This window comes from Comamonas brasiliensis (assembly GCF_018292285.1).
GTDB classification, from domain to species: domain Bacteria; phylum Pseudomonadota; class Gammaproteobacteria; order Burkholderiales; family Burkholderiaceae_C; genus Comamonas; species Comamonas brasiliensis.
The window spans coordinates 1-56,980 of record NZ_JAANES010000007.1 but is presented as its reverse complement, the minus strand read 5'-3'; the positions used below and the strand labels follow the sequence as shown (position 1 = coordinate 56,980).

Annotated in this window: 52 protein-coding genes and 2 tRNA genes (1 of these 54 cut by a window edge); 20 read left to right on the top strand and 34 right to left on the bottom strand. The window is 60.4% G+C overall.

Annotation, left to right across the window (positions count from 1 at the left end):
* The 4 genes in view from DJFAAGMI_RS22815 to DJFAAGMI_RS22800 are tightly spaced (at most 7 nt apart) and all read left to right on the top strand, a layout consistent with a single transcriptional unit that may run on beyond the window.
* Positions 1–233: the final stretch of a GntR family transcriptional regulator gene (locus DJFAAGMI_RS22815; RefSeq protein ID WP_019043607.1), read on the top strand. 445 nt of this gene lie to the left of the window's left edge; 233 of the gene's 678 nt are visible here — the last part of the coding sequence; its start codon lies off the left edge, out of view; it ends in the stop codon at positions 231–233.
* Complete coding sequence (gene puuE, locus DJFAAGMI_RS22810) at positions 230–1,186, top strand: allantoinase PuuE (RefSeq protein WP_211459414.1); 957 nt, start codon at positions 230–232, stop codon at positions 1,184–1,186. The genes DJFAAGMI_RS22815 and puuE overlap by 4 nt, the downstream gene beginning before the upstream one ends.
* 7 nt (positions 1,187–1,193) lie before the next feature.
* Positions 1,194–2,969: a 2-oxo-4-hydroxy-4-carboxy-5-ureidoimidazoline decarboxylase gene (gene uraD / locus DJFAAGMI_RS22805; protein ID WP_211459413.1), complete on the top strand. Its 1,776-nt coding sequence runs from the start codon at positions 1,194–1,196 to the stop codon at positions 2,967–2,969.
* Positions 2,966–4,243: a M20 family metallopeptidase gene (locus tag DJFAAGMI_RS22800; RefSeq protein WP_043006678.1), complete on the top strand. Its 1,278-nt coding sequence runs from the start codon at positions 2,966–2,968 to the stop codon at positions 4,241–4,243. Before uraD ends, DJFAAGMI_RS22800 begins: the two co-directional genes overlap by 4 nt.
* A gap of 84 nt (positions 4,244–4,327) precedes the next feature.
* Here the strand turns inward: DJFAAGMI_RS22800 and DJFAAGMI_RS22795 are convergent, their stop codons facing one another.
* A complete protein-coding gene (locus DJFAAGMI_RS22795; protein WP_249334744.1) occupies positions 4,328–5,302 on the bottom strand; it encodes a LysR family transcriptional regulator in 975 nt (324 codons plus the stop codon).
* A 129-nt stretch (positions 5,303–5,431) separates the two neighbouring features.
* Between DJFAAGMI_RS22795 and DJFAAGMI_RS22790 the strand changes: the two genes are divergently transcribed.
* The 5 genes from DJFAAGMI_RS22790 to DJFAAGMI_RS22770 all read left to right on the top strand — a co-directional run bounded on the left by DJFAAGMI_RS22790 (position 5,432) and on the right by DJFAAGMI_RS22770 (position 12,643).
* Entirely contained in the window at positions 5,432–6,616 is a 1,185-nt protein-coding gene (locus tag DJFAAGMI_RS22790) for an MFS transporter (RefSeq protein ID WP_211459412.1), read from the top strand.
* A 655-nt stretch (positions 6,617–7,271) separates the two neighbouring features.
* Entirely contained in the window at positions 7,272–8,759 is a 1,488-nt protein-coding gene (locus tag DJFAAGMI_RS22785; protein WP_003063711.1) for a nucleobase:cation symporter-2 family protein, read from the top strand.
* A gap of 170 nt (positions 8,760–8,929) precedes the next feature.
* Positions 8,930–11,227: an NADP-dependent malic enzyme gene (locus tag DJFAAGMI_RS22780; protein WP_211459411.1), complete on the top strand. Its 2,298-nt coding sequence runs from the start codon at positions 8,930–8,932 to the stop codon at positions 11,225–11,227.
* A gap of 265 nt (positions 11,228–11,492) precedes the next feature.
* Positions 11,493–11,582 (top strand) — tRNA-Ser (locus DJFAAGMI_RS22775).
* Between the two features lie 68 nt (positions 11,583–11,650).
* Complete coding sequence (locus tag DJFAAGMI_RS22770) at positions 11,651–12,643, top strand: HNH endonuclease (protein WP_211459410.1); 993 nt, start codon at positions 11,651–11,653, stop codon at positions 12,641–12,643.
* A gap of 51 nt (positions 12,644–12,694) precedes the next feature.
* On the opposite strand, the gene DJFAAGMI_RS22765 is transcribed toward DJFAAGMI_RS22770, so the two are convergent.
* The 11 genes from DJFAAGMI_RS22765 to DJFAAGMI_RS22715 form a co-directional block, all read right to left on the bottom strand.
* Positions 12,695–13,414 carry a hypothetical protein gene (locus DJFAAGMI_RS22765; protein WP_211459409.1) on the bottom strand — a complete coding sequence of 240 codons (720 nt, stop codon included), beginning with the start codon at positions 13,412–13,414 and terminating at the stop codon, positions 12,695–12,697.
* Positions 13,415–13,487: 73 nt separating this feature from the next.
* On the bottom strand, positions 13,488–13,949 hold the full coding sequence (locus tag DJFAAGMI_RS22760; RefSeq protein WP_211459408.1) for a hypothetical protein: 462 nt from the start codon (positions 13,947–13,949) through the stop codon (positions 13,488–13,490).
* Between the two features lie 2 nt (positions 13,950–13,951).
* A complete protein-coding gene (locus tag DJFAAGMI_RS22755) occupies positions 13,952–14,239 on the bottom strand; it encodes a hypothetical protein (protein ID WP_211459406.1) in 288 nt (95 codons plus the stop codon).
* A 4-nt stretch (positions 14,240–14,243) separates the two neighbouring features.
* Complete coding sequence (locus tag DJFAAGMI_RS22750) at positions 14,244–14,531, bottom strand: hypothetical protein (protein ID WP_211459404.1); 288 nt, start codon at positions 14,529–14,531, stop codon at positions 14,244–14,246.
* Positions 14,532–14,603: 72 nt separating this feature from the next.
* Entirely contained in the window at positions 14,604–16,025 is a 1,422-nt protein-coding gene (locus DJFAAGMI_RS22745) for an AAA family ATPase (protein WP_211459402.1), read from the bottom strand.
* 106 nt (positions 16,026–16,131) lie between these two features.
* Positions 16,132–16,368 (bottom strand): helix-turn-helix transcriptional regulator, encoded by a 237-nt coding sequence (locus tag DJFAAGMI_RS25160; protein WP_211459400.1) that lies wholly within the window; start codon positions 16,366–16,368, stop codon positions 16,132–16,134.
* Positions 16,369–16,493: 125 nt separating this feature from the next.
* Positions 16,494–17,120, bottom strand: coding sequence for a DUF5677 domain-containing protein (locus tag DJFAAGMI_RS22735; protein ID WP_211459398.1), 627 nt, complete (start codon positions 17,118–17,120; stop codon positions 16,494–16,496).
* Between the two features lie 66 nt (positions 17,121–17,186).
* Entirely contained in the window at positions 17,187–17,666 is a 480-nt protein-coding gene (locus DJFAAGMI_RS22730) for a hypothetical protein (RefSeq protein ID WP_211459396.1), read from the bottom strand.
* Complete coding sequence (locus tag DJFAAGMI_RS22725) at positions 17,666–18,979, bottom strand: tyrosine-type recombinase/integrase (protein ID WP_211459394.1); 1,314 nt, start codon at positions 18,977–18,979, stop codon at positions 17,666–17,668. The genes DJFAAGMI_RS22730 and DJFAAGMI_RS22725 overlap by 1 nt, the downstream gene beginning before the upstream one ends.
* Before the next feature lie 669 nt (positions 18,980–19,648).
* Entirely contained in the window at positions 19,649–20,485 is an 837-nt protein-coding gene (locus DJFAAGMI_RS22720) for an alpha/beta fold hydrolase (protein ID WP_211459392.1), read from the bottom strand.
* Between the two features lie 38 nt (positions 20,486–20,523).
* On the bottom strand, positions 20,524–21,201 hold the full coding sequence (locus DJFAAGMI_RS22715) for an isochorismatase family protein (protein ID WP_211457263.1): 678 nt from the start codon (positions 21,199–21,201) through the stop codon (positions 20,524–20,526).
* 874 nt (positions 21,202–22,075) lie between these two features.
* Between DJFAAGMI_RS22715 and DJFAAGMI_RS22710 the strand changes: the two genes are divergently transcribed.
* Entirely contained in the window at positions 22,076–22,510 is a 435-nt protein-coding gene (locus DJFAAGMI_RS22710) for an SEL1-like repeat protein (RefSeq protein WP_211459390.1), read from the top strand.
* Between the two features lie 486 nt (positions 22,511–22,996).
* On the opposite strand, the gene DJFAAGMI_RS22705 is transcribed toward DJFAAGMI_RS22710, so the two are convergent.
* Both DJFAAGMI_RS22705 and DJFAAGMI_RS22700 read right to left on the bottom strand, forming a co-directional pair.
* On the bottom strand, positions 22,997–23,971 hold the full coding sequence (locus DJFAAGMI_RS22705; RefSeq protein WP_211459388.1) for a Bug family tripartite tricarboxylate transporter substrate binding protein: 975 nt from the start codon (positions 23,969–23,971) through the stop codon (positions 22,997–22,999).
* Between the two features lie 461 nt (positions 23,972–24,432).
* Positions 24,433–24,990 carry an ureidoglycolate lyase gene (locus DJFAAGMI_RS22700; RefSeq protein ID WP_211459385.1) on the bottom strand — a complete coding sequence of 186 codons (558 nt, stop codon included), beginning with the start codon at positions 24,988–24,990 and terminating at the stop codon, positions 24,433–24,435.
* Positions 24,991–25,182: 192 nt separating this feature from the next.
* Here DJFAAGMI_RS22700 and DJFAAGMI_RS22695 point away from each other — a divergent pair, with 192 nt between their 5' ends.
* The 5 genes from DJFAAGMI_RS22695 to DJFAAGMI_RS22675 all read left to right on the top strand — a co-directional run bounded on the left by DJFAAGMI_RS22695 (position 25,183) and on the right by DJFAAGMI_RS22675 (position 30,654).
* A complete protein-coding gene (locus DJFAAGMI_RS22695) occupies positions 25,183–26,517 on the top strand; it encodes an MFS transporter (protein WP_211459383.1) in 1,335 nt (444 codons plus the stop codon).
* 125 nt (positions 26,518–26,642) lie between these two features.
* Positions 26,643–27,362, top strand: coding sequence for a FadR/GntR family transcriptional regulator (locus tag DJFAAGMI_RS22690; RefSeq protein ID WP_407714014.1), 720 nt, complete (start codon positions 26,643–26,645; stop codon positions 27,360–27,362).
* 487 nt (positions 27,363–27,849) lie between these two features.
* A complete protein-coding gene (locus DJFAAGMI_RS22685; protein ID WP_211459744.1) occupies positions 27,850–28,470 on the top strand; it encodes a flavin reductase family protein in 621 nt (206 codons plus the stop codon).
* A 213-nt stretch (positions 28,471–28,683) separates the two neighbouring features.
* A complete protein-coding gene (locus DJFAAGMI_RS22680) occupies positions 28,684–29,538 on the top strand; it encodes an AraC family transcriptional regulator (RefSeq protein ID WP_211459379.1) in 855 nt (284 codons plus the stop codon).
* 63 nt (positions 29,539–29,601) lie between these two features.
* On the top strand, positions 29,602–30,654 hold the full coding sequence (locus tag DJFAAGMI_RS22675; RefSeq protein ID WP_211459377.1) for a threonine aldolase family protein: 1,053 nt from the start codon (positions 29,602–29,604) through the stop codon (positions 30,652–30,654).
* A gap of 34 nt (positions 30,655–30,688) precedes the next feature.
* Here DJFAAGMI_RS22675 and DJFAAGMI_RS22670 read toward each other — a convergent pair whose 3' ends face one another.
* Positions 30,689–31,897 (bottom strand): MFS transporter, encoded by a 1,209-nt coding sequence (locus tag DJFAAGMI_RS22670; RefSeq protein WP_211459375.1) that lies wholly within the window; start codon positions 31,895–31,897, stop codon positions 30,689–30,691.
* Between the two features lie 129 nt (positions 31,898–32,026).
* Here DJFAAGMI_RS22670 and DJFAAGMI_RS22665 point away from each other — a divergent pair, with 129 nt between their 5' ends.
* Positions 32,027–32,929, top strand: coding sequence for a LysR substrate-binding domain-containing protein (locus tag DJFAAGMI_RS22665; protein WP_211459374.1), 903 nt, complete (start codon positions 32,027–32,029; stop codon positions 32,927–32,929).
* A 95-nt stretch (positions 32,930–33,024) separates the two neighbouring features.
* Here DJFAAGMI_RS22665 and DJFAAGMI_RS22660 read toward each other — a convergent pair whose 3' ends face one another.
* On the bottom strand, positions 33,025–33,840 hold the full coding sequence (locus tag DJFAAGMI_RS22660; protein ID WP_211459373.1) for a sulfite exporter TauE/SafE family protein: 816 nt from the start codon (positions 33,838–33,840) through the stop codon (positions 33,025–33,027).
* 111 nt (positions 33,841–33,951) lie between these two features.
* Here DJFAAGMI_RS22660 and DJFAAGMI_RS22655 point away from each other — a divergent pair, with 111 nt between their 5' ends.
* Together DJFAAGMI_RS22655 and DJFAAGMI_RS22650 are read left to right on the top strand one after the other, a co-directional pair.
* Positions 33,952–34,722: an AraC family transcriptional regulator gene (locus DJFAAGMI_RS22655; RefSeq protein WP_211459742.1), complete on the top strand. Its 771-nt coding sequence runs from the start codon at positions 33,952–33,954 to the stop codon at positions 34,720–34,722.
* A gap of 177 nt (positions 34,723–34,899) precedes the next feature.
* Positions 34,900–35,334: an NUDIX hydrolase gene (locus tag DJFAAGMI_RS22650; RefSeq protein ID WP_211459372.1), complete on the top strand. Its 435-nt coding sequence runs from the start codon at positions 34,900–34,902 to the stop codon at positions 35,332–35,334.
* A gap of 142 nt (positions 35,335–35,476) precedes the next feature.
* Here the strand turns inward: DJFAAGMI_RS22650 and DJFAAGMI_RS22645 are convergent, their stop codons facing one another.
* Positions 35,477–36,409 (bottom strand): LysR family transcriptional regulator, encoded by a 933-nt coding sequence (locus DJFAAGMI_RS22645; RefSeq protein WP_211459371.1) that lies wholly within the window; start codon positions 36,407–36,409, stop codon positions 35,477–35,479.
* Between the two features lie 107 nt (positions 36,410–36,516).
* Between DJFAAGMI_RS22645 and DJFAAGMI_RS22640 the strand changes: the two genes are divergently transcribed.
* Positions 36,517–37,281, top strand: coding sequence for an SDR family NAD(P)-dependent oxidoreductase (locus tag DJFAAGMI_RS22640; protein WP_211459370.1), 765 nt, complete (start codon positions 36,517–36,519; stop codon positions 37,279–37,281).
* Positions 37,282–37,733: 452 nt separating this feature from the next.
* Here the strand turns inward: DJFAAGMI_RS22640 and DJFAAGMI_RS25275 are convergent, their stop codons facing one another.
* The 11 genes from DJFAAGMI_RS25275 to DJFAAGMI_RS22585 all read right to left on the bottom strand — a co-directional run bounded on the left by DJFAAGMI_RS25275 (position 37,734) and on the right by DJFAAGMI_RS22585 (position 49,641).
* Complete coding sequence (locus DJFAAGMI_RS25275) at positions 37,734–37,976, bottom strand: transcriptional repressor (RefSeq protein ID WP_080571290.1); 243 nt, start codon at positions 37,974–37,976, stop codon at positions 37,734–37,736.
* Positions 37,977–37,990: 14 nt separating this feature from the next.
* On the bottom strand, positions 37,991–39,379 hold the full coding sequence (locus tag DJFAAGMI_RS22630; protein WP_211459369.1) for an efflux transporter outer membrane subunit: 1,389 nt from the start codon (positions 39,377–39,379) through the stop codon (positions 37,991–37,993).
* Between the two features lie 2 nt (positions 39,380–39,381).
* Positions 39,382–41,340, bottom strand: coding sequence for an ABC transporter permease (locus DJFAAGMI_RS22625; protein ID WP_283245835.1), 1,959 nt, complete (start codon positions 41,338–41,340; stop codon positions 39,382–39,384).
* 5 nt (positions 41,341–41,345) lie between these two features.
* Positions 41,346–42,527 (bottom strand): efflux RND transporter periplasmic adaptor subunit, encoded by a 1,182-nt coding sequence (locus DJFAAGMI_RS22620; RefSeq protein ID WP_043006703.1) that lies wholly within the window; start codon positions 42,525–42,527, stop codon positions 41,346–41,348.
* Positions 42,528–42,636: 109 nt separating this feature from the next.
* The gene (locus DJFAAGMI_RS22615; protein ID WP_211459367.1) at positions 42,637–42,978 is read right to left on the bottom strand and encodes a DUF3325 domain-containing protein; all 342 of its coding nucleotides are present in this window, start codon (positions 42,976–42,978) and stop codon (positions 42,637–42,639) included.
* Entirely contained in the window at positions 42,975–44,696 is a 1,722-nt protein-coding gene (locus DJFAAGMI_RS22610; protein WP_211459365.1) for a PepSY-associated TM helix domain-containing protein, read from the bottom strand. Before DJFAAGMI_RS22610 ends, DJFAAGMI_RS22615 begins: the two co-directional genes overlap by 4 nt.
* Positions 44,696–44,989 carry a hypothetical protein gene (locus tag DJFAAGMI_RS22605; protein ID WP_043006710.1) on the bottom strand — a complete coding sequence of 98 codons (294 nt, stop codon included), beginning with the start codon at positions 44,987–44,989 and terminating at the stop codon, positions 44,696–44,698. The genes DJFAAGMI_RS22610 and DJFAAGMI_RS22605 overlap by 1 nt, the downstream gene beginning before the upstream one ends.
* 12 nt (positions 44,990–45,001) lie before the next feature.
* Positions 45,002–47,188 (bottom strand): TonB-dependent siderophore receptor, encoded by a 2,187-nt coding sequence (locus DJFAAGMI_RS22600; protein ID WP_249334732.1) that lies wholly within the window; start codon positions 47,186–47,188, stop codon positions 45,002–45,004.
* A gap of 546 nt (positions 47,189–47,734) precedes the next feature.
* A tRNA-Gln gene (locus DJFAAGMI_RS22595) sits at positions 47,735–47,811 on the bottom strand.
* Positions 47,812–47,889: 78 nt separating this feature from the next.
* Positions 47,890–48,138, bottom strand: coding sequence for a hypothetical protein (locus DJFAAGMI_RS22590; RefSeq protein WP_211459362.1), 249 nt, complete (start codon positions 48,136–48,138; stop codon positions 47,890–47,892).
* Between the two features lie 126 nt (positions 48,139–48,264).
* The gene (locus DJFAAGMI_RS22585) at positions 48,265–49,641 is read right to left on the bottom strand and encodes an amidohydrolase (protein ID WP_211459360.1); all 1,377 of its coding nucleotides are present in this window, start codon (positions 49,639–49,641) and stop codon (positions 48,265–48,267) included.
* Positions 49,642–49,737: 96 nt separating this feature from the next.
* Here DJFAAGMI_RS22585 and DJFAAGMI_RS22580 point away from each other — a divergent pair, with 96 nt between their 5' ends.
* Positions 49,738–50,772 (top strand): GlxA family transcriptional regulator, encoded by a 1,035-nt coding sequence (locus DJFAAGMI_RS22580; protein WP_211459358.1) that lies wholly within the window; start codon positions 49,738–49,740, stop codon positions 50,770–50,772.
* Between the two features lie 195 nt (positions 50,773–50,967).
* Here the strand turns inward: DJFAAGMI_RS22580 and DJFAAGMI_RS22575 are convergent, their stop codons facing one another.
* From DJFAAGMI_RS22575 to DJFAAGMI_RS22550, 6 genes are all read right to left on the bottom strand, one after another.
* Positions 50,968–51,954, bottom strand: coding sequence for a tripartite tricarboxylate transporter substrate binding protein (locus tag DJFAAGMI_RS22575; RefSeq protein WP_211459356.1), 987 nt, complete (start codon positions 51,952–51,954; stop codon positions 50,968–50,970).
* Between the two features lie 68 nt (positions 51,955–52,022).
* On the bottom strand, positions 52,023–52,952 hold the full coding sequence (locus DJFAAGMI_RS22570; protein ID WP_043007784.1) for a 2-hydroxyacid dehydrogenase: 930 nt from the start codon (positions 52,950–52,952) through the stop codon (positions 52,023–52,025).
* Between the two features lie 152 nt (positions 52,953–53,104).
* Complete coding sequence (locus DJFAAGMI_RS22565) at positions 53,105–53,875, bottom strand: class II aldolase/adducin family protein (RefSeq protein WP_211459354.1); 771 nt, start codon at positions 53,873–53,875, stop codon at positions 53,105–53,107.
* Between the two features lie 42 nt (positions 53,876–53,917).
* The gene (locus DJFAAGMI_RS22560; RefSeq protein WP_211459352.1) at positions 53,918–55,462 is read right to left on the bottom strand and encodes a class I adenylate-forming enzyme family protein; all 1,545 of its coding nucleotides are present in this window, start codon (positions 55,460–55,462) and stop codon (positions 53,918–53,920) included.
* A 78-nt stretch (positions 55,463–55,540) separates the two neighbouring features.
* Positions 55,541–56,527, bottom strand: coding sequence for a tripartite tricarboxylate transporter substrate binding protein (locus DJFAAGMI_RS22555; protein WP_043007790.1), 987 nt, complete (start codon positions 56,525–56,527; stop codon positions 55,541–55,543).
* Positions 56,528–56,638: 111 nt separating this feature from the next.
* Positions 56,639–56,980, bottom strand: a 342-nt coding sequence (locus DJFAAGMI_RS22550) for an electron transfer flavoprotein subunit alpha/FixB family protein (protein ID WP_211459350.1), incomplete at its 5' end; no start/stop codon positions are given.

Genomic DNA, 56,980 nt, shown 5'->3' with positions numbered 1-56,980 from the left:
GCGAGCTGATTTCCCGCTGCGCATTGATCACCCTGATGTACCAGTCTGCATCGGCGGCCGAGCATTCGCACGAAGAACATGCCGACATCGTGACCGCGCTGGCTGCGGGCGATGCCGAACATGCGGTGCAGCTGATGCAGCTGCACCTGGACCACGTGGAAGCAGGCCTGACCTTCGACCGCGATTTGCCAACGAACGATCTGTCGATGGCACTTTCATCCGTATCCCTATGACTTACGATTCCACCGCCTCCTATCCACGCGACCTGATTGGCTACGGCCGCAACACGCCCCATCCCGAATGGCCCGGCAAAGCCCGCGTGGCCGTTCAGTTCGTGCTGAACTACGAAGAAGGCGGTGAGAACCATATCCTGCATGGCGACCCCGGCAGTGAACAGTTTCTGTCGGAGATGTTCAATCCCGCCAGCTACCCGGACCGTCACATGAGCATGGACGGCATCTATGAATACGGCTCGCGCGCCGGCGTGTGGCGCATTCTCAAGGAGTTCGAGAAGCGCGGTCTGCCGCTGACCGTGTTCGGCGTGGCCACGGCGCTGCAAAAGCATCGCGAGCTGGCCCAGGCCTTTGACGAACTCGGTCACGAAGTGGCCTGCCACGGCCTGAAGTGGATTCACTACCAGAACGTGCCCGAGGAGATCGAGCGCGCCCACATGCAGCAATGCGTGAACATCTTTGAAGAGCTGTACGGCGCGGGCGGCGACCATGGCCTGGGCTGGTACACCGGCCGCGACAGCCCCAACAGCCACCGCCTGGTGGCCGATGCCGGTCGCTTTACCTACGACAGCGATTACTACGGAGACGACCTGCCCTTCTGGATGAAGGTCGCCAAGAGCGACGGCACAACGCACAACCAGCTCATCGTTCCCTACACGCTGGACGTGAACGATATGCGCTTTGCGCTGCCCCAGGGCTACTCGCATGCCGATCCGTTCTTCCAGTACATGAAGGACACATTCGATGTCCTGTACGCCGAGGGCAATGCCAGCGGCGACAACGCCCCCAAGATGATGAGCATCGGCATGCACTGCCGACTGCTGGGCCGTCCCGGCCGAATTACAGCGCTGCAGCGCTTCCTCGACCACATCCAGAAGCACGACAACGTGTGGGTGTGCCGCCGTATTGATTTGGCTCGTCACTGGGCCGAGCGTTTCCCTTGCAAGGATTGATTGCGACATGGCTTTGACCCTGGAACAACTGAATGCCGCCGATGCGGCAACCGCCACCGACCTGCTCGATGGCCTGTACGAGCACTCGCCCTGGATTGCCGCCAAGGCGCTGGAGCAGCGTCCCTTCAAGTCCATGGCGCATATCAAGCACGCCATGGCCAAGGTGCTGGCCGAGTCCAGCGAGCAGGCCCAGCTCGATCTGATCCGCGCTCACCCGGAGCTGGCCGGCAAGCAGATGGAGACCAACACGCTCACCGCGGAGTCGACGAATGAGCAGAAGAAGGCTGGCCTCACAAACTGCACGCCCGAAGAGCTGGAGCACATCCGCAAGCTCAACGCCGAATATGGCAAGCGCTTCGGCTTCCCCTTCATCCTGGCCGTGCGCGGCGCGCGCGGTCTGGGTCTGAGCAAGGCGGAAATCATCTCGACCTTCGAGCGTCGCATGTTCAACCATCCGGCCTACGAACAGGCCGAGGCACTGCGCAACATCCACCGCATCGCCGAGATCCGCCTGAACGACAAGTTCGGCTACGAGCCCGTCGAAGGCAACGAAGTCTGGGACTGGCAGGAACGCCTGTCCACCAACAGCGACCCCGGCTACGCCGAAAAAGGCCAGTTGACGGTGACTTATCTGACCGACGCCCACCGCGCCTGCGCCCAGCGCATCAGCCACTGGATGCGCGAGATCGGCTTCGACGAGGTCGAGATCGATGCCGTGGGCAATGTGGTGGGCCGCTACAAGGCCGCCACCGAAGGCGCCAAGACCCTGCTGACCGGCAGCCACTACGACACCGTGCGCAATGGCGGCAAGTACGACGGCCGCCTGGGCATCTTTGTGCCCATGGCCTGCGTCAAGCAACTGGCCCAGCAAGGCAAGCGTCTGCCCTTCAACATCGAAGTGGTGGGTTTCTCGGAAGAGGAAGGCCAGCGCTACAAGGCCACCTTCCTGGGCTCTGGCGCCCTGGTGGGCGACTTCAAGCAGGAATGGCTGGAGCAAAAAGACGCCGACGGCATCACGCTGCGCGAAGCCATGCTGCATGCCGGCCTGTGCATCGACGACATCCCCAAACTGGAGCGCGACCCCGCCAAGTACCTGGGCTTTGTGGAAGTGCACATCGAGCAGGGCCCCGTGCTCAACGAGCTGGACATTCCCCTGGGCATCGTCACCTCCATCAACGGCAGCGCCCGCTATGTCTGCGAATTCATCGGCATGGCCAGCCACGCCGGCACCACGCCCATGGACCGCCGCCGCGACGCCGCAGCCGGCGTGGCCGAGCTGTCGCTGTACATCGAAAAGCGCGCCGGCCAGGATGGCGACAGCGTAGCCACCATCGGCCAGCTGAACGTGCCCTCGGGCTCGGTCAACGTGGTTCCCGGTCGCTGCCAGTTCTCGCTCGATCTGCGTGCCCCCACCAACGAGCAGCGCGACTCCATGATCAACGACATCATGGCCGAGATGGCAGCGATCGCCGAACGCCGCGGCCTGCGCTACAGCACCGATCTGTCCATGAAGGCAGCGGCTGCGCCCAGCGCTCCCGAATGGCAGAAACGCTGGGAAAACGCTGTCGACGCACTGGGCGTGCCCCTGTTCCGCATGCCCAGCGGCGCCGGTCACGACGCCATGAAGCTGCACGAAATCATGCCCCAGGCCATGTTGTTCGTGCGCGGCATGAACGCCGGCATCAGCCACAACCCGCTGGAGGCTTCCACCTCCGACGACATGCAACTGTCCGTGGATGCCTTCACCCACCTCCTCCACCAACTGGCTCAAGAACAGCAATGACCAATATGAATCAAGACAAGCAAGCCACCTACGCCGCCATCGATGCATGGATTGACGAGCACTTCGACGAAGAAGTGAAGTTTCTGCAGGCCATGGTGCAAGTGCCCACGGACACGCCTCCCGGCAACAATGCACCCCACGCCGAACGTACTGCCGAGCTGATCAAGGGCTTTGGCTTCGACGCCGAAAAGCACGTCGTGCCCGAAGCCGACGTCAAGGCCTACGGCATGGAATCCATCACCAACCTGATCGTGCGCCGCCCCTACGGTGACGGTGGCCGCACCATCGCCCTGAACGCCCACGGCGACGTGGTGCCTCCGGGCGAAGGCTGGACCAAGGACCCCTACGGCGCCGAGATCGAAGACGGCAAGCTCTATGGCCGCGCCGCTGCCGTGAGCAAGAGCGACTTCGCCTCCTTCACCTTTGCCGTGCGTGCTCTGGAAGCCGTGGCCAAGCCCTCCAAGGGCGCCGTGGAACTGCACTACACCTATGACGAAGAGTTCGGCGGCATCATGGGCCCCGGCTGGCTGCTGGAAAAGGGCCTGACCAAGCCCGACCTGATGATCGCTGCAGGCTTCAGCTACGAAGTCGTGACCGCTCACAACGGCTGCCTGCAGATGGAAATCACCGTGCAGGGCAAGATGGCTCACGCCGCCGTGCCCCACACCGGCGTGGACGCGCTGCAAGCCACTGCGGTACTGCTCACGGCTCTGTACGCCGAGAACGTGAAGTACAAGCAGGTCACTTCCAAGGTGCCCGGCATCAAGCACCCCTACCTGAACATCGGCCGCATCGACGGCGGCACCAACACCAATGTGGTGCCCGGCAAGGTCATGCTCAAGATCGACCGCCGCATGATTCCTGAAGAGAATCCCGTGGAAGTCGAAGCCAGCATCCGTGCTGTCATCGCCAAGGCTATCGCCGACTTCAACACCCAGGGCGGCTACACCGGTGAAGACGCCGTGCGCGTGGACATCAAGCGCCTGCTGCTGGCCAATGCCATGACGCCCCTGGACGGCAACAAGCCTCTGGTCGACGCCATCCAGGCCCACGGCGAAGCCGTCTTCGGCGAAAAGCCTCCCGCAGTGGGCACGCCTCTGTACACCGACGTGCGCCTGTACGTCGAGCGCGGCATCCCCGGCGTGATCTACGGCGCCGGCCCTCGCACCGTGCTGGAATCGCATGCCAAGCGCTCCGACGAGCGCCTGGTGCTGGAAGACCTGCGCCGTGCCACCAAGGTGGTGGCCCGTTCGCTGGTGGACCTGACTGCCTGAGCACCCACTACCGTTTGAACGCCTAGCCTTCTCCGGACTGGATGGAGGTTTTTCAAGGAGCCTGGATTCATCCAGGCTCTTTTTTTAGGTGCGCGCCGCCAGCAGGCTGGCGGGCATTTCCTCAGCATGGCTGAGGTCCACATGTCTGGCGAGAAAATCCAGCACTGCCCGCGTTCTCACCGGCAACTGGCCGGGCTTGCCCACATACACGGCATGGATGGGCTGCAGATCTCCGGGATTGAAGTCTTCGAGCAGCGCCTGCAGCCTGCCCGCGTGCAGATCCTCCCAGGCGTGATAGAGCGACAGCCGCGCCAAGCCCGCCCCGGCCTTGGCCAGGTTGGCCATGGCTTCACCATCATTGACGCGCAACACCTCCCCCATGCTCACCGTTACCGCCTTGCCCGCCACCACAAACGGCCAGTGCGGAATGGCCCGCGGGTAGTTCCAGCCAATGCGCACATGGCCTGCCAGCTCGTCGGGATGGGCCGGCCTGCCAAAGCGCTGCAGATAGTCGGGCGAGGCCACGATCACCTGGCGCGTGTGACCCAGCTTGCGCGCCACCATGTCCGAAGACGGCAGCTCTCCCCAGCGCAGGGCGATATCGGCACGGGCCGCTATCAGGTCCACAACGTGATCGGTAAAGCTGAGATCCAGCTGCAGGCCCGGCCAGGTCCGCATCAGCGGGCCGACCAGCGGCACCAGCAGGCGATTGCCGGTGGAGGAGCTGGCATTGATGCGCACCACGCCGGTGGGCTGGCCCTGCCGGGTGACCGAGGACTCCAGCGCCAGCCAGTCCGCCAACAATGGCCGGCCCTGCTCCAGCAACTGCTCGCCCTCCGCCGTCAGCTCCAGGCGCCGGGTGCTGCGACGCAGCAGTTGCACGCCCAGCCGGGTCTCGAGCCGGGCCACGATCTTGCTGACCGCCGACGGCGAGACCTCTCGCAGGCGCGCTGCCGCCGAGAAGCTGCCCTGCTGGGCCACCAGCACAAAGGTCTGCAGCTCCACAAAGCGGTCCGATCCCTGCTCCTGAGCGGTTGGCATAGCAATCGATTTCTTCATGAATCACATCATAGAGATGCGATTTATTCCGCACAGGAACAAATGCTTGTCCGCGCCAAGGGCTAGCGCACCTCCTGCCGCAGGTTCACAGTTCAGCCCTTCGCGGATTTTTCACAAGGACGGTTCTTCATGCCTGCAGCATTGCTTGCGCTGGCCGCCGGTGCCTTCGGCATCGGCACCACGGAATTCATCATCATGGGCCTGCTGACCCAGGTCAGCCAGGATCTTCATATCTCCATCCCCACGGCGGGCACACTGATCTCGGGCTATGCCGTAGGCGTCGCAGTGGGCGCCCCTGTGCTCACGCTGGCCTCGCGCCGCTGGCCACGCAAGCTGCTGCTGCTGAGCCTGATGCTGCTGTTCATCGCCGGCAATGCCGCCGCCGCCCTGGCACCCAGCTATGGCTGGCTGCTGGCAGCACGCGTGCTGACCTCTCTGACCCACGGCACGTTCTTCGGCGTGGGGGCGGTCGTCGCCACGCAACTGGTGGCACCCGAGAAGAAAGCCTCGGCCATTGCACTGATGTTTTCCGGCCTGACCCTGGCCACGCTGCTGGGCGTTCCCTTCGGCACCTGGATCGGCCAGCACTGGGGCTGGCGCATGGCATTTGCCAGCGTCAGTGGCATCGGCGTGATCGCGCTGCTGATTCTGCTGCGCCATGTGCCACGCGCACTCAGCATGCCCAGCCCTCAGGGCCTGACGCAGGAGCTGGCCGTGCTGCGCAATCGCGCCATGTGGCGCGGCCTGTTGTTGACGGTGATCGGCTTTGCTGGCGTCTTCACCCTCTACACCTATATAGAGCCGCTGCTGACCCAGATCACGGGAATGGACAACCGCATGATCGCCTTCACCCTGCTGCTGTTCGGCGCGGGCCTGGCCCTGGGCAACCATGCGGGCGGCAAACTGGCCGACCGCTTTGGCGTGCAGCGCGCGCTGTGGGTGTCGCTGGCCGCCTTGATGCTGGTGCTGATCGCGGGCCGCTGGATGTTTGCGAGCACGCCCCTGGCGATTGCCTTTGTGCTGCTGCTAGGCATTGCCGCCTTTGCCACCGTGGCGCCGCTGCAGATGGGCGTGCTGCAATCTGCGGGCGAGGCCGGCATGAATCTGGCATCCAGCCTCAATATCGCGGCCTTCAATCTGGGCAATGCCCTGGGTGCCTGGCTGGGTGGAGCGGTGATCGCGCAGGGCCTGAGCCTGACTTCGCTGGCCTGGGCTGCCGCTCTGCCTGCGGCCGCAGCGCTGCTCATGGCCAGCCTGGCGCCACACCGGGCCAGTTCCGGCCAGTCACCAGCCATGGCAGCAGGCATGCATTAAAGGCAGCGCGGCAAGGCTGAATCAAACGATAGCTGCCCGGCAGCCGCTGCAGCGCATTCCACACCCAAGGCGACCTCGAGGTCGCCTTTTTTGCGTGCGCACCACTTCGGCATGGTTCTTGCACCGCTTTGGCTCCTGTTGCAGCGCAGAGCCTCTTGGCGGTCATCCATGCACGCTTTTGCACGGAGGTGCACCAATTCCGGGCTCGATGCCTTTTTTTGCACCTTCCTCAACGCTAATGCATGCGAACGATCCTCGCCTGGCAGCCCGCTTTCTTTCACTAGATGTTTCAAGACCCGAAACCTGCGCGCGCATAACCGGAGCCAGATCCGCGCCGATTGCAAATCGCGCAAGATTTGCTATGAAAAACAAAGCACCTACCGCTTGATATCAAAAGGTTTCAATATGTTTTATTCTGAAAATTAGAAAAACAAAGCGTCAGAAGCTACATATTTGATAGCAATCGGTAATTACCTTAGATGGTTATGCGCGGAAAACATAACCATTGACATCCCATCCAGAAACTGAAATTTGAGCAGGGTTTACCGCTAGATGCTGTGCGTTATGAGCTGTATACACTTTTTGTATGGATTGCATGCCGTTCGCGAATCGCATGCCAACCTGAAGCCAATATAGAGTGAGGAGACATGTTTTTATGACATCCCAAGTGCATCCCGTCGATGAGGTTCTGCCATTCGGCAAGCTCACCGCCTTAGGTCTGCAGCACGTTCTGGTCATGTATGCCGGCGCCGTTGCCGTGCCGCTGATCGTGGGCCGTGCCCTGAACCTGCCTCCGGAGCAGGTCGCGCACCTGATTTCTGCCGACCTGTTCGTCTGCGGCCTGGTCACCCTGATCCAGGCCATGGGCGCAACCCAGTGGTTCGGCATCAAGCTGCCCGTGATGATGGGCGTGACCTTTGCCAGCGTGGCCCCCATGGTGTCCATGGCACAGAGCACCGGCGGCAATGCCGGCGCAGGCCTGATCTTTGGCTCGGTGATAGGCGCGGGGGTGATCTCCATCCTCATTGCGCCGCTCATCAGCCGCATGCTGCGCTTCTTCCCACCGGTCGTGACCGGCACCATCATCGCCGTCATCGGCATCAGCCTGATGCGTGTGGGCATCAACTGGATCTTCGGCAACCCCGTAGGCCCGACCGCCCCTTCCGTACCCAACCCCGAGCATCTGAAGTGGCTGGCCGAAGCCCAGGCCATGGCCGGCGCCCCCGGCTCCTCGCTGCCCGCCATTCCCAAGGGATTCTCGGTGCTGCCCACCATGCCCAACCCCAAGTACGCCGATCTGCAAGGCGCGGCGGTCTCGGGCATCGTGCTGCTGTCCATCCTGCTGATTGCACGCTTTGCCAAGGGCTTCCTGGCCAATATCTCGGTGCTGATGGGCATCCTGATCGGCGGCGTGATCTCCGTGGCCATGGGTCTGATGAACTTCGAGAAGGTCGCCAAGGCCGAGTGGTTCACGCTGGTGCTGCCCTTCCAGATCGCCATGCCCGTCTTCGACCCCATCCTGATCCTGACCATGAGTCTGGTGATGGTCGTGGTGATGATCGAGTCCACCGGCATGTTCCTGGCCCTGGGCGACATGGCCAAGCGCGACATCACGCAGGATGAGCTGACCCGCGGTCTGCGCACCGACGGTCTGGGCACCCTGATCGGCGGCATCTTCAACACCTTCCCCTACACCAGCTTCTCGCAGAACGTGGGTCTGGTGGCCGTGACCGGCGTGCTCAGCCGCTGGGTCTGCGTGGCCGGCGGCGTGATCCTCATCGTCCTGGGTGTGCTGCCCAAGATGGGCGCGCTGATCGAATCCCTGCCCACCGTGGTGCTGGGCGGCGCAGGTCTGGTGATGTTCGGCATGGTGGCTTCCACCGGCATCCGCATCCTGGCCAATGTGGATTTCCGCAACAACAAGAACAACGCCATGATCGTGGCAGTGTCTATCGGCGTGGGCATGATTCCTCTGGTTGCCCCTAATTTCCGTCAGTGGATGCCCCATTCCATCCATCCACTGATTGAATCCGGTATCCTGCTGTCCTCGATTACCGCCGTGGCATTGAATCTTTTCTTTAACGGAGCCGCCAAAGACAACAGCGCTGCCATCAACGCAGCACGTGAGGCTGACGCTCACTAAACGCCAGTCCTGAAGCGAACGCTGGCTTACCGGCCAGCCCAAGCCCCCTGCCGCCCCACAGTGCGCCAGGGGGTTTGTTGTCGATACAGTTGAAGCAAAACAGACCTGACTCAAAATGCTTCTTGCCATCCGGTAAGCTCCGAGAAGCAACTTGCTGATAAAAATTTCGTATGACACAAAACCTGTCCTCCGCCGAACAAGCCCTGCGCGATGCGGCCCGCGAATACCACCGCAGCCCCGTCAAAGGCAAGATTTCCGTCACCCCTACCAAGCCCCTGTCCAACCAGCGTGACCTGTCCCTGGCCTACTCGCCGGGCGTGGCCTATCCCTGCCTGGACATCGAGGCAGACCCTTCGACCGCAGCCGAGTACACCTCGCGCGGCAACCTGGTCGGCGTGATCACCAACGGCACCGCGGTGCTGGGTCTGGGCGATATCGGCCCGCTGGCTTCCAAGCCCGTGATGGAAGGCAAGGGTTGCCTGTTCAAGAAGTTTGCCGGCGTGGACGTGTTCGACATCGAATTGGCCGAGCGCGATCCCGACAAGCTGATCGACATCATTGCCTCGATGGAGCCCACCCTGGGCGGCATCAACCTGGAAGACATCAAGGCTCCCGAGTGCTTCTACATCGAGCAGGAGCTGTCCAAGCGCATGAACATTCCGGTGTTCCATGACGACCAGCACGGCACGGCCATCATCTCCAGCGCTGCCTTGCTCAATGGCCTGGAACTGGTGGGCAAGGACATCGGCACCGTCAAGGTGGCCGTCTCCGGCGCCGGCGCGGCAGCCATTGCCTGCGTCGACGTGATGGTGGGCCTGGGCATCAAGCGCTCCAATGTCTACATGGTGGACTCCAAGGGCGTGATCTATGAAGGCCGCCCCGGTGGTCTGGATGCCTCCAAGCAGCGCTATGCTCAGAACACCGAAGCCCGCACCCTGGCCGACGTGGTCGACGGCGCCGACGTGTTCCTGGGCTGCTCGGCTCCCGGCGTGCTGACTGCCGACATGGTCAAGACCATGGCCGACAAGCCCATCATCCTGGCCCTGGCCAACCCCGAGCCCGAAATCCGTCCCGAGCTGGCCAAGGCCATCCGCCCGGACTGCATCGTGGCCACCGGCCGCTCCGACTATCCCAACCAGGTCAACAACGTCCTGTGCTTCCCCTACATCTTCCGTGGCGCGCTGGACTGCGGCGCCACCAAGATCACCGAAGCCATGAAACTGGCCTGCGTGCGTGAAATCGCCGCTCTGGCCAAGCAGGACGTCAGCGACGAAGTCGCCGCCGCCTACCAGGGCAAGGAGCTGACCTTCGGCCCCGACTACCTGATCCCCACGCCCTTCGATACGCGCCTGATCCTGCGCATCGCTCCCGCCGTGGCCCAGGCTGCCGCCGAATCCGGTGTCGCCACCCGCCCCATCGAAGACATCGCCGCCTACCGCGAAAGCCTGACGCGCTTTGTCTACCAGACCAGCATGTTCATGCGCCCCGTGTTTGCGGCCGCCAAGGCCAATCTGCAGCGCGTGGCCTATGCCGAAGGTGAAGACGACCGCGTGCTGCGCGCCGTGCAGGTTGCCGTGGACGACGGCCTGGCCAAGCCCATCCTGATCGGTCGCCCTGCCGTCATCGAAGCCCGCATTGCCAAGGCCGGCCTGCGCATGCAACTGGGCAAGGACGTGGAAATCTGCAACCCCGAAGACGATCCCCGCTTCCGTCAGTACTGGGAGACCTATCACAAGCTGATGGGCCGCAACGGCGTCACTCCCGAAGCCGCCAAGGCCGCCGTGCGCCGCTCCAACACCCTGATCGCCGCCCTGATGGTGCACCTGGGTGATGCCGACGCCATGCTGTGCGGTCTGGTCGGTCGCTTCGACAGCCACCTGGCCCATCTGGAAGACGTGCTGGGCCTGAAGAAGGGTGCCAACGAGTTCGCCACCGTGAACGCCGTCATGCTGGAATCCGGCACGCTGTTCGTGGCCGACACCTACATCAACGACGCCCCCAGCGCCGAAGAACTGGCCGAGATCGCCAAGATGGCTGCCGACGAAGTGGCCCGCTTCGGACTGCCTCCCAAGGTCGCCTTCCTCTCGCACAGCAACTACGGCTCGTCCACACGCGGCTCGGCCCGCAAGATGCGCGCTGCACGCGATCTGTTCGCCGCCGCCAACCCCGGCATCGAATGCGATGGCGAAATGCACGGCGATGCGGCCCTGGACGCCAACGTGCGCAGCCACTCCCTGCTCGAGTCCTCGCTGACCGGCGCGGCCAACGTGCTGATCTGCCCCAACCTCGACGCCGCGAACATCCTGTTCAACGTGCTCAAGACCACTGGCGGCCATGGCACCACCATCGGCCCCATCCTGATGGGCTGCTCGGCTTCCGCCCATGTGCTGACGCCCTCCTCCACCGTGCGCCGCGTGGTCAACATGACCGCTCTGGCCGCCGCTCAGGCCATCGCACTGCGCAGCTGATCCTGCGAAATCTTTCGGGCATCCCGCCCGAGCCAGTCACAAAACGCCCTTCGGGGCGTTTTGTTTTGCTCTCGAACCTTCGCGACGACCCTTGGTTCGCCGGCCGTGACCATTGCCAGCGTAGCCAAGCCTAGCGCAGACAGCACGATGAAAAGTGGCTGGCACTCCCTATGCAGCAAGCGCGGCACGCTATGGTTTTCATGAACAGGACAAAATACGCGCAATGCCGGACAGCGCACAATCCTTGTGTAGAATCCTGGCATCCGGAGGTTTGGGTGAGTGGTTTAAACCAGCAGTCTTGAAAACTGCCGAAGGAGTGATCCTTCCGTGAGTTCGAATCTCACAGCCTCCGCCATTTGTTGAGTAAAATCAACAACTTGCAAAGAATTTGCAATCCAATCCCACATAAAAACCCTCATCAGCATGGCAACTGAGGATAGGTTCAAACAGGCTGTGATCGCAACCCTTGCGAGACGATCAGCCAATCAGTGCGCCAACCCAGACTGCGGTGCCCTCACCAGTGGCCCATCTGACGACCCACATGATTCAGTCAATGTAGGTGAAGCCGCCCATATCTATGGAGCGAATCCAGGCTCTGCTCGCTACGAGCCGACGATGGCTTCAGTTGACCGAAGTTCAATCACTAATGCAATTTGGCTATGTGGGAACTGCCACAAATTGATTGATGATGATCCCGCGAAGTATCCTTCGGGTCTTTTGTTTGAATGGCAACGTGCCCATGAGCAAGTTATTGCGGAGAAGGTCGGTAAGACATCTGCGCTAATCAGAAAGAAATTTGAAGATCGCCACCTCGAAGAGTTTGGTCGTCTTAGCTACCTATCCGAGCGTTTGATCCTTGAAAAAGGTGACCTCTGGGAGTATCGCCTGACAGCTGAAGTTCTCAGATTTGAGATGGAGCCGGTGCTACATCGCTGGAATGCCTTAAAAAGAGAGCTTTACACACTCCCTAGCACCAGAGTCACCAAAGAAGATTTCATCCCTTGGGTAAGGCTAAAGCTGAAAGAGATGAGAACTATTGCGCAGTCTTTCAGCGAACTCACCAATAAAGAATTTGCTATTGCTTGGGGCGCGCCAGGAGTTCCCGGAAAAGACACTGCGATAGTCGCAACAGCCCGGTTGTATAGCGAGATGTGCCAAAGTGCACTGAAATGGGAAGAGTCCATAAGGTTCGCATTTTTAGATGAAGTATTTGAAGAGCTTCAAAACTTACTAATAGGAACTGCCGGAAGGATGATTGATGAGGCTGCAAAGCTACCTACATTCTTTGCAGAAACGCTTGGCACCAACCCCGCAGAAGGAGTCTTTAAGCTGAGTCTCGTTCTGGACTTACCAGAAGGATGGAACGACAAAGTTGATGCGGCACTTGCGCGAATACGCATTCAGCTTTTCAAGTAAAAGCCCGGCGCAAGGCCGGGCAAAGTCCTATCCACGGGGAACTAGGAAAAATCAGATGCGCACGCGCGTCGAAGCCTTCGCGGCCATCGCAGGGTTGTAGAAACTGGTTCGAACGCTGTTGATGGCTTTGTCATAGCTCGCAGGAAGTTTGAACAATTCAGCCCCAGCACCCATCTTCGCCCACACATGCGGCAGATGCTTCTCAATCAGCTTGAAGTGGATTGCTTTATGGGATTCCGAAGACATGCCCAAAAGATAGCCCTTAGTGCTGGCGAAGACTGCCGCCGCCTCGCTATCTTCATCCAAAATTTTGCGAAGCTCTACAAAGCCTTCGGGCTTGCTGGCGAGCGTGCGTAAGTGATTGAGAATTTGTTCTTGAACGAAGCGGCGCTCAGGATTCAGCCTAAAGCCGTCATTTGCTTCGTTCTGAGCACTCGATAACAGATGCTCTGCATGTTCGACAATTGATGCCTTGGATTTTTGAAGCTGTTCAATGGTGCGTTCAGCCACGATCTGCGCTGCTTCATGCTTTGCAACTTCGGTTCGCGTAGCATCACTGAAAAGACGCCCAACAGTTTGAACTCCATCACGCATCGCAATGTGGGCCATCGTAATGTAGGGGGCAGCGCCTTGATCCAAAGCCTCGGTATCACCCAAGAAAGCCTTTCGACCCGTTTCCGTTCCGGCCAATGACAGAAACGACGATGCGGCTTCAGTCTGAACAAGGCTGTTCGGATAGAACGAAGCAAGGGAATTGCTCGTTTGATTCATGATGAAATTCCTCCAAAGGTTCAGCACGAGATGTGCTGCTTCGTGCGGGCCTGTCAGGGCCTTATTTCAGTCATCAATCCCTTTCGAACTTGCCAGTTTTGCGGTCGAACGTGCGCCCGTCCCGGAGCTCAAGAAATCGAGCACTTTTTCCACTTGATAGTGTTGGGGCTTGCGTGTCATCAAAAGCATTCCCCACACTTACCCGAGCCACGTTCGCCGATTCATTTGTCCTACTGCGAGCAACCGCCATCAATGCCCGTTGCTGACTTCCAGCGGCAGTTTCCCATGCTTCCATTGACTCAAACTCAGGCGCCAGGATGATGCGCGATGCAAGATGCCCCAAGCGCCCTCCCAGAAGGGCCGCAGGCGCGCTTTCCAGCCTTGGGTTAGGCACAGAAAGCCAATCAGCGATTTCGGGCTCTGCAGGCTGCATGTTGACCCCTAGGGTGCAAGTCAGCACATGAAGGCTGCACAGCTTGTTGCCTTGACGCTTTTCAAGCGCCTGAATCCTGTTGCGAAGCCCAATGCGCGCCATGCTCAGCCTCGCCCTTCCAAGGCTTCGATGCGCGCTTCGATATCGCTATCCATGCGAAGCTTTGCCAGCGTCGAAAGAACGTAGGTCAACTTCGTTCCGACATTCGGATCAAGTTGGCCCGACTTCATGGCCCTATAAACGCGCGCCAATTCCGCAGCAATGTCGTTTGCCGTTGCCAGCTTGGCGCGCGCATACAGCTTTTTGCCCACAGGGGGGATAGGTGACGCGTCATCTCCAACAGTGACGGGGGTTTCGGACGGCCAAGGGCGCAAAACTTGTTCATTGCTCATGGGGCTATTCCTCAAAACGGTTGGTCTGCTTATGCTGCACGGATGCGTCAATTTGCTGATTGACAGCCTTGCGACGTTCACGCTGTTGGTATCGGTCTATCACGTCATCAACATCCAGTCTTTTCACTACAAGCGCGGTCAACGTGCGCAGAAGGGCCGGGTCAATCAATCGTGCATCGCTGCCGGTTACTCGCTGCGTTAGCTTCATCGCTTCCATTGCAATCAATTGAGCGACTTCGCTTTCCTCTTTAATCAACTGGTGTATGTCTTCAAAGTATTGATGCATCGCCATTTCGGTTTCCCCTTCTGTTGGCACCCACAAAAATCAAAATCTGCCATCGCATCGCAGGGGACATACGACACCCTAAAAGGGTGTTGTCGCTGTCGTCCCCAAAGACAAGCTTGCGAAGCGCGACACGTCGCCGGGTTGTCGCTGTCTTGTCGCCCTGTCGCGTTCCGCCTTCAGGACTTCCGCGATGCACTTTTCTTCGATGGCTGCGGTATCACCTGACAGCCGATAGATGTTGTTTTTGACTTCGATACGGCCAAGTTCGATCAAGTCTTTGCGGGCACGTTCGAAAGCTTTTTTCTTCGCCGCGTCTGAATCTGCGGGACTCATGCGATAGAAGACCGGGCGCCACTGGCTCAAATGCAGGCCGATGAAGTTGCCTTGTTCGTCAAGTCCGCCGAACATGCCTGCCGCTTCACGGAATGATGTAAGTGCCATCTTCTGATTTGCGGTTAACGGCTTTTCGCCCTTTGTGGGCACAACGCTATCCGGCACGACGACGCACGAAGTCATTACGTCACCGTCTTCGTCCATGCCGACTTCAACCACGTTCAAACGAAAGTAATGCGTTTCGCCGTCGCGTCCATCTTTCGCCTTATCGACCCTCCAGCTTCGGGCATCGCCATTGCGTTCGATAAGAACAGCGGCGTCAAGCGCGGCAAACAAGCTTGAATGCCCTCGAAGCCCTTTCGAGCCATCCTTGCCGGTGTGAGCGACAAGAACGACAAGCCCACTGATCAAGCGTTGAAGCATCTTCGCTCCTTCGATAACCGCACTCATGTCCTTCGAACTGTTCTCGTCCATTCCGGGCGCAGAACGGTTTAGGGTGTCGATAAACACGACGCAACCGGGCGGACACATTGCGGCAAGCTCTGCTACGTCCTGCGGATCGTTCAAGCGGAACGGTTGCAGCAAAAATCGCATACCTTCAGGCATCGTGCGAGCCTTGTATCGTTGCCATGCAAGCACCCGGCCACGTATGCCCCCTTCGCCTTCAAGAACAACGTACAGCACGGCGGCGGGCTTTGTGGCGTATCCGAAGAACGGAGAACCTTCGGCGATGGCTGCGGCGAGTTCTAAACTCACAAAAGACTTGCCAGATGCTGAGGCGCCGTAGATGGCCGCAATGCCAGTAACTGGCAAAACGTACTTGACGCGCCAGTTCGGCGACGGTGCAGCTTCGACAATGGCTGCTGAAATTGCTTTGAATCGGGATTTTTTCGCAATGGCTACGATTTGACGCTCAATGACTTCCGTCATCGCATCAGGGTCGGGCCTGACCTTTGCCCACAAACCCTTCGCTTTGTATCGACCGTAAGGCGTTGCCCATTCAAGAAAGACTTCTTCGAGCTTCGAGCCGTGCGTCTTCAACGCTGCGGCAACCATCCTCACGTCATCTTCTTTCTTAGGCGCAAGATGCGACAGGATTTCGCGCATCGTTGCCTGTTCATCGTCAGGCGACGGCTCAAAACCAAAGTTGACGTTATCGTTTGCCATTGGGTCTAGCCTTGTATTCTTTTGTGGGTTTTTATGTGGGATTAATCCAAATTTCTCTCACATACCTATGTTTTTTAATGGTATTTGGCAGAGGATACGTCCGCATCTACGCCGCCGTGCGCTGCTGTTCAAGCTGTGTCACCAATTCGCGGATTTCGGCTTCGGACTTCCCGGCAATGCGCGCGGTGTTGATGGCCGCGACTTCGTGTGCAGGCCATGCGGCGCAGCGTTCGCCCAGCTTGACAGGGGGCGTCATAAGCCGCTGCTTGATACGAAGGTAGAGCGTGCTACGGGTCAGGCCCGTAGCAGACATGACGGCGGGAAGCCGCAGAAGGGAAGTCATATTGCACCCCGTTAAATTCAAATGAACGATGGGTGCAGTATTCAGGCGGGCAAGTTTTGGGTCTGCCGCGAAACCCGTCTATTTGGCGGCAGACAAGGCGTGCCGCGGCTTTGCGCCGCGATGGACTAGATTTCGCCTCTGCTACGAAGGTCGTTCAAAACGACGCAGTATTGATCCGCCATAAGTTCGAAGGCGTATTTGATCTTAAGTACAGGGAAGTTGCACGTCTTGCCGAAGACCGATTCGAAGATCGCTCCCAAACTTCTGCCGTGCGTGTCGAAGCTTGCGATGCGATACACAAAATACAGGTAATTCATACGGTCGCCATCAACGTTTTTAACCTGCGCAAGCATGTCGTTTACGTTGGGCAATCCGGCTAAGTTTCGCCATGCTGGATCAGCCGGTTCTAGTTCGCTCTTACGGGGCAAAAGCGGTTCGTTCAACAGCTTTCTATAGTCTTCCTTGAATGAGTTTTTGAGTGCTTCGTATCGGTTCGATGTTTCAGCGGGATTGTCGAAAAGATAGATGATAGTGAAGCAGTTTTCTAGCAACGAACGCGACAGCACATGCGTTAGGTATCGTTCGTCAACGGTCGAACTTTCGTCCAACTTAAAATCACTATCCAAAAGCGTTCGTGCTAACGAATGAAAGCGCAGCACTTCTTGCGCGAAGAATCCGTTTGCGCCGCCAGTGCTCGATAAATTTTTGATTGTTGGCAGTTCCGCATTTAGTTTTTCGAATTCAGTAGACACGAGTTTCCTTGCTAGGTTTTACAAAAAATCTATTTATAACGCATCGGATTTTAAGCAAGGCATCATTTATCGACCCCGCGCACGCCCGGAGATCGCTTCGGATAGCCAGTCTTGTAGGGTTTCGCGGTTCGGCTGGAGCTCTTCCTCGATGCCTTCGACGGTCATTTCATCCTTGACTGCTTTAACGATTTGCTCCGACTTCAACCCGGCTTCGTTGTATATCCCAAGGTGCCAAAGTCTACCTTGCCAATACGCCTTGAAATGACGGTTATACGGGCTTCTTTCGCCACGACGCTTGTTCAATCCAAGTCGTTGCAATAATTCGGCGCTGTTGCCTTCGCGCTTGAGCTGGCGATCGGGCTTGCTGAATTCGATAGCCAATCCAAGCCAAGTTGCCAGTTCAGGCGGCAACGGCTTACCGTCTTTCAAATACGTTTGCACGTCTTCAAGCATCGCCCATGCTGCTTCTTCTGTCGTGCCTTTATGCAAACCATCGTCATGTAAATTCGGCTGATGCGGGTCGAACCCGTAGAGTAGCTTCGACATTACGCAGCCCCCTTCTTCATCGGCACGACGTTATCGGCGGAGACACTATGTACGATGCCGCAGTAGCGCGCCCAATCGGCCATCAACTGCGTGCGCTTCGCTAGAAAATCTGTGCGGAGATACGCGGCTTCGACACTATCCGGCAGCTTGTGGGCAAGCGCATGTTCACAAACTTGGCGCGGGTAATGGGTTTCGTCTGCGGCCCAATCGCGGAACGTCGAACGGAAGCCGTGTGTCGTCGCAACCTTATTTCGCTTCGGATCTTTGAAGCCATTTCGGCCCGCTTCGCATTCGGCGGCGTCCATGCGGCGAAGCAACGTCGTAAGCGCCATGTCCGACAACTTGCCGCCGCGCGGGGCCGGGAAAACGTAGCTGTTACCCACAATACGCGGCAGGGTTTCAAGCAGCTTCATAGCCTCATCCGATAGCGGAATGCGGTGTTCCTTGTCGGCCTTCATGCGCTCCTTCGGAATCGTCCAAAGCTTCGCCTTCCAGTCGATTTCACCCCATGTCGCGCCGAAGACTTCGCCCGAACGAGTAGCGGTCAGAATAGCGAATTCCAACGCGCGCGGCGACACGCCTTCACGTTTGCGCAGCTCGACCATGAACGCTCCGATTTCGCGGTACGGCAACGACGGTTGCGCCTTCACTTCGCGGTTTACCTTGCCGAGTATCGGTTCAAGCGCCCCCTTCCATGCGGCGGGGTTGTCGCCTTCGCGGTATTCCATCGCCTTTGCATAGTCGAAGATGGTTTCGATACGCCCGCGAAGGCGGTTCGCCGTTTCGTTCTTGGTCTGCCAAATGGGTTCAAGGACGGCGACAACATCGGCCTTCGTAACGGTTCCTATGATGCGGTCGCCGATGGTCGGATAAGCGTAAGTTTCAAGCGTCGATTGCCATTGCGCTACGTGCTTGACGTTTTTGAGTTCGCGTGACTTGTTCGCAATCACAACTTCGGCGCATTCTCGGAACGTCTTTGCCTTCGACAACTGAACGCGCAAGGCTTCGCGGCCTTGTTTCTTCTGTTCGATGGGGTCGATTCCGTCCCGAACCTGCTTGCGCATTTCGCGCGCCTTTTCGCGGGCTTCGGCCAACGACACTTCCGGGTAACTACCTAGCCCAACATCCCGGCGATGCACTACAGGCCTGCCGTTGTCGTTCAGGCGGGTTCCCACAGCTACGCGCAAAACCCATGCACGGGATCCCCCGGCGATGCGAAGGTGCAGACCGTCCGCCCCGCCTACGGCGTATCGTCCTTCGGTCTTCAACTTCGCTACCGCCAGCGCGGATAGTTCTTTGGCTTTCTTAGGCATAGCCACTTCCCTTTGTCCATCATCCTATCCCACATAGATTATCGGATTCCAGGGAACACAGCAAGACACCCTCGGACTACTAAATGACATAAACCATTGTTAAATAAGATATTTATTGAATAATACGAAACATCATAGGACTACTGTTCGACAGTCACAGCCGATAAAAAGATAAGCATAAAGTGGCGAAAATAGGCAGCTTATGCTTTATCTCGCGTTACGCCACATTTTGCTTTATTGCAAAAATGTGCTGACAGGCGATCAATGCCAAAAGGCCTATCGAGGATCTCGATAGGCCTTTTCTTTTGTGGAATGTGCCACCACTCAGTTCGTGTTGGCAGCCCTTTTAGGCTGGCTACCGTCATTCAAGGTCGGCAGCGCATCGGCCACTGTTGTGGGCACCGGTCGTTCGGTTTCGCAGCTGAATGACTGCTGCACCTCCGGGATCTGTCCTTCAGAAATTGCTCTTGCCCCTGCCGACCAGGGCCCAGATGCCCTCGGGTTCAACGGCTTCTCTACCGGTCGACCAAATTGCGGTACCGCCCCCAAAGCTGGCATCTGCACTACAAGTATCTAGTGCTAAGTTGCCGGCTTGTCTCCTCCCGACCTGCTCAATGATGAAGACGGCGGCGTTGCTTGAAGGTCTGCACCGCCACAGCCACTAGATGCTCAGCCCTGGATAAAGGCCAGGATGTCGGCGTTCAGCTCGGCGGCATTGACCGTGAGCATGCCGTGAGAATAGCCGGGGTATACCTTGAGCGTGCCGTTGGGCAGCAACTTCACGGCCTTCAGCGCGGCATCGGCAATGGGCACGATCTGGTCGTCGTCGCCGTGCAGCACCAGGGTGGGCACGGTGATGGCTTTCAGGTCTTCGGTCTGATCAGTTTCCGAGAAAGCCTTGATGCCTTCGTAGTGGGCCTTGGCACTGCCCATCATGCCCTGACGCCACCAGTTCTGGATGACGCCCTGGTGCACGGTGGCGCCCGGCCGGTTGAAGCCGTAGAAGGGGCCGGCCGGCACGTCCAGGAACATCTGGGCCCGGTTGCCGGCCACGCCGGCACGAAAACCATCGAACACCTCCAGCGGCAGGCCTTCTGGATTGGCCTCTGTCTTGAGCATCAGGGGCGGCACGGCCGCCACCAGCACAGCCTTGGCGACCCGGCCTGCGGGCTGGCCATGGCGCGCCACATAACGCGCCACCTCGCCGCCGCCCGTGGAGTGGCCTACGTGCACCACGTTGCGCAGGTCCAGGTGCTCGACCACGGCAAAGGCATCGGCTGCGTAGTGGTCCATGTCATGGCCTTCGCTGACCTGGGCCGAGCGGCCATGGCCGCGCCGGTCATGGGCCACGACACGGAAGCCCCGCTGCACGAAGTACAGCATCTGCGCATCCCAGTCGTCCGAGGACAGGGGCCAACCGTGGTGGAACATGATGGGCTGGCCGTCCTTGGGACCCCAGTCCTTGAAGAAGATCTCGACGCCGTCGGCAGTGGTGAGGGTGCTCATGGTGTGTGCTCCGGTGGTGGTGAGGGGGGAACGAGGGATCAGCCTTCGTGGGCGCCGAACATGGTCTTGGCGTAGGTGATGCCAATGCCGTAGCCGCCGCCCAGCTTCTTGGCGATGCCCGTGGTCATGTCATAGGTTTCGGTGCGAGCCCAGTCGCGCTGCATTTCCAGCAGGTATTGCAGCGACGTGATGGGCTGGGCGCCCGCCTGCACCATGCGATCCATGGCGCGGTTGTGCGCTTCGGTGGAGATGTCACCACAGGCATCGGCGATCACGAAGACTTCAAAACCCTGGTCCAGGGCCGACAGGGCCGGGCCGACGATGCACACGCTGGTCCACAGGCCGGCCAGCACGATGCGGGGCTTGCCGATCTCGTTGACCTTGTTGATCACGGCCTGGTCTTCCCAGGTGTTCATCGAGGTGCGGTCCAGCAGGGCCTGGCCGGGGAAAGGCGCGGTTACTTCCTCGAACATGGGGCCGGAAAAGCTTTTTTCGGCCACCGTGGTCAGGATGGTGGAGGCACCGAAACCGGCGGCGGCCGAAGCGACCAGGGCGGCGTTGGAGCGCAGCTGCACGGGATCGATGGAGTGCGTGGCAAAGGCCATCTGCGACTGGAAGTCGATCATGATCAGCGTGTGGTCATGGGGGTTGAGCAGCTTGGCACCGGGCTTGGCGACTGCGACGGGACGGGCGATGGAAGCGTTGGCGTTGGACATGGTTTCAGTTCTTTCAATCGATGATATTCACACTAAAGATATTCAGCCTTCTGCCTTGATTTCTCATGGCTTCCTTGCTGCGATGGATGAAGTATCTGGTGTCTGACTGCCATCCAGATTGAAAGGAATTGGGATTCATCATCGAATTTATCGATGATCAGTTCAAAGCCTCAGCATGCAGGGAAATCGTCTCGCAGAACCACTACTGCGATGGCGCCACCTCCAACGGTTATTGAAGCTCAGGGATGTCAGCTCTCCAACAAAGCGCTGAAGCGAAGTCATGCGCACTTTATGGTGAGGCATCAAGCAGATTTTTCGATCGGAAGGCCCTCGTGCAAATGAGCGCCATCGTGAATCGAGAACCTGCGACCCTGCGTCCCTGTGTGTCATCGTTTCAGCGCCAGAGAAAAGAGCGGATGCAGCACACGCGCTGAGTGCAGCGGGATTCGCCGCTCATGAATACCACTGTGGCACTGCGCTCTTGCTTTCTGGAAAAGCAAGAACATGCGAGGTGCGGGCGCTGGCCTTAATTGACCATCATTCCGATACGCAACGACCGGCCTTCTTGTTCTGACCACCGGCAGCAAAAGACCTGTTGCGATCGTTCGCTGTACCTCGGTCAATGCCTGCAGTCTTTCATTGCGACATCACCATCGGCGACTCCTATGCCGGTAGCTGCTAACGGACTGCTGCCCATTCATCTTCTTATGACTTCCCTGAATCCGGGGGCGGTCCAGTGCAGGCTTTTCGCAGGGTGGATACATCAGTTCGAATCAGCCTCTGGGTGGCGCTGAGGGCGTCTTCGAAAATTCCCAATTTTCAGCGAGCGAGATTGTTACGACGATGGGTCCACTCAGTTCAAGTGGAGACAAAAATGCGATTCGAATTCCGTTCAATTGCCACACTGGCCCGATATGCAGGGCATGGCTTGTTCATCGCAGCGGCCTTGTCTGGCGCGCTGGCACAGGCGGCCCCCTTGCCTTTTGACATTGCAACCACCCCCGAGCAGCAATTTCAACTGGCCATGGAAGCCCAGACTGCAGGTGACTACGCCCCTATGCTCGGGTTGCTGCGCCAGGCGGCCCACGATGGCGAGGCACAAGCGCAGGAAACACTGGCATGGGTACTTCTGGCTGGTCCAATCCTGTTCGGTACTGCGGTGAAGGCGGACCGCTGCGAAGCAGTTCACTGGCTACGGCAAGCCGTCGCAAAGGGGAGTCAAACGGCCAGAAGCCAGTTGAATTTTCTGAACCGCCTGCGAAATGCACCGACTGGCCAGATAGCCTGCGCACCCGATTGGAACGGGTGATATGCGCACAGTCCTTTTCAGATCGCGGCGTCGTCTCCAATGATGTGCCAGGTGCCCAACGCGACTGGGCCGACGCGTGGTGGCCTGGCCACAACATTGGATCTACATGTTCTGCGACGGCTCCAGGAGTCCAGTTCGGAGCTTGGGGGCGCTGTGGCAGTCGGAGCTGCCTCGGCCATTGTTGGCGCCTTTGCGGACATCCAGCCTTGGCTGATGCTGCGGCAAGGCATTGCGTGACCGCTACTGGCCAGCCGGGGGAGTTCGATTTATTCACCAGCAGCAGTCACTCGACTTGCGTCAGCCAGTTGCTCAATGACAGCTATCGGTGACGAGTACGAAATGGCGCTATCGGCCAGAAGCAGTCCTTGGAGTTGTTTCCATCGGCGACTGCTTCAGGCTGGTTGCCGACATCCCGTTGTACCGGACCGATGACCGCTGCCACCTTTACCAGTCATTGGGCTTTCCTTCGACCGCCAGCGGCTGTGGTTAGTTGACCTGCATCTGGGCCTTACGTGCCACATCACCCAGTCGTTTGTATTCGGACTGTGTCAGCGCTTCGAAGCTTTGGGCCGCTGACCCCTTGGGGGTGAAACCGGCCTGCACCAGCTTGTCCTTGACCGCGGGATCGCTCAGGGCCTGGTTGATGGCAGTATTGAGTTTGGCTGTGATCGCAGGATCTAGCTTGGCTGGGCCATATACGCCGAACCATGGATCGACTGCGTAGCCTTTGAGGCCGCTCTCCGCGATGGTCGGCACATTGGGTAAGGATGGACTGCGCTCGCTACCAGCCACGGCCAGTGCTTTGAGCTTGCCCGCCTGAATGTGTGGCAGGGAAGCGGGCAGGTTATCGAACATGGCGGGTAGGTGGCCACCAAGCATGTCGGTAATACCCGGTACGCTGCCTTTATAGGGCACATGGACAGTATCAAGGCCTGCCATCTGCGCAAACATCACGCCGGCCAGGTGCATGCTGGTTCCGGCACCAGCAGTACCGTACTGAAAGCCCGGGTTCGCTTTGATGTAGGCGATGAACTCCTGCACATTGTTTGCCGGGAAGCCCTTCCCTACTTCCAGCACGATGGTGGAGTAGCCCAGCATGGAGACTGCAGTGAAGTCCTTGCGGGGATCGAACGCCATCGATTTGTAGATGTGCGGGTTGAGCGCATTGGTGGAGATGGCTCCGAAACCGATCGTGTACCCGTCGGGTTTGGACTTGGCCACGACATCCATGCCGATATTGCCTCCGGCACCAGGCTTGTTCTCGATCACCACAGCTTGGCCCAGCGTGCGTGCCATGTGTTCACCCACGACTCGTGCCACGAGATCGGTTGTTCCTCCAGCCAGATACGGAACGACAAAAGTGATCGGCTTTTGCGGGAAAGCAGATTCCGCATGGGTGGCTGTCATGGAGGTGAGCGCACATGCAGCGGCAATGGAAGCAAGTATCTGTCGACGGTTCACGAGGGGTCTCCTTAGTAGTTCTGCGGGTAGCGTTTGAAGTCGATATCCGGAATCTGCTTGAAGCAAGGTCTTGGAGGCCGTGATCGCCCCGAGCAGATTGAGAGGCAGTGTATTTGTTCAATACCGTCAGTGGGTGCTCAATCTGGCAGCTGCTGATCAAGGACTGGGTTCAGGCGCGGATACACCTGCGTGCCGCGCCGCCTTCGGCTGCGCGCTCCCGCTGACCTGACTATCTGTGCCTGGTATGACTTACCAGCCCGGTGACCGCGCGCGGCTGCGGTCGGCCGGGAGCCTTCGGTCACCTCTGAGCCCAGCGGCCTGCTGCAATCTGTATGGAGTCACTCAACGCAAAGATGCCAATGAACGCTCATGCGCACTGGAAGTCGACACGACCCCACTACCGGCCCTGATCCGTGCACCAACACATGTGCATCGTGGTTGCGTCCTCAAACTCCGGGGCTTTAGCTGGCGTCCGGCAGCTCCAGCAGCACGCCGCTGCCATCGCCAATGGCCACCACATCGCAGTTGTGGCCGGGGCCGCCGCGATCCACAACGATAAAACGTGCAGAGGCCTGTAGGGCGATCAGGGAGTGATGCCAGACGCCGCGGTGGTAGTTCACCCCCTGGCGGCCATTGGTCACAAAGGCCTGCAGGTCGCCTGGTTGCACGCTTTCGTCCGCAGCGGCAACAACGACGATAAAAGGGGTCTCCTGCAAGGGGACGAAGGCCTGGCTGCCCAGCGGGTGGCGCTCCATCTCTTCAAGCCGCAGCGGCAGCTGGTAAGGCAGGGCGTGGAACAGGTTGATCAGCGCATGGCCTTCAGCGCCGCCGGTGTCCACCTGTGCCAGTGCGTGGTAGCGCTCGGTCATGCCATGGTTGATCTGTATGGGGGCATGTCCCGCGCTTTCGATCACGTCACCGAAGCGGGCAAAGGCTGCGGCAGTCAGGGGCTGAATACTGAGGCGGGGGAGGACAGAGGTGTCGCCGCAGGAGGGCGTGGTTGCCAGGGCAGTGGTCATAAGAGTTTATTCTTGAATTGGTCTAACTGGTAATACCAGTATGTTTTCCCCCAGAGACTTTGTCAAATCGCAATCTGAAATGCTGGCTAGGGTAATTGCGAGTGCGTAATGACTTGATCTTGATTAAGGTTGCGGTCGTCAAATCATACCGGTAATACCAGTTAAGCAAACCACCGCCAACAAGGATCCAAGATGTCATCCCTTTCCTCCACCCCTGACGTCGCCGCGCCAGCGGCAACGCTGGCCGGCGAAACCGCCGCAGAGGCTGCGGTCTACCGCAAGGTCGCCTGGCGACTGCTGCCATTCATCATGGCCTGCTATGTGGCGGCCTATCTGGACCGTGTCAACGTGGGCTTTGCCAAGCTGCACATGCTGGCGGACCTGCAGTTCAGCGAGGCCATGTACGGCCTCGGTGCAGGATTGTTCTTCATCGGCTACTTCTTCTTCGAAGTGCCGAGCAACATGCTCATGCACCGCATCGGCGCCAAAGCCACAATTGCCCGCATCATGATCATGTGGAGCCTGATCTCGGCAGCCATGATGTTCGTGACCACGCCAACGCAGTTCTATGTGCTGCGCTTTCTACTGGGCGCGGCCGAGGCAGGCTTCTACCCCGGCATGATCCTGTATATGACCTACTGGTTTCCGTCGTACCGGCGTGCTCGCATGGTGGCGCTGTTCATGTGCGCGATCCCTGTCTCGGGCATCCTGGGTGGGCCGCTGTCGGGCGGGATCATGGAGCTGATGCAGGGTGTGGCCGGCCTGCGCGGCTGGCAGTGGCTGTTCCTGATCGAGGCCGTTCCCTCGCTGCTGCTGGGTCTGGCCGTGCTCTGGTACCTGGACAACAACATCCGCAGCGCGAACTGGCTCAGTGAATCGGAAAAGACGCTGCTTGAGCGCAACATCGCCCGCGAGAACGCCAGCAAGGCCGACAGCCACATGACACTGCGCGCACTGTTCGCCGATCCGCGCATCATCAAGATGGCCATGATCTGCTTTTGCACGGTGATGGGCCAGTACGGCCTGACCTTCTGGCTGCCCTCTCTGATCCGCCAGTCGGGCGTGGAAGGCGCTTTCCAGATCGGCCTGCTGACGGCCGTACCGTTCTCGGTGGCCGTGGTGTCCATGAACCTGGTCAGCCGCAGCTCGGACCGCATGCGCGAGCGCCGCTGGCATCTGATCGTGCCGTTCTGCGTGGGTGCGCTGGGGCTGATGCTGTCAGCTATTTTCAGCGGCAATGTCTATCTGTCCCTGGCCGCGCTGGCGCTGGCCGCTGGCGGCAGCCTCGCGACCTCGCCACTGTTCTGGAGCCTGCCCACGGCCATCCTGTCCAGCGCGGGGGCAGCAGCCGGCATTGCGCTGATCAACTCCTTCGCCAATCTGGCTGGCTTCATCAGCCCTTACATGATCGGCCTGATCAAAGATGCGACACAGAGCACCAATGCCGCCATGTTCGTGCTGGCCGGCGTGCTGCTGTTCGGCGCCTTTCTGACCTATACCGTGCCGGCCAAGCTGGTCAACAAATAGCCGCGCACCGCGGCAGGCACCGCCCTGAGGCACTGCCGCACTGCAGTCGGGAACAGTACCAGGGGCGGTGATCGAGGCGGGATATGCTGCACAGTCGTTAAGATGGCGCGCATCCCCTTTTTGCGATGAACGATTTCCCCCGAATGGAACCTTCAGCCTCCTCCAATGTCGCCGTTGCCAGCCAGGCCGCCCGCTTGATCCGGGACTGGATCGAAGCCGGAACCTACCCGGTGGGCTCGCTCCTACCCTCGCAGCGCGATCTATCGGAGCAGCTGGGCATCAGCCGGACGTCATTGCGCGAGGCCTTGTCCACGCTGCAGGGGCTGGGGCTGGTCGTGGCGAGGCCCGGCAAAGGCATGTATGTGACCGAGGCACCCGAGGCTCCAGCCAGCGAGGCCTGGCGCTTTGCCGATTCGCATGCGCTCACCGATGTTTATCAGTTGCGCTACGCGTTGGAAGGCTTTGCGGCGCGCCTTGCAGCCCTGGTGGTACAGCCCGAAGACCTGAAGCTGCTGCAGGCCAATCTGCAGGGCATGCAGCAATGCATAGATGCCTCGGACTTCCTGCAGGCCAGCCACCTGGATTTCGATTTCCACATGCAGATCGCCACCATCTCGGGCAATCACGCGATTGCAGACGTGCTGCGCGGCAGTGGCGAAGTCATGCAGGAGAGCCAGCGCCTGCCCTTCTACAAGCGTGGCGCGCGCCATGCGACCTGTGAGGAGCATGCGGCCATCATCGACGGTCTGGCTCAGGGCCGGCCGGAGCTGGCACAGCAGGCCATGTCCGCGCACATCGTGCAGGCAGCCCAGCGTGCTGGCGTGCACTTTCCAACCGGCTTGTAGCCAAAGAATATTGGTTGGAGCTGCCTGGACTGCCCCCAGTCTCGTAGACAGCTACCCAGAGTCCGTTTCTTGAACAATCACCAGACTCAGTCAGAGCTCGGAGAAGTTGGACATGGAGGCCCGAAGACTGAAAGGGCGCCCTTAAAGCACAGCCTGCTTTGATCTGCTACCAAGCCCCAACTTCTCCCACATAAATCTAGTAAAAATTGTGCTCAATCACTTGCAGCCGCAGCAGCGCCTGCCTGCTCGGAGCAGAAGCTTGTCTCCCGATTCAAAGGACGGCTTTTTTTACGCACAATCAGGCGCTCATCGTTTGTGCCGATGCGTGAGCACATTGCCAGTGCGAGACGGCTGTAGCGACGAGTTGGGCCTCAGGTTTGGTGGAGCCCCAGCAGCCCGACCTCTCCAGCACGCCGTTAGACTCGCACTATCCCCCATGAATGCAGCTAAGCACTTCCCGACAAGGCAGACGCCAGAACCACCAGCGATGACAATTGACTCGCATACCTATGAGCCCCGCAAAGGGCACGGACTGCCGCATGATCCCTTCAACGCCATCGTCGGCCCGCGACCGATCGGATGGATTTCGAGCAGGAGCGCGAGTGGGCAGATCAATCTGGCACCCTACAGTTTCTTTAACGCCTTCAACTACGTCCCTCCCATCATCGGCTTCTCCAGCATCGGCTGGAAAGATACGGTGCGCAATATCCAGGAGACTGGTGAATTCGCGTGGAACCTGGCCACGCGTGAGCTAGCCAATGCCATGAACCGGACCTGTGCCGCCGTCCCTGCGGAGGTGAATGAGTTCGAGCTGGCAGGGCTAGAAGCCGTGGATTCGGAACTGATACGGGTGCCAAGAGTGGCACAGAGCCCGGTGAGCTTCGAATGCCGATTGACCGACATCCACCAGTTGCGTACCGCCAGCCATGAGTCGATTCCGTCTTGGCTCGTGCTTGGGGAGGTGGTAAAGGTCTACATCGATCGTCGGCTGCTCAAGGACGGTGTGTTCGACACCGCCAATGCCGGAGTGATTCTGCGCGCGGGAGGTCCGGCAGACTATTTCTCGATTGGCGATGAGCAGAAGTTCCGCATTTATCGTCCCAAGTAGCAGATGGCATTAGCCTAGCCTCGCAAGCCAGATTGAGCCCAATAACGGTTGCTTGGGTGTCTGCAATGTGGCCGACACCATGCTTCGCTACGACAGGCAACAACCGCTGAATAGAAGTCTTTGCGTACTGAAGACCGAAGGACAGCGATGAACAACACTGCAGACTGCTCGTCTCTGTGAGACTAGTCGCCAGAACACACCGGAGAAGACGTCTTGCGTGACGAGGTTCAATACAGTCACACCACAGCCATACCTGGCCTTGTCTTGAGCACAGCTAGGTTTGCCGATTTTCGTTTCGAGCCTCACTACCACCTCGATTTTCACGTTGCACTGGTTGCAAATGGTGCGCAGCGTCAATCATTCAAAGGCGAGTCTCTATTACTCACTCCAGGCGCCATCCAATTGATGCCGGCAGGAGAAGTCCACGATGGAACTGCTGCGGAGGCTGAATCCTATACGCTACATACCTTTCGCTTAACGCCCTCATTGCTCGCAAGCGTTGGGCAGGAAGTGACCGGCAGGCACCATTTCCCGTCGCAGGCCACAGTGGTGCTAGAGGATCGCAAGCTTGCAAATGAGCTTCTCAGGCTGCATGCCTGCATGACTCAGCCTGCAAAGGAGCCGTTGATGGAAGAAGTACAGGTGCTCGAATTGTTCGAGGCCTTGTTTGCACGCATCCGGCATCCTGCGCCCCAAGTCATTCAGGGGCGACTGACGCATCAACAATTGCAACGTGTGAGAGATTTCATGGAAGCGCATATAGCTGACAAGCTCGCGCTTGAAGATCTTGCCATGTTGGTGGGCCTAGATCGTTTTCGGTTTCTCAAGCAATTCAAGAGTGCCGTTGGGATGACGCCTCATGCCTGGCTACTTCGATTGAGGCTGGAGACTGCCCTGAGAATGATCCACCAGGGAGCGGATATCTCAATGACGGATGTGGCTCACACAGTCGGCTTCTTCGACCAGAGTCATTTCACGCATGCATTCCGTAGCGCCTACGGGACAACCCCTGCACGCTTTCAGCAGTCGCAAGGCAATTTTTTACAAGGCGCCTCAGGCACGCGTTGATAGTCTTGTGATTCGAACCCGCATAGCCCGCAGGGTGTGAAACCAAGACTATTCCAACCAAACATGTTTAGCTTCCTCGACGACTACAGCGAAGGTGCCCACCCAGACATCCTGCAAGCATTGACTGGCTCCAATCTCACGCAGGAGAGCCCGTATGGCACCGATAGCCATTCACAGGATGCCGTGCTCCGTATCAAGGAACATCTGGGCACTGGTTTCCAGGGCTCCATTCATTTTGTGGCCAGCGGCACCATGGCCAACATCATCTCAATCTCAAGTTGCCTTCGTCCCCATGAGGCGGTTATTGCCGTTGAGACGAGCCATATCGTGGTGCGTGAGGCCGGCGCAATTGAGGCCACGGGACATAAGTTGATTACCGTACCTCCGGTCAATGGAAAACTGACCCCTGATGCAATCGAAGGCGCACTGGCAAGCAATGCGCACTTTCCGCACATGGCGAAACCAAGGCTGATCTACCTCTCCAACGCCAGCGAGACAGGAACGATATACACGTTGGCCGAGTTGCGAGCCATTTCCGCACTCGCCAAAAGGCGTGGTCTTCTTGTTTTCCTTGATGGAGCTCGGCTTGGTGCAGCCTTGGCATCGTCCAAGAACGATGTCAGTTTGGAGGACATTGCGTCGTTGGTGGACCTCTTTTGGATAGGAGGTACCAAGGTGGGCGCGTTATTGGGAGAAGCCATTGTCGTCAACAATCCAATGCTTGCCGAAGACTTTGCATTCCACATCAAACAACGCGGAGGCATGTTGGCCAAAGGCCGACTGCTGGGTATCCAGTTCCAGCAACTATTTGGCCCCAAGCAGCTTTTTACATCCCTCGCCAGCCATGCAAATGTCATGGCAGCGAAGCTGGCGTCAGGCATTCTGGCTACGGGCTACCAGTTGTCCGCAGATACGGAGACCAACCAGCTTTTCCCTATTCTCCCCAATGGGGTCATTGCGGCACTGCAAGCTCATTTCTCCTTCTACGTATGGAGCAAGTTTGACGAAGACAGCTCCATCGTCCGTCTGGTAACGTCATGGGCTACCGAGGAGGAGCATGTAAATGCGTTCTTGAGACATCTCGAGCAGGCATCGCACATGGAGCACAGTCACTGACCACGACTCCGAGCCCGCATAGCGATTACCGTGATCAGGCGGTGGCCAGTCGCTCTGCGGGCTTGGCTTCCCTGATGGGCAGATTGACGAAAGCAGCTGCCAGGGCCAGAGCGGCATCGGCCCACCACATCCATTCGTAACTGCCAGTCTGGACAACGGCCACTCCCCCCAACCAAGCGCCCAAGAATCCACCAATCTGATGGCTCAACAACGTCAACCCAAAAAGGGTCCCGAGGTAGCGAGCGCCAAACAGCTTGCCGGTGAGCCCAGCGGTCGGTGGCACAGTGGCGAGCCAGGTCACGCCCAACGCTGCCGCAAAGATGTAAAAGGTCCAAGGCTCTTTCGGTGCGGCCATGTAAAGAACGATAGCCACAACGCGCGATGCATACATCCAGAAAAGAATCATCTTCATGCGCACCCTGGAACCTAATGCACCTGCGAACAGACTACCGAACACATTCGAGAGGCCGATGATCGCCAGTGAAGTCGAAGCCACGCCAGGGCTCAAACCACACAGGTCGACTTCACCAGGCATGTGCGTCACCAGAAATGCGATATGAAATCCGCAGGTGAAGAACCCAGCATGCAAACACCAATAGCTCTTGTCCCTAAACGCAATTCCGAGTTGCTGGCGCAGGGTAATTGAGTCTCGGGATGAAGTGGCTGTACTCGCTTGCACAGGCGTCTTGCGCAGCCACCATGCCATCGGCGCCGTGGTGAGCGCCACGACAGCCATCATCCACATGGCGCTCATCCAGCCATAGGCCGACATCACCGCCTGGTTCAACGGTGCGAAGATGAACTGCCCCAAACTCCCACCAGCGTTGATAACACCCCCAGCGAAGGAACGTCGCTCCACTGGGATGCGCTGCGCAGTGGCGCCAATAAGAATAGAAAAGCTTCCTGCTCCAGCGCCCGCAGCGCTCAACAAGCCCACTGCGAAAATCAATCCCCACTGGCTGGTGACCTGCGTGGTCAGCGCAGATCCCGCTGCCAGCATGAAGGCCCCCAGCACAATAACCCGACCGGGCCCCCAGCGATCAGCCACTGCACCAAAGACGGGCTGCACTGCCCCCCACACCAGTTGGGCGACAGCCATGGCAAAGCTGATGTTTGCTATGCCCAATCCCGTATGCGTATTCAAGGGCGACAGGAACAATCCCATGGACTGCCGTGCCCCCATGGTGATCATCAGAATCGCCGATGCCACCAAGACCAGTGACCAGGTTTTTTGATTTTTCATGTATGCAGATGCACTGAGTGAGCTAGGTCAGTTGAGCGATCCTTCGCTGCAGCTTGTGTGAAATTCTCCCGGGGAAGATCATTTCGCACAACCGATTTAAGCTCTTTCATGCAATAGAAAATCTACGTCATGCAATCCTCACTTCCTATCAAATCTCTGCTGTTTTTTGATGCCGTCATGAAGCACCACAGCTTTACCCTGGCTGCACAGTACCTGCATGTCACGCAAGGTGCGGTCGGCCAGCAAATCCGGAAGCTCGAACAGTGGCTAGGAGTGCCTCTGTTTATACGGGGAGTGCGGCAGTTGCATCCGACCGCTGAGGCATCAGCGTATTGGGCCGGCATCAAACCTGCACTTGCTCGTATCCAGCAAGCCAGCGATCAGCTTCGGCTCAGCCATGCCAATGAAGTTTGGCTGTCTATGCCTCCCACACTGGCAGCTAAATGGTTCGCGCCCCGGATGGAGGGATTTCTGGCCAAATGTCCAGGCACATCACTGCATCTGAGTGCAGATACGGCGCTGATTGATTTCGAACGAGATCGTGTCGACCTGGCAATCCGCTACTTCGATGGACAAGATCCCTCCTTAGACGTAGCACTGCTAAGCAGCGATGAAGCTCGCCTGTACTGCTCTCCAGAATATGCCCGCAAGCTGCACCTAAAAACGCCAGATGACTTGCGTCGAGCCACCCTGCTGCACACAACGCTGCAGCCGCATTGGGTATCGTGGCTTCGGCAGTTCAGCACGCTAAGCGATACGCAGATAGCAGCCATACCTGGTCAGCATTTCGATCAGTCCATCCTGGCCATAGAGACTGCCCGGCATGGACAGGGCGTCGTCTTGAGCAGTGCCCTACTGACAGAGGCCGAAGTGCGCGAAGGGACACTTTGCGAGCCATTCGATGCGCGCCTGGATGTCGGCAAAGGCTACTATGTGGTGAACGCAAAAGGAGCGGACTTGCGCCCTTCAGCGGCGATGCTGAAACAATGGCTTTTGAGTATTGTGTCGACGGATAGAAGCCCCAAAGATTGACTATTGCCATATCTGCCTTGGGTCTCGAGCAGTCCTCGGCGTTGGCTGCTATCGGCCAGAAGCGGACGATCAGAAACAGGCAAGGTAGCTCACTTTCATGTTGTCACCATGGCCCAAAAAACGACAGTCAACAGTCCTAAATACACCTTCGCGTGAACTCGATCAGGAATACGTCCGATCCACAGCGATGCAGCACGAATACCGATCCAGGAGCCGACCACGAGCACCGCAGCAGCTCGGATGTCGATATAGCCAAGATGCCACACTGCAAGAGGTAAAGAAGACTGAGTGGACAGAACGAGGTAAGTCCCTGTTCCTGCCAGCGCGACTGGCAGTGACAGCGGATTCGCCATGGCGGTTGCTCGTGTCATGTCGATTCCTCGGCGGCGCATCAGGGGAACGGTCATCACGCTGCCACCGACCCCCAGCAGCGCGGCGATCCATCCAATCATCGCTCCGGACACCGCATTCGCCAGCAGGCCTGGGCGGTGCTGCCTGGCTGCAGGCTGGGCAAGAAATCCTGGCCTGAGCCAGCAGTCCAGAATGGTCAGCACCAGATAGGCCGCAAAGGCCCAACGCAGCCATTCGCTTGGAACAAGGGTCGCCGCCAGTGCGCCAAGTGCGGCCCCCACTCCGATGGGAAGCATCAGGGGCCTGACATTCGTCCAATCCACTGTTCCTGCGCGTTGGTGGCGCCAGGTTGCCAGCAGAGCGCCAAAGACCATCACGCAAGTGGAGGTCGCGACGGCTATCTGCATGGCGGACTGTCCCACTGCGCTGCCTGGTGGGTTCAATGTGGACAACAGGCGGTACAGCAGCGGAACCACGACGAATCCGCCACCAAAACCAAAGAGCACGGTGGTGATGCCCGTCACACACCCACAGACCGCCAACAACAAATAGAACGACACGAAAACTCCAGTGATGCAGGAGTTGTCACAGTAGATGGGTCTGGAGCGGCGTGCTTCCGACGTTTGGCCAATAATATTTGCGTTTCGGCCATTCACTTCTGCAGTCTTGCTGTGCGCAACCAGTCACTGAACTCCCTTGATGCCACGCCTCGCGCCGTCCTTGCCATCGGCACCGACTATGCACCCGGCACCGTTCTGGATACCCACAGCCATCGCCGAGCGCAGTTTCTTTACGGTGCCACTGGCTTGATGGAGGTCGGCACCGACGATGGTGCCTGGGTGATCCCTCCCCACTGCGGCGTGTGGATTCCAGCGGGCAAGCCGCACCGAGTGAAGATGGTGGGCGTCAACACCCGAAGCCTGTACATCGAGCCTGACGCGGTGCCTCGCAAGCAATCACATTGCGAGGTGCTGGCGGTGTCGCCGCTGCTGCGGCATCTGCTCATCGAATCCATCGACTTGCCTGCGCTGTACGACGAGCGCGGTCGCGACGGTGTGCTGATGTCGCTTTTGATGCTGGAAGTCGGCCGCGCAGAAACGCTGCCGTACTTTGCGCCGCTGCCGCACGATGAACGGCTGGTGGCGCTGTGCATTGCCTTTCTTCAGCAACCCGATGCAAGCGTGTCGCCACTGGCCTGGGCAGGGCAGTTGCACCAGAGCGAACGCACCTTCAGTCGGTTCTTTCGTTCGCAGACCGGAATGTCGTTTTCAGAGTGGAGAAGCCAGGCCTGCCTTCTGTTTGCCATGTCCAGACTGGGAGCCGGCGATTCGGTGACGACGGTGGCGTTTCAACTGGGCTATGACAATCCGGGAGCCTTCTCCACGATGTTCCGCAAGAGGCTCGGGAGAAAGCCGTCGGACTTCATGGGAGCAGCGCGGTAATTCGAGCTGATGCCCTCGTAGGTAGCTTGGACAGCTTCGAAAGTCCCTGTTAATGCAACGTCACTAACAGTCCAGACAGCGAATCTGATACTGCTCTTGGCGAATGACCGTTGAGGGTCGTTCTGAGACGGTGTCTATCGACCAGGAGCGCTCCTCGGCGTACATGAGAATAGGCCTATGAAATCGGAATTACCTTTACGCCCTAACAAAGTCTGCCCGGTGGTCATTCGAGGCCAAGAATCCATTGAAATACTTGCATTCGAGCATCCACTGGCGGGAACCCAACTTGTCAAAGGTACGATTGAGTTAGGCGAAAACTCTAGGGATGCTGCACTGCGCGAGTTGCACGAAGAAAGTGGACTAATTGCGTCAGATGTCTTGGCTGATTTAGGTGTATGGGCATCCGGCTACGAGAACCACATTTGGGCATTTCATCTCTGTGACATAAACGACCTGCCAGACTCTTGGGTCTATAGGACTGCTGATGACGGTGGACATAACTTCAAATTCTTTTGGCACCCACTGTCACAACAGCCGAATGCCCAATGGCACTGGGTGTTTCAGGGCGCGTTGAAATACATTGCCAGCAAATTCCCTGCTGGGCACAGCTGACTGCTCTGGGTCGTTATGCAACGATCATCGACCAGCAAGAAGCAGTCTTCGAAAGTCTCTCTGGCTGAGCCTGATTCAGGCCGGTTGGAGGCATCAGTGGCATCGTTCAAGTGACGGTTATGCGACCGAGCCGTCCTCTGGACTATTTGGGTTTGCTATAGCTCTGAAAGATCTCCGCCGCCCAGTCCGCAAAGGCGCGGATCTTGGCGCTTAGCTGCCGGTTGCTGGGATACACCAGCCGGATCGTGTGCGCCGGGCGAGACCAGTCAGTCAATACTTCCTGAAGAGTGCCGTCGGCCAGATAGGGGGCCGCAGCGAAGCGGAAGGTCTGGCCGATCCCCAGGCCATGGACCAGCACGTTCAAGTGGGCCGTGCTCTCGTTGGCCGAGGTGGCTTCGTCGGCCTTGACCAGCACCCGTTCACTGCCCTTGCGGAATTCCAGCGCAAAAGCACGCCCGCTCAGGGATGAAAAATAGCCTGCGAGCGAGTGCATCGGCGCTCCGCCTTCCGGATGCCGGGCGACCAGGTCATCGGGATGTCGGGGCTGCCCGTGGGCGGCCAGGTAATCCTTCGATGCACACGTTACCCACTCCAGGTCCACTAGGCGCCGGGCCACCAGGGTCGAGTCCGGAAGGTCGCCACCGCGGATCACGCAATCCACGCCGTCGCTGATCAGATCGGCCGGGCGGTCGCTCACACCTAGTTCGAGTTGCAGGTCCGGATATCGCTGCCGGAATTGCGGCAACGCAGGAATCAGAATTCTGTTGGCCAGCACGGAGCCCACATCAACCCGTAAGCGGCCCCGCAACTGGGCGCGTGCCCCGCTGGCCAACTGATCCATGTCTTCCAGCTCGGCAATCAGCCTCTTGGCGCGCTCGTAGTAGGCCGAGCCGTCTGCCGTCACGCTGACTCGGCGCGTCGTACGTTGCAGCAACCGCGCGCCGAGATGCTGCTCTAGGTCCTGCACCAGCTTGGTCACGGTGGGCCGAGGAATGTTCATCGAGTCGGCAGCCCGCGAAAAGCCCCCCGTTTCGGCGATCCGCACGAAAACCTTCAAAGCAAGCAACTGGTCCATGGACTTGATTATTCACCACCATGAATTGAGTTGGAAGATTTATCAAGTTTATTCATTCCGTTGAACTATTTAACCTTGCGGCTTCTTATCACTCATGGAGAAATCTCATGGTCCAGAAGCTTGCAGGCAAGATCGCTGTCGTCACTGGTGGCACAACAGGCATCGGCCTGGCAGCCGCCAAGGCCTTTGCCCAGGAAGGCGCCACCGTCTACATCACTGGCCGCCGCCAGGCTGAGCTCGACGCAGCCGTGGCCGCCATCGGCCCGCAGGCCCGCGGTGTGCAGGCGGATTCGACCAAGCTCGCCGACCTCGACAGGCTCTATGCCCTAGTGCAAGCTGAACAGGGCCGCCTCGACGTCCTGTATGCCAACGCCGGCGGCGGAGGCATGCTCCCGCTGGGCAGCATCACCGAGGCGCATTTCGACGAAACCTTCGACCGCAACGTCAAGGGCGTGGTGTTCACCGTGCAGAAGGCGCTGCCGCTGCTCGACAAGGCAACGGCCGGTGCATCGGTCATCCTTGCCGGGTCGACCACCAGCGTGCTCGGCACCGCCAACTTCAGCATCTATAGTGCGACCAAGGCGGCCGTGCGCAACTTGACCCGCAGTTGGATCCTGGACCTCAAGGGCCGCGCCATCCGTGTCAACACACTGTCGCCCGGCCCCATCCACACCCCGGGCCTGCTGGAACTGGCCGGACCGGATGCCGCGCAGCAGCAGGACCTGCTCGACTACCTCACCACCCAGGTGCCGCTGGGCCGCATGGGCCAGCCGGAAGACATCGCCAAGGCCGCCGTCTTCCTGGCCTCGGACGACTCGGCCTTTGTCAACGGCATCGAGTTGTTCGCCGATGGCGGCCAGGCCCAGGCCTGATTGCTGCCCTCGAAAGGAGCCTACGATGAACCTGCCCCTACCCACTGCCCCCGAACTGCTGCGCGCCGACTTCGACAGCATCCGCATGCTGTTGATCTCCACGTAAAACTGAGCCGCCGGAGATGCGGACAAAAGCCTGGCCCAGCCACGCAAAACGAGTCCAAGTTTTTATCCGTAGAGCTTTTTGCCTGTTATCGACATTTTTTGCCGCAACAGGCAACTCTTTTCAGTGGGAGCATCAACCAGAAATTGCCTTTGCGACTCATGTTCAAGCGCTCTTCCAAAGAATCAATGCTTTGGAATGTGGCTTTTCTCTTGTCCATGCAGGCGCCAAGTCAAAACATCAAGCTTGACCTCGCAGGGGTTCCAGACCAGAGGCAGACATCTGGCTTTGATCGCCGGACGACTGCGAATGCCGCCCCCGGCAGATGGAAGTCTTCTTGCAGGGTCACTCAACTTTGAAGCAGGTAGCCAGACTCCCGACCTTGTCTGCCGTTGTGATGCACAACCCCCAGCTTGCTCAGCTGGGCCACCACCTGCATGACGGTTCCCACACTGACTGGGGTTCCCCGAAGGTATAGCTGACGATAGATCTCGTCCCTGCTGAGCGCATGTGGAGCAGAGCTCAGCAGGACCTGCAGCACGCCAATTCTGGCGACGGTTGGACGCAGCCCTGCAGCCCTCAACCGTTGCATCACGCTGACATTCCTCAACCCTCTGGCCCTTCCGGGGTTCGTCTCCAACCGCCTCCCAGGGCCCGGTATAAAGCGATGCTCGCCTGCAAACGCTCCTGACGGATCTGAACGGCCAGATCCCGGCTCTGATAGGCCACACGCTGCACATCCAGCAAGGTCTGCAGATTGTCCGCTCCGGCCTTGTATCGGCTTTCGGCCAAAGAGAGTGCCCTCTGTGCCTGAGCCAACTCCACGGCCTGGGCCAGCGCCTGCTTCTCGACACCATCGACCGCATTCAAGGCGGTTTGAACGTCGCCAAAGGCCTGCAGTATGGCTTGGCGATAGGCAATCACCAGCTCCTGCTTCTGCGCTGCAGCCAGGTCCCGGCTCGAGGCCAGTCGCCCGGCATCAAAAATCGGCGCCAGGATTCCTGCGGTCAGCGAGGACAGGGGGTTCTCCAGCATCCTGCCAAGTGTTCCGCTCTCGGAGCTCAGGCCTGCGCTCAGCGTCACGCGGGGCAGCATGGCGGCCCTGGCAGCGCCAAGATTGGCATCCGCAGCAAGCAGCAATGCCTCTGCCTTCGCCATGTCCGGTCTGCGTGTGATCAGATCCGCAGGCGTGCCCAAGCCAATGCCCGGCACCTTCAGATTCGAAAGACTGGTCTCGCTCACCAGGTTCATGGACCATTGCCCCGACAGCAGGGCCAGCACCGCATGCGCGTCAGCCGTCTGTTTGCGCAGCGAAGCCAGGGCACGCTGCTGAGCGGCGACCTGGCCGCGCTGCTGGGCCAGCTCCACGGAGCTTGCCGCCCCGTAGCGGGCCCTGGACTCCACCAGCTTCAACAGTCGCTCGGAAATTTCGAGGTTGAGCCGGGCAATCTCAGCGCGCTCACGCAAGCCCACACACTGCAGCCAGGCCTGGGCTACCGAGGCCGTGACCGTCAGACGCACTGTCTCGCGGTCGAAGACGCTGGCCTGTCTGCCCGACTCGGCCGCATCCCTCAAGGCGCGCTGACGCCCCCAGAAATCCAGCTCGTAACTGCTCGACAGGCCGACCCGCCAGGTGCTGGCGTTTCTTTCCTTATGACTGTCCAGCGCAGCCGATCTCGTAGCCCCGAAATCCGCATTCACTTCCGGCAAGAGAGCCGCACCGGCATAGGCGGCTCTGGCCTCGGCCTGCTGCACCCGCGCCACGGCGGCCGCCACATCTAGGCTCTGGCTTGCGGCCTGCTCGACCAAGGCGCTGAGCTCCGGGCTGCCAAAGCTCTGCCACCAGCTGGTGCTGATTTCCTCGCCGCCCGCACCCCTCTCCAGAGCCCAGGACTGCGGAATATCGAGAGCCATGGTTCTCGCCGCTTCAGGCGATTGCGTTGTCGCACATCCAGCCAAGGCAAGCGACGCCAGGACTGCATTCCATTTGTACATGCCTACTCTCCCGCCAATGCTCGCACGGGCTCCAGGCGCGCAGCCGTTCTGGCCGGCATGAAGCCAAACACCAGACCCGTAAGCACCGCACAGGCAAATGCCCCCAGCATGGCTTTCACCGAAAACACCACGGCTACCCCCGAAACAATCAGCGCCAGTCCTATGCCCAGCCCCGCAAGCAGGCCTACCGCACCACCCACAATGGTCACCATGCTGGCTTCCGTCAGAAACTGGCGCAGGATGTCACGCTGCCTAGCCCCTACCGCCATGCGGATGCCGATCTCCCTGGTGCGTTCGCGCACCGTCATCAGCATCACGTTCATGACCCCTATGCCTCCGACCACCAGGGACACTGCGGCAATCAGCCCCAGCATCACGGCCATGCTCTGGCGTGTTGCGGCTTCGGCCTGGATGCGGGCCGCCGCATTGCCGATACCAAAGTCCTCCCGCCCTCCGTGCCGCGCCAGCAAAAGGCTGCGGATGGACTGCTCGGCCTCATGGACCTGTTCCGAGGAGCTGGCCTCCACGACCACGTAATCGGGCTGGGTCTGCGCCTGATAGACCCTGGCGCGTCCCGACTGATAGGGAATGAAGACCATGTCGTCATAGTCCTGGGCGCCAGAGTCAGCCCCGCGCTCGCTCATGACGCCTATGACTTCGAACGCCGAGTTGCCGATGATCAGCTGCAGACCCAGGGGGTTGGCGACCTCGGGAAAGAAATGCCGGTGTGCCTTGTGCCCTATCACCACCAGCGGAGCCAGATCGCGGTCTTCCACATCGGTGAAGTAGCGCCCCTGGGCAACCCTCCAGTGGTGGACCAGCGGCATCTCCTGGCTGGCCGCAAACACATAGACCTGCTTGTCTGCCTTGCCATAGCGCACCGTGACGGGGTCTCCGATGACGGGCATCACCCTTCGCACCGAGGACAGCTCCCGCATGGCCGCCAGATCGTCTTCAGTGATCTGGCCTGCAGGTCCGCCGCTGGCCGGCGGCTTGCTGCCCATATAGAGAATGGCCGTTCCCATGGTGCCCATCTGCTCGACCACCTTGCGCCGAGCACCTTCACCGATGGCCAGCATGACGATCACCGAGGCCACACCGATCACGATGCCCAGCAAGGTCAGGCTGGTACGCACCCGATTCATGCGCATTCCGCGCAAGGCACTGCGCGCAGCTTCGGAGATTTCGGCAACCCAGGAAATGGCCGACGTTGCGCTGTTGCGCTGCGGGGTCAGCGGCGGCACATCTCCACGGGTCTGATGACCATGAGGAGCACTGTCATTGACGATACGACCATCGCTGATCTCAATCACACGCCTCGCCTGTGCGGCGACTTCGCGATCATGCGTGATCACGATGATGGTGTGTCCCGCATCGGCCAGCTCGCGCAGCAAGGCCATCACCTCGGCGCCGCTATGCGAGTCAAGCGCTCCGGTAGGTTCGTCGGCCAGGATGATGTGGCCACCGTTCATCAATGCCCGGGCAATGGACACGCGCTGCTGCTGACCGCCCGAGAGCTGGTTGGGCCGATTACCCAGGCGCGATCCCAAGCCAAGGCGCTCGAGCAGCAACTGAGCCCTGTGCATCCGCTGCTCCTTGGGCAAACCTGCGTATATCGCAGGCATCTGCACATTCTCCGAAGCGCTCTCGCTGGGAATCAGGTGGTAGCCCTGAAACACGAAACCGAAGGCTTCACGACGCAACCAGGCCAGGGCATCCGAGTCCAGCAAGGACACGTCCTGACCTTGAAACCGATAGCAACCTTCGCTCGGCTTATCAAGGCAGCCCAGGATATTCATCAAGGTGGACTTGCCCGAGCCCGAGCTGCCCACCACGGCCACATACTCGCCCGCGCGAATATCCAGATCGATGCCATGCAATACGGTCACCGACGGCTGGTCGCCCACACCGCCATAGTGCTTGCGAATGCCACGCAGCGAAATCAGCGCAGCCTGCTCCATCGCATTCACCATTGCAGCCACCGCAGGCCGCCGGGAATCAGGGTTTCGCCGACGATGACGCGCTCGCCCTCGGTCACGCCATCGAGCACCTGCACCTGGTGGCGGCTTCTGACGCCCAGCTTCACGCTGCGCAGCTCAGGCTGGCGTTGGGCCGTCAGCACCCGGACGCTTTGCGACTGCGGCTCCTTCTCCGACTGAAGCGCTGTCAATGGAACCGTCAAGGCCTGCGGTGCACTGCCGGTCACAAAGACCACCTGTGCCGTCATCTGCGGCAACAGTTCAGCATCCTTGTTGTCCACGTCAAACAATGCCGTATAGGTCACGGCCTTGGTGGCTGCAGCAGGTGTCGCCGCACTGCCCGCTGCGGGCGCGACGCTGGCCGGCGGCGCAGGCAGCACCTGCCGCACCCGGCCATTCCAGCGCCGGGCTTGTTCCTGGCCGGCACTGCCCAGCGTCGTGAAATACACGGGCATATCGGCCCTCACGCGCCGCACATCGGCCTCCGAAACATCCGTCCAGACCGTCATCGCCGTCAGATCGGCAATGCGCAAGATATTGGGCGTCTGATAAGTTGCATTCAGGGTCTGGCCTTCACGTGCATCGACAGACACCACCGTGCCCGACATGGGGGCATAGATGCGGGTGTAGCCCAGACGCGCCTCATCGGCCTTGAGGCTGGCCTGGGTTTGCTGCATCTGCGCTTTGAGATGATCGATGCGCGCCGCCGCACCTGCCACCTGGGCTTCGGCAATCTGCACGTCTTCCTGCCTGGTCGCCTCTTCGGATGCCAGCTGCTGCTGCCGCTTCAACTGCTGGCTGGCAAGCTTCAACTGCGCCTGCTGCTCGGCGATCTGGGCACGCAAACTTGCCAGCGACGCTCTTCCCGCATCGACGGTGGCACGCTGCACGCTGGGGTCTATCTCCACCAGCAATGCGCCCTTTTCGACCCTGGCTCCTGGACTGACCAGCAAACGGGTGATCTGACCCGAGACCTGCGCCCCTACATCGACATAGGTTCTGGGCTGCAAGGTTCCTATGGCGGTGACCGTAGACTCCACATCCTCACGCTGCACCACAACACTTTGGTACTCGACCCTGGGCCGACTTCCCCACCACAGGGCAGTGCCTGCAGCACAGACCAGCAGCAGCCCGAGGCCGCCCCAGCGTTTGACTTGTCCCACCTTCATCAAGCTTGCACTCTCCAGAAAACAATTTGCAATCGCTGCCGAAACCCGTGACCAGGAAACGAGTCGCTGCGATTGAAGATAAGAAGCCGCTCGGGCTTCAAGGATTTGGTCACCAAAAGAAGCTGGCCACGACCGCCAGCACCGCCACGGTGGCAGCCAACACCAGGTAGCGAGCCGACGCCCACAAGCCCACGACCGTCGCGAATGCCCCCAGACTCCAGAACCCCAGCACGAGCACGCTGCCAACCGTTGCGCTCCAGCCGCGCATGGCCGGCAGACAGACGGCCAGCAAAAGCATTGCTCCCAGCACACGCAGCGCCGTGCGATGCGCTGCCGGCACCTCGTCCAGCGGTCTCAGTTGTGCGTAATGGCGATCCATGGCAAAAGCCAGAGCCGTCATGCCTCCTATCGAAAGAGCAAGCGCCTGCAACGATGACTGCCACAGGGTCATGACAGACTCTCTTTCCGCACTGCACCGGGATCCACGGCAACGGCCGGGTTCTGAGACGTCTCGGCAGGCTTCTGCTTTCGCACAGCTTTGAGGTTTTCAGCCCTGCGCATCCAGGCCCATGCAGCAGCCGCAGCCACCCCGAAAGCCAAAGAAAAAAGCTCCACCCCTGCGCTTTCCCAGTCACCTTCCTGAAGATAGGCAGCCAGGTGATCGCCGGTCGTCACGAAGCTCAACGCCGGCAACAGAAGACAAAGCAGCGCCAGCGCCGCCATCTGATCACGCCAGGCCATGGACGGCGACCTCAGCAGTGCGTGCATGAGCGCCAGCATCCAAAGCGCAAAGAACACTGCCAGCTCCCATCTGGAGCGCAGCGCAAGCTCGACGGGCAGCAAACGGTTGGCCCACAAAAAACCAACGCAGGCGATACCCAGCCCCGCAATCGCGGCCACATTCGCGGCTTCAATCATCCGGTAGACCGTGGAGGTGCTGGCGCCAAACTCTCCCTGGTGTTTGGCGCGCCGCTTGACCATGAAGAGGATCGCCCCCGTGGCCATCATGGCGCTGCCAGCCAAGCCACAGATAAAGTACAGCCACTTCAGCGGCAGCCCGCCATATGTCGCCATATGCAGTCCGCCGATCACCGATTGCGTGAGCGCGGCCGCTCCGCCATCCACACCACCCGGCAGGCGCAGCTGCTGCAGCTCGGCGGTGGCAGCCGAGAACATGGCCATACCGCTGGTGGGACTGAGACGCTTGCTCAGATCATCGGCATCATTCCAGCCATAGACGCCAATACGCGCTGCAGCATCTCCGGGGTAGTCGATCACCACAGCCCGCACGGGCTGTCCGATCAAGGCCTGCCCGCGCAGCACGAAAGACTCCAGATCCGGCACCGACATGGCTTGCCCCGAGCGCTGGGGCTTGCCTGGTTCATTCAGCGCCACCTGAAAAGACTTGAGGGCTTCGGCACTGCTGCCGAAGTAGGCCGCAATACCGGCAGGCATGAAGGTCGAGCACGATATGGCGATACCTGTGTAGGCGATCATGAACTGGAAAGGCAAAGTCAGGACCGCCACAGCGTTGTGCATGTCCAGCCAGCTTCTCTGTCCTTTGCGGGCGCGGAAGGTGAAGAAGTCCTTGAAGATTCGTCTATGGGTAATCACTCCGCTGACCAGCGCCACCAGCATGGCAAGCGCGGCAATGCCCACAATCCAGAGTCCGAGCTGTCCTGCATGCAACTGATAGTGGAAGTCCACAAAATGATGACCTCCCAATGTCTGGCGCACCTTGGGAGCTTCAGAGGCGTCCATGGCACTGCCAGACTTCGGATCCAGCTGGGCCGCCGCATACTGCCCCTCGCGATCGAACCAGTAGACGCGCAAATCCCCGCCCCCTTTGGAGTCTGCAGGCCAGAGCTCCCACATGTCTGCACCAGGGTGTTGCCGCTCCATGTATGCCATGCCCCATTGCAGACGCTGACTCAGGGAAGCCTGTGCTTGCAGCACAGTGCCTGCCTGCCCGGCCTCGGCTCGCTCATGGGCATGATGCTCAGGGGTCATCCAATGGGTGATGGGCTCCTCGAAGACGGCCAGCGTACCCGTCAGGAAAACGGCATACAGCAGCCAGGAGAACCATAGGCCACACCAGGTATGCAACCATGCCTGGGCCTGACGGAAGCTGCCTTTGCCTGCACCCGATTGCTTCTTTGCCGGCTGCATCAGCGTGCCTTCAGGAAGATCAAGGCTGCAGTGGCTGCAAGCATGGCGAGAATCAGAACGAGCAGCACGCCCCAGATCCGACGCGGCGATACAGGGCTGAAGGCCCCGATCACCACCGCCACATACCAAAGCCAGCTGGACTGCATGCCGCCCACCATGGTTTCGACACGGGATTGACTCATGGCGCCGCACAAGACCACCCAGGCGCTGGAGACGGCATAGCCTCCCAGCACCGCAGCCGTCAAACGCGCCCCCAGAGCCCAGCCGGCGTGCAAATCATCGGATTGCGACATTGCCACGCCTCGTCAGAAACGGCCCTTGAGCGATACGGTGACCGTACGCTTTTCGCCGTAGAAGTTGCCGTAGCCCGCATAACCAACCGTGCTGTAGTAGGTCTTGTCAAACAGGTTGCCGACATTCACGGCCACGCTCCAGTCCTTGTTGAACGCATAGGCAGCACGTGCAGACCAGACTGCGTAGCCCGGGGAAGTGAAGTTGTAAGGCGTCCAGGCTCCGTCATAACGGCCCGTAGCCGGGTTGTAAGCGCTGATGCCCGAGGCCCGGTAATTCGAGCTCTGCGCCACCACACCGCCGCCCACGCTCCAGCCGCGCAAATCGCCGCTCAAGCGATAGTCCGCCCAGGCCTTGAACAGATGGCGCGGCGTGACCGTGCTGAACTGGGCGCTGTCCTTGCGTCTGTCTTCGTTGCTGTTGTAGGTGTAGCCCACCGCCAGCTGGAGATTGGGAGTGATTCGCCCCGTCATCTCCAGATCGATGCCCTGGCTCAGCTTGAAGCCGTCGCGGAAGTAGCAGCAACCGCCGCGCCAATCGGTCTGGGGGTAAGCAGGGTCGTAAACGGCTTCGCCTTTTTTATCGGTACGAAACAATGCCGCACTGGCGATCAGGTTGGGGGTCAGCTCGCTTTTGACGCCCAGCTCGTAGGTACGGCCACGCACCGGATCCAGAGGCGTTCCAGGCAGCGGTGCAGAGAACTTTCCAGCCTGGGACTGATAGATCTCGGCGGTGCTGAAATACAGATTGGTGGACTTGGTCAGCTCATGCATCAGCCCCATATAGGGCACAAAGACATTCGACTCCCGGCTATTGGCCGTGAGCGCGCCATTCATGTCGTGCTGGGTATTGCGATCCTGCAGCACATAGCGTCCGCCGAGCACCACGGACCAACGCTCCACGGGACGCAGGCGGATAGAGCCATAGAGGCCGCTCTTTTGCGTTTTTGTCTGCGAGCCGCTGGTCCAGTCACCGAGCGGATAGCCCGGGTCTTCCGGTGGGATCCGGTTGAAGACGTCGGCCGGCCCCACTCTCGGCCACAGGCTCCGGTAGGTGTTGCTGTTTCGGTGCTGATCGAAACCAAGGATCACATCATGCCGTTGACCGAAGGCATCGAAGCCACCCTGCAAATTGATGTCGAAGCTGGTTTCACGCTCGCGTGACTTGGCCTGATGAATCCACCAGTCAGCCCCCTGCAGCGTGATGGGATCTGGCGAACTTTCAATCTCCGCGCCGTTCACTCCTTCGTTGAAGCGGGTTTGCCTTAGCTGGGTCTTGAGAAGCCAGTCGTTGCCGAGCTGCTGCTCCAGCTTGGCAAAGACCGTGGTGTTTTCGCGATTGATCCAGTTCCAGGGCGCACCAAAGTTGGTATTGCGCGCAAAGCCGATATCGCTGCCGTCCGCGTAGCGCGGCAGGCTGGCATTGAAGCCCGTATTTCTATCTTTCTGATAGCTGGCACCCAGTGTGGCGATTGTGCTGGGCGTCAGGTCCATCTCCAGCGCCCCATACAGCATCTGCCGCTTGAGCTTGGAGGGCGTGGCCATTTCCTTGCGGTCATGGTTCACGGCCACGAAACGGCCGCGCAGAGTTCCGCTTTCGTTCAACGCGCCCGTGGTGTCCAGCTCGGCGCGGTAGTTGCTCATGGTTCCGCCGGAAAGCAGAACCTGCGTCTGACGCTTGGCCTGGGGCCTTTTGTAGGTGAAGTTCAGAACTCCGCCCGCCTCGCCCGCACCGAACAGACCGTCGGCCCCGCGCAGCACACTGACGCTGTCGAACTGCGCCATGTCCAGACTGCGGCTGCCTGAACGAGAGGAGCTGGCAGCACCGCCATCAAACCGGAAGTTGGTGATGTTCATGCCGCGGGACAGATAGGTGGTGTCCAGCCAGGTCTCTTCGCGAGTGATCCCGGTGGTGTAGTTCATCACATCATCGAGCGTACGCATGGCCTGATCATCCATGCGCTGTCGGGTCACCACCGTCACCGACTGCGGAACCTCGCGCAGAGACTGCGCCGCCTTGCCGACTTCCACCGCGCCTGGCACATAGGAGTCACTCGACTCACCATAGACATTGGGAACGGCCTTCTCCTGCACGGTCACTTCCGCAAGTGTCGATCCAGCATCCTCCTGTGCATGACCGATACCGGGCAGCAGGCAAAGCACACTGACTGCCACAGCCGTGGCGTGAAGACGAAATGGCAAAGCCCCGGCTACGGGGCAAAACGAGCGTTCCAGCATGAGCGTAAAAAAACAAACCTGGGTGTTCTCTTCAGGCAGGGAATGCCGAAGAACCTATGACGCTGTGGCTGGAACGGAGAGACCGTATACGGGCTGGCAGCAAAGAACAGAACGAGAATCACTCTCAATTCCATTTGCGCGCAGATTGTAAAGCTCAGGTAAAAAAATTGCCACTGTTTTGTAAAACGATAGCACCTGTCTCTGCAGGCCGTATCGTTGCGCATCTGCCAGCCTGTTGCTGGCTCATGTCCGGGCTAATGCTATCCACACCGGGCATCAAGCCTGGCTTCGGTGCAGTAACAGGGTGGTCTGGAACTGCGTGGCGACTCACTCAGCAGCTTCCGACTGAAAAGTGGACTTTGCGAAGCGCCCGGCGCTTGGGGCGCTTGGAAGGTACACGGCATGAGCGTCACTTAATGACGGGGCAGGCCCATCTTCCAAAGATGGCAGATGCGCATCGAGCACAAAGAAAAAGCCCCGGCTGCATGAACAACCGGGGCTTTTATATCTTGGCAGGGGAAGAAGGATTCGAACCTTCGCATGCTGGAATCAAAATCCAGTGCCTTAACCAGCTTGGCGACTCCCCTAAAGAGAAAGCGATTATAGCGCGGTTTTCCCCGGGTTTCAAAGAACACCCATTGCCAAACAAAATCACGGTCAGCGAATCAGTGCTTTGGTCCGAAGCATTCAACACTTGCCAATGCCTTTCGCTGCACCAAATCGACTTGTTTCTGGCCACCCACGTTTTCTGAGTCATGTGCCTGAGGCCCGGGCTTGCGGGCCATGCGGCGGAGCAGTTCGTCCCCTTCTTGCCGCCTCTTCCATTGGCCCCGCAGGGTAGCTTCAGCGGCGACGGTGGCGCTGCCCATCAGGTCGGGGATGCCTTGCTCGGCAAACATTGATGCATCGGACATAGCCACAAAGGCCCCAGATCGGCCGTGCAGTAGCAAAGGTGCAGCCCCCTCACAGCGAGAGAGGGGGGGTCGCACAAAGGCAAGCGAGCTAAGGGAAGCGACCTCAGCCGCTCAGGGGAACAACGACTATGGGTTGCGCTGCAGATAGTCCACGGCCAGCGCGGCCAGCGAACGTGCACCGGTGGGCAGTTGCTTCTCGTCGATGTCGAACAGCGGCGAGTGGTTAGGCGCTGCCTTGGTGAAGTCCTGGCCTGCCGGCGGTGCACCCAGGAAGTAGAAGAATCCCGGCACCACTTTCTGGAACTCCGAAAAGTCCTCGGAACCGCTGACCTTTGGAATCACCATGACCTTGCCGCCCAGGGCCAGCTTGAGCGCGGGCAGCGAGGCCTCGGTCAGTGCAGCCGGATTGGTAGTGACCGGATAGGCCACGGGGCCGAAGCGCACCTTGGCCTTGGCGCCGCTGGAGGCCGCGATCTGCTCGGCCGTGGCCGTGATTCGCTTGTGCGCTTCCTGACGCATGTCTTCGTCAAAGGTGCGCAGCGTGCCCTGCATCTCGACATTGTCGGGAATGATGTTGTAGCGCGTGCCGCCCTGGATGGAACCAATGGTCAGCACGGCCGGCTCCAGGCTGATGTTGAGCTGGCGGCTGACCACTGTCTGCAGGCCCAGCACCACCTGGCTGGCCGCGACGATGGGATCGACCGCACTCCACGGCGACGAGCCATGGCCGCCCCGGCCCTCGACCTGAATGTTCAGGCTGTCCGAGCCCGCCATCAGCGGCCCGCTGCGGTAGCCCACCATGCCCGAGGGAAGATTGGCCGTGATGTGCAGGCCGTAGATGGCCTGCACATCCTTGAGCACGCCGGCCTCCACCATGGCCTTGGCACCGAAACTGGGTACATGACCATGGGCATCGGCTTCCACCGGAGCGCCTTCCTCGGCCGGCTGGAAGATGAACTTCACCGTGCCCGGCAGCCTGGTGCGCATGCCTGCCAGCGCCTCGGCCGCGCCCATGAGCATGGCCACGTGGGCATCGTGCCCGCAGGCATGCATGACCGAGACCTGCTTGCCCATGTACTGTGACTTGGCCTTGGAGGCAAAGGGCAGGCCCGTCTTCTCGGCCACGGGCAGCGCATCCATATCGGCGCGCAGGGCCACTGTCTTGCCCGGCTGACCGCCGCGCAGCACCCCCACCACGCCCGTGCCCCCCACGCCGGTCTGCACCTCCATGCCCAGGCGGCGCAGGTGATCGGCCACCAGTTTGGCCGTGCGTTCCTCCTGGCCCGACAGTTCGGGATGCTGGTGAATGTCGCGACGCCACTCCACCATCTTGGGAGCCAGCGGCTCAATGGCGGCATCCAGCGCCGCCAGGGCCTCGGCATCCAGCCCCTGCGCGCTGGCTGCCAGCGGCAGGCCGCAGGCCAGCAAGCCGGCCAGCGCAATGCGGCGCAGGCCTGTGCTGGGTGGTGTGGAAAGCTTTGTCTCGGACCGTTTGTGAAGCATCTTCGTCACCCTGAAAAATGGCACAAGCAGTCATGCTAAAAGTGAAGCGCCTGTGACAGACACGGCAAAATCGCCATTCGAGGAGTCAGAAACGCCATGCCCCGAGCCTTCGTCATCGAGCTGCCCTGCCTGGAGCACAGCGCCACAGGCCACGCCGCGCATCTCGTGGAGATGCTGCGCAGCGCCAACCTCGTTGCCAGCCTGCGCCTTGGCCGGCGCGCACCGCGCTTTGGCTGGCGCTGGGTCGATGGCCGGGGCCAGCCTCTGCCTGCCATGCCGCACACGGCCGAAGGCGCACTGGCCGAAGGTCCGGTGCATTCCGTCTTCGCAAGCGCGCTGCACTGCCCGGACATTCCATCCATCCGCGACATCGTCGCCGCGCATCCGGACCTCACGCAGCGCATCGCCACAGCCTTCGACCAGGGCCTGACCGTGTGTACGCTGGGCAGCGGCGCCTGGTTCGCGGCCGCCAGCGGGCGCTGCGAGGGCCGCCGTGTGGCCCTTCCCTGGTATTTCATGGGCGGATTCGGACTGGACTTTGCCAGCATAGAACTTGCCGAGGGCCAACCCTTTGTGGACGACAGGCCCTGGCTCAGTGCCTCCCACCCAGAAGCCCTGGTGCCCCTGGCTCTGGCGCTCACGCGACATGCCTTCGGCGACGACATGGCCGAGGCGCTGGCCGCCGTTGTGCAGCCCGACCCCCAGCGCGAACGCGCCACGCGCGCCGCCATGCAAGATCGCCGCATTCCCGCCACGCGGACCAGCGTGCTAGCCCATGCCATAGCCTGGCTGGAGACGCGCGTGGAGCAGCCCTATGACCTGCGGGCGCTGGCGGACGCGGTATCGGCCAGCCCGCGCACCCTGCTGCGCCACTTTCAGCAGGAGTTGGGACACAGCCCGCTCGATCACCTGCACCGCCTGCGCTGCGCACGGGCTCGGGTGCTGCTGGAGATCACGCTGGAGAGCGTGCCCTCCGTGGCGCTGGCCTGCGGATATGAGGATGCCTCGGCGTTCCGGCGGGTGTTCGCCCGGTATGTGGGAATGACGCCCGCGGCCTATCGGGAAAGGCATGCATTGAGGGCGCCGAGGAGGCGGTGGCGCGTCGCCGCCAGCGAGATTGCCCGGCCTTGAGTGCACCTGCAAGCTGGAGGAGATCTCATCTGATTGTCGCGGGCTTGTTCGGCAGGGGTTGCCACGATGCAGCCATCTCTACTTCGCACCATAGGCCAATGAGGAGATCCCTCTGCATTCACCTCACCCGCAAGCCGCGCCATTTCTCTTGAGGCCTGTGCCGCACCCTGCCGGGGACAGACCAGGTCAGCAAGCCTAGTCCAGCGTCACCTTGGCCTCGCGAATGACTTTGCCCCATTTGGCGGTTTCCGCAGCAATGAAGCGATCGCATTCCTCGGGCGTCGATCCTTCGGCAAACGTGCCCATGGTCTGCTGCATGCGCTGCGTGATTTCAGGGCTGCGAATGATGCGAGCGACTTCGGCGGACATGCGCTGCACAATTTCCTTGGGCACTCCTGCCGGGGCAATCATTGCAGCCCAGGTACTGCCCATCAGCTCGGGAATGCCTTGCTCGGCAAACGTAGGTACATCGGGCAACACCGCCAGCCGCTTTTCGCTGGCCACGCCGATGAGGCGGATGCGACCGGCCTTGGCAGGCTGAATCAGATTGGGCGGAGGATCGAGGAACAAGGGAATCTGGCCGCCCATGAGATCAGTCAGTGCCGGTGCGGCCCCTTTGTAAGGCACATGGGTCATGTCCGTCTTGGTCAGCAGCTTCAACAGCTCGGTCGTCAGATGCGCGCTGGAGCCGCTTCCCGAAGAGCCAAAGCTGACTTTGCCCGGATGCGCCTTGGCATAGGCAATCAGCTCCTGCGTGGTCTTGAACGGTGCATTGGTGGACACCGCTGCAACCAGCGGCGAGATCCCCATCAGTGACACGCCGACCAGATCCTTGCCGGGGTTGTAGGGCAGCTTCGGATACAGCGTGGTATTGGCCGCATAAGCGGCAATCACCACTCCGAACGTGTAGCCATCGGGCGCAGACTTTGCCACCTGATCCACACCGATGAGACTGTTCGCGCCCGGCTTGTTATCGATGACGATGGGCTGGCCCAGCGCTTTCTGCAAACCCACCTGCAGCAGGCGTGCCATCTGGTCGGTGAAGCCGCCCGCGGTGTAGGGAACCACGATGCGTATGGGCTTGGAGGGCCAGGGGCTCTGGGCCCAGACCGAGGGAGCCAGCATGGCGGCGCCGGCTGCGGCGCTCGATTGCAGAAAGCTGCGGCGAGATGTCGAAGGCATGAATGTCTCTTGGTTTTTTTCGGAAGAAGGTGCCGCGCGTCAGCGCGGCAGTGAAGGGCAATGATGTTTCAGTACCCGCGGGCCACATCCACCAGATTGAGCAAAGGCTCGCCCGCGCGCAGGCGGCGAAGGTTCTCCAGGCACTGGCGGGCCACGGTGTCGGCCGAGGCCTGGGCCGCGATATGCGGCGTGACAAAGGCCTTGGCGTGCCCCCATACCTTGTTGCCGGGCTGGGGCGGCTCCTCGCGCAGCACGTCCAGCGCGGCGCCGGCCAGATGGCCTTCGTCGAGCAGGGCCAGCAGTTCATCCTCGACCACCTGCTCGCCGCGCCCCACGTTGATGAAGTAGGCGCCGCGCGGCAACAAGGACAGCGTGCGGCGGTTCAGCAGATCGCGTGTCTCGGGCGTGAGCGGCAAGGCGCAGACCAGGATGTCGCTGGCGGACAGCAGTTGCTGCAGACCCTGGGCACCGCTGTGCGTGGTCAGGCCGGCAATGTTCTTGGCGCTGCGGCTCCAGCCCGCAACAGGATAGCCCACTGCCTGCATGGCAGCAGCCACGAAGCGGCCGACCTCGCCCAGACCCAGAATACCCACGCGGCAGTCGGCGCTGGCACGCACGGGGCGGCGCAGCCAGTCTCCCGCCTGCTGCTGGCGCGCGAACAGATCCAGCTCGCGCGTATGGCGCAGTGCGGTGCCGACCACATACTGGGCAATCTCCACATGCTGCTGCGGATCGACCGTACGCGCCACGGGCAGGCCAGCCGGCAGATCGGGTACGGCCAGCAGCTTGTCCACGCCCGCACTGGGCGCGCACAGCAGCTTGAGCTTCGGATAAGCCGGCAGCACGCCGGGCTTGAGGCTCCAGGCCAGCATGGTTTCGACCGCGTCGGCCGGTGCCTCGTCGCGGTGGGCCCAGACCTGTACGTCGGGCGCCAGCGCGCGCAGCGACTCGACAATGGGCGCGCCCATGCTGGGGTGGATGTTGACCAAAATTCCCATTGATTTCTCCATGAATCTGAGCTCTGTTCGCTGCCTTCGAAACGGCAACAGCCCAAGCGAGGGACACCAAGCAAGGGCCGCCCCGCAGCGAGGGTGTCGTCCCCCTCCCGCGAAGCGAGAGAGGGGGAAGGCGCGCAGCGCCTCAGGGGGTGTTAGTCCCTATAACTTGGGTCGATGCGGTCCAGGCGGCGCAGCAGGCCCGGCCAGGCCAGGCCCGCGCCCTTGCCCTTGGTGACCTGGCGCGACTGGTTGACCGCGTCGGCAATGATGGTCTGTGGAATGCGCGTCAGCTCACCGCCGCCCGACTGTGCCAGGATCTGGATGCGGCAGGCCGACTCCAGCGTGTACATGGCCAGCACGGCCTCGGCCACGCTGCGTCCACAGGTCAGCAGGCCGTGATTGCGCAGGATGAGGAAGTTGCTGGCACCCAGGTCGTCCACCAGGCGCGGCTTCTCGTCATCGCGCAGGGCCACGCCCTCGTAGTCATGGTAGGCCAGACGCACCAGCGGGAAGATGGACTGCTGCGAGATGGGCAGCAGTCCATCTTTTTGCGCCGACACGGCAACGCCGTACCGCGTGTGCGTGTGCAGCACGCACTGCACCTCGGGCCGACCGTCGTGGATGGCGCTGTGGATGACGAAGCCGGCGGGGTTGACGTCGTACTCGCTCTCCATCAGCGGCTGACCTTCGTGATCGACCTTGACCAGACTGGATGCCGTGATCTCGTCGAACAGCATGCCGTAGGGGTTGATCAGGAACTGGCCGGGCTGGCCCGGCACGCGCGCCGAAATGTGGGTGAAGATCAGGTCGTCCCAGCCGAAGTGGGCGACCAGGCGATAGGCGGCAGCCAGCTCGACGCGGGTCTGCCACTCTTCGGGCGTCACCCGGCGGCGGACTTCGGACATCGTGGTGTCATGACTCATGGGATAGGTCTCGTGATGGGCATCGTGGAATGGAAGACAGGCTCAGCGTCCCGCTGCGTACTGATCGCGCAGCTCGCGCTTGAGCACCTTGCCGATGGCACTGCGCGGCAGCTCGGCGATGAAGCGCAGGTCGGCCAGGCGCTGGGTCTTGCCGGCTTGCTGGTTGTACCAGCCCATGATCTCCTCGGGCCGGGCCGGCTGGCCCGTGCGCGACACCACATAGGCCACTGGCGTCTCGCCCCATTGATCGGAGGGAACGCCGACCACGGCCACATCGTCCACGGCCGGGTGGACCCGCAGCTGAGCCTCCAGGTCGCTGGGGTAGATGTTGAAGCCGCCGCTGATGATCATGTCCTTGCGTCTATCGAACAGGGTCAGGAAGCCGTCGGCGTCGAAGCGGCCCACATCGCCCGTACGGATGAAGCGCTTGCCCGTGGCATCGAACCATTCGGCCTCACGCGTCTTGGCGGGCTGTCCGTGGTAGCCGGTCATCATGCTGGCCGAATGGCCCACGACCTCGCCGTCTGCGCCGGGGCCCAGCTCGCGGCCCTCCTCGTCGATGAGCCGGATGTCATGGCCTTCGGCGGGTTGGCCCACGGTGTGCAGCTTGTCCGGGTGCAGATGGGCTTCGAGGATGCAGGTGCCCCCGCCTTCGGTCATGCCGTAGAACTCGGTGAGACTGCCTGGCCAGCGCGCCACCACATCGGCCTTGAGCTCGGCGCGAAACGGTGCACTGGTGCAGAACTTGGCCTGAAAGCTCGACAGGTCATGCTCGCCGAACTGAGGCAGTGCCATGATGCGCTGGTACTGCACAGGCACCAGCATGGTGTGGGTGACTCGGTGCTGCTGGGCCAGTTGCAGATAGCGCGCCGCGTCGAACTTGGGCATGAGCACCACGCAGCCGCCGCTGCCCAGCGTGGGGAAGAACACCACCAGCGTGGTGTTGGAGTACAGCGGCGTGGCCACTAGCGTCGTACCCTCGGGGCCGTAGCCGTAGACGCCGCCCCGGTTGATATGGGTCCAGCGCATGCCGTGCGACTGCACGATGCCCTTGGGAGTCCCCGTGGTGCCAGAGGAATAGATGATGTTGAACGCAGCCTCGGGCTCCACACTCACGGCAGCGGGCTGCGCGCCTTCGGGTGCCAGCCAGTCCTCGAAGGCTCTGCCCGGCGTCACACCGTCCAGCGAGATGCATTGCAGTCCGGTGTCTGCGGGCACCAGGTCCTGAGCCGCCTTGTCGAGGAACAGGTGACGCGCCTGGGCATCGCGCAGCATGGAAGCCAGGCTCTCGGCAGTGGAGGATGGCGCCAGCGGCGCGACCACCACGCCCGCGCGCAAGGCTCCGAGGAATAGCACGGCATAGCGCACGGAATTCAGCGCGCAGATGGCGATGGCCTTGCCCGGCTGCACGCCGTCGCGCTGCAGCGCGGCGGCCACGCGGTCCATGAGGGCGTCGAGCTGGGCATAGCTCAGGGTCTGCTGGTCGTCGCGCAGCGCGGCATGGTCGGGCTGCTGGCGCGCATGGCTGCGGATCAGCTCGGCCAGCGTGGTGAAGGGGGCATCGGGAGAAGGCAGGCAGACAGTCATGAAGGCTCCGTTTCAGGAATGGCAAGCAGGCTGCGCCTGCGAGCCCCCGGCCCTGCAGGCGCTTGGGCAGACAGCGGCTTATTTGGCAGCCAGACCCAGTCGGTCTATCAGTATCTTGTCCTTGGCAAAGGCCTCCCTGGCCCATTGCGCATAGTCGGCGCCCGAGCGGTACCAGGCGTCCTGGTTGAGCTGCCTGAGCACCTCGACGTGGCGCGGATCGTCCATGGCCTTCTTGAAGGCATCGTGCAGCTTGCGCACCACCGCCGGGTCCATGCCCTTGGGGCCGGCCAGGCCGTAGGGCGAGGTGGAGACCACGCCATAGCCCAGCTCCTTGGCCGTGGGCACGTCGGGCCAGCGCTGGGTGCGCTTTTCGCCAAAGGTCATGAGCAGGCGCATCTGGCCGCCATTCACATAGGTGTCCCAACCCGATGCATCGCTTTGCGCGGCCACATGGCCGCCCAGCAGGGCCTGCTGCAGGTCGGCGTTGCCCTTGAAAGGCACATGGTTGAGAGTGACCTTGGCGTTCTCGGCCAGCTCCTCCATCAGCAGATGCGGCGAGGAACCTATGCCCGTGGAGCCGTATTCGATCTTGCCAGGAGTCTTGCGTGCGGCGGCGATGTACTCGTTGAAGCTCTTGTAGGGAGAGTCCGAGCGCACCGTGAAACCGAAGGTATAGCCCGAGACACCGATGATGTAGGTGAAGTCCGTGACCGGGTTCCAGGCGGTCTTTTGCATATGCGCCATACGCAGCATGGACATGGGGAACTGGGTGATCGTGTAGCCGTCGGGCTTGGCGGTGCGCGCCATGGCGCCGGGACCCAGCGTGCCGCCCGCGCCAGGCTTGTTCTCGACGATGATTGGCTGGCCCAGCTGCTTGCCCGCAATATCGGCCAGCGTACGCATATGGCGGTCGGTGGGGCCGCCGGCCGGGAACGGCACGATCAGCGTGACGGGCCGCGCAGGATAGTCGCCGGACTGTGCCCAGGCTGATGCGCCGGTGCCAGCGGCAGTCAAAAAGGCGGCTGTGGCGAGAACCAGGCTGCGGCGGTCAAGGGAAATCTGCATGTCTTGTCTCCTGAATCTCTGAACCAGGTGGGGCCGGGGCACATACCTTGTGTGCCGCTCTGGCCAGGGCCCGGACACCGTTGCCCGGGCCGTGCATTGCCATGGCAATGCTTAGATCGTCTTCACCAGCTCCGGCACTGCCTGGAACAGATCGGCTTCCAGACCGTAATCAGCCACCGAGAAGATCGGTGCCTCGGGGTCCTTGTTGATCGCCACGATCACCTTGGAGTCCTTCATGCCCGCCAGATGCTGGATCGCTCCCGAGATGCCGCAGGCAATGTACAGCTGCGGCGCCACGATCTTGCCGGTCTGGCCCACTTGCAGGTCGTTGGGGGCGTAGCCCGCGTCGACAGCAGCGCGGCTGGCACCGATGGCGGCACCCAGCTTGTCGGCCAGCGGCGACATGACTTCCTGGAACTTCTCGGCCGAGCCCAGCGCGCGACCGCCGGAGAC

Coding starts and splice junctions, on each gene's coding strand:
- puuE (WP_211459414.1), top strand. CDS start 230: ATGACTTACGATTCCACCGCCTCCTATCCACGCGACCTGATTGGCTAC.
- uraD (WP_211459413.1), top strand. CDS start 1,194: ATGGCTTTGACCCTGGAACAACTGAATGCCGCCGATGCGGCAACCGCC.
- DJFAAGMI_RS22800 (WP_043006678.1), top strand. CDS start 2,966: ATGACCAATATGAATCAAGACAAGCAAGCCACCTACGCCGCCATCGAT.
- DJFAAGMI_RS22795 (WP_249334744.1), bottom strand. CDS start 5,302: ATGAAGAAATCGATTGCTATGCCAACCGCTCAGGAGCAGGGATCGGAC.
- DJFAAGMI_RS22790 (WP_211459412.1), top strand. CDS start 5,432: ATGCCTGCAGCATTGCTTGCGCTGGCCGCCGGTGCCTTCGGCATCGGC.
- DJFAAGMI_RS22785 (WP_003063711.1), top strand. CDS start 7,272: ATGACATCCCAAGTGCATCCCGTCGATGAGGTTCTGCCATTCGGCAAG.
- DJFAAGMI_RS22780 (WP_211459411.1), top strand. CDS start 8,930: ATGACACAAAACCTGTCCTCCGCCGAACAAGCCCTGCGCGATGCGGCC.
- DJFAAGMI_RS22770 (WP_211459410.1), top strand. CDS start 11,651: ATGGCAACTGAGGATAGGTTCAAACAGGCTGTGATCGCAACCCTTGCG.
- DJFAAGMI_RS22765 (WP_211459409.1), bottom strand. CDS start 13,414: ATGAATCAAACGAGCAATTCCCTTGCTTCGTTCTATCCGAACAGCCTT.
- DJFAAGMI_RS22760 (WP_211459408.1), bottom strand. CDS start 13,949: ATGGCGCGCATTGGGCTTCGCAACAGGATTCAGGCGCTTGAAAAGCGT.
- DJFAAGMI_RS22755 (WP_211459406.1), bottom strand. CDS start 14,239: ATGAGCAATGAACAAGTTTTGCGCCCTTGGCCGTCCGAAACCCCCGTC.
- DJFAAGMI_RS22750 (WP_211459404.1), bottom strand. CDS start 14,531: ATGGCGATGCATCAATACTTTGAAGACATACACCAGTTGATTAAAGAG.
- DJFAAGMI_RS22745 (WP_211459402.1), bottom strand. CDS start 16,025: ATGGCAAACGATAACGTCAACTTTGGTTTTGAGCCGTCGCCTGACGAT.
- DJFAAGMI_RS25160 (WP_211459400.1), bottom strand. CDS start 16,368: ATGACTTCCCTTCTGCGGCTTCCCGCCGTCATGTCTGCTACGGGCCTG.
- DJFAAGMI_RS22730 (WP_211459396.1), bottom strand. CDS start 17,666: ATGTCGAAGCTACTCTACGGGTTCGACCCGCATCAGCCGAATTTACAT.
- DJFAAGMI_RS22725 (WP_211459394.1), bottom strand. CDS start 18,979: ATGCCTAAGAAAGCCAAAGAACTATCCGCGCTGGCGGTAGCGAAGTTG.
- DJFAAGMI_RS22720 (WP_211459392.1), bottom strand. CDS start 20,485: ATGAGCACCCTCACCACTGCCGACGGCGTCGAGATCTTCTTCAAGGAC.
- DJFAAGMI_RS22715 (WP_211457263.1), bottom strand. CDS start 21,201: ATGTCCAACGCCAACGCTTCCATCGCCCGTCCCGTCGCAGTCGCCAAG.
- DJFAAGMI_RS22710 (WP_211459390.1), top strand. CDS start 22,076: ATGCGATTCGAATTCCGTTCAATTGCCACACTGGCCCGATATGCAGGG.
- DJFAAGMI_RS22700 (WP_211459385.1), bottom strand. CDS start 24,990: ATGACCACTGCCCTGGCAACCACGCCCTCCTGCGGCGACACCTCTGTC.
- DJFAAGMI_RS22695 (WP_211459383.1), top strand. CDS start 25,183: ATGTCATCCCTTTCCTCCACCCCTGACGTCGCCGCGCCAGCGGCAACG.
- DJFAAGMI_RS22690 (WP_407714014.1), top strand. CDS start 26,643: ATGAACGATTTCCCCCGAATGGAACCTTCAGCCTCCTCCAATGTCGCC.
- DJFAAGMI_RS22685 (WP_211459744.1), top strand. CDS start 27,850: ATGACAATTGACTCGCATACCTATGAGCCCCGCAAAGGGCACGGACTG.
- DJFAAGMI_RS22675 (WP_211459377.1), top strand. CDS start 29,602: ATGTTTAGCTTCCTCGACGACTACAGCGAAGGTGCCCACCCAGACATC.
- DJFAAGMI_RS22670 (WP_211459375.1), bottom strand. CDS start 31,897: ATGAAAAATCAAAAAACCTGGTCACTGGTCTTGGTGGCATCGGCGATT.
- DJFAAGMI_RS22665 (WP_211459374.1), top strand. CDS start 32,027: ATGCAATCCTCACTTCCTATCAAATCTCTGCTGTTTTTTGATGCCGTC.
- DJFAAGMI_RS22650 (WP_211459372.1), top strand. CDS start 34,900: ATGAAATCGGAATTACCTTTACGCCCTAACAAAGTCTGCCCGGTGGTC.
- DJFAAGMI_RS22645 (WP_211459371.1), bottom strand. CDS start 36,409: ATGGACCAGTTGCTTGCTTTGAAGGTTTTCGTGCGGATCGCCGAAACG.
- DJFAAGMI_RS22640 (WP_211459370.1), top strand. CDS start 36,517: ATGGTCCAGAAGCTTGCAGGCAAGATCGCTGTCGTCACTGGTGGCACA.
- DJFAAGMI_RS25275 (WP_080571290.1), bottom strand. CDS start 37,976: ATGCAACGGTTGAGGGCTGCAGGGCTGCGTCCAACCGTCGCCAGAATT.
- DJFAAGMI_RS22630 (WP_211459369.1), bottom strand. CDS start 39,379: ATGTACAAATGGAATGCAGTCCTGGCGTCGCTTGCCTTGGCTGGATGT.
- DJFAAGMI_RS22625 (WP_283245835.1), bottom strand. CDS start 41,340: ATGGAGCAGGCTGCGCTGATTTCGCTGCGTGGCATTCGCAAGCACTAT.
- DJFAAGMI_RS22620 (WP_043006703.1), bottom strand. CDS start 42,527: ATGAAGGTGGGACAAGTCAAACGCTGGGGCGGCCTCGGGCTGCTGCTG.
- DJFAAGMI_RS22615 (WP_211459367.1), bottom strand. CDS start 42,978: ATGACCCTGTGGCAGTCATCGTTGCAGGCGCTTGCTCTTTCGATAGGA.
- DJFAAGMI_RS22610 (WP_211459365.1), bottom strand. CDS start 44,696: ATGCAGCCGGCAAAGAAGCAATCGGGTGCAGGCAAAGGCAGCTTCCGT.
- DJFAAGMI_RS22605 (WP_043006710.1), bottom strand. CDS start 44,989: ATGTCGCAATCCGATGATTTGCACGCCGGCTGGGCTCTGGGGGCGCGT.
- DJFAAGMI_RS22590 (WP_211459362.1), bottom strand. CDS start 48,138: ATGTCCGATGCATCAATGTTTGCCGAGCAAGGCATCCCCGACCTGATG.
- DJFAAGMI_RS22585 (WP_211459360.1), bottom strand. CDS start 49,641: ATGCTTCACAAACGGTCCGAGACAAAGCTTTCCACACCACCCAGCACA.
- DJFAAGMI_RS22580 (WP_211459358.1), top strand. CDS start 49,738: ATGCCCCGAGCCTTCGTCATCGAGCTGCCCTGCCTGGAGCACAGCGCC.
- DJFAAGMI_RS22575 (WP_211459356.1), bottom strand. CDS start 51,954: ATGCCTTCGACATCTCGCCGCAGCTTTCTGCAATCGAGCGCCGCAGCC.
- DJFAAGMI_RS22570 (WP_043007784.1), bottom strand. CDS start 52,952: ATGGGAATTTTGGTCAACATCCACCCCAGCATGGGCGCGCCCATTGTC.
- DJFAAGMI_RS22565 (WP_211459354.1), bottom strand. CDS start 53,875: ATGAGTCATGACACCACGATGTCCGAAGTCCGCCGCCGGGTGACGCCC.
- DJFAAGMI_RS22560 (WP_211459352.1), bottom strand. CDS start 55,462: ATGACTGTCTGCCTGCCTTCTCCCGATGCCCCCTTCACCACGCTGGCC.
- DJFAAGMI_RS22555 (WP_043007790.1), bottom strand. CDS start 56,527: ATGCAGATTTCCCTTGACCGCCGCAGCCTGGTTCTCGCCACAGCCGCC.